This window comes from Streptomyces sp. WM6372, assembly GCF_001279655.1.
Lineage (GTDB): Bacteria > Actinomycetota > Actinomycetes > Streptomycetales > Streptomycetaceae > Streptomyces.
Genome location: NZ_LGDB01000116.1, coordinates 55321 through 101785, shown reverse-complemented (window position 1 = coordinate 101785; position 46465 = coordinate 55321). Strand labels below are relative to the sequence as shown.

Annotated in this window: 39 protein-coding genes (1 of these 39 cut by a window edge); 26 read left to right on the top strand and 13 right to left on the bottom strand. The window is 72.0% G+C overall.

Annotation, left to right across the window (positions count from 1 at the left end; genetic code table 11):
* Positions 1-101: 101 nt before the first annotated feature.
* The 13 genes from ADK52_RS11105 (at position 102) to ADK52_RS11045 (ending at position 14764) form a co-directional block, all read left to right on the top strand.
* Complete coding sequence (locus ADK52_RS11105; RefSeq protein ID WP_053689589.1) at positions 102-1835, top strand: UDP-N-acetylmuramoyl-L-alanyl-D-glutamate--2,6-diaminopimelate ligase; 1734 nt, start codon at positions 102-104, stop codon at positions 1833-1835.
* Complete coding sequence (locus tag ADK52_RS11100) at positions 1832-3256, top strand: UDP-N-acetylmuramoyl-tripeptide--D-alanyl-D-alanine ligase (protein WP_053689588.1); 1425 nt, start codon at positions 1832-1834, stop codon at positions 3254-3256. The genes ADK52_RS11105 and ADK52_RS11100 overlap by 4 nt, the downstream gene beginning before the upstream one ends.
* Positions 3253-4323 carry a phospho-N-acetylmuramoyl-pentapeptide-transferase gene (gene mraY / locus ADK52_RS11095; RefSeq protein WP_053689587.1) on the top strand — a complete coding sequence of 357 codons (1071 nt, stop codon included), beginning with the start codon at positions 3253-3255 and terminating at the stop codon, positions 4321-4323. Before ADK52_RS11100 ends, mraY begins: the two co-directional genes overlap by 4 nt.
* Entirely contained in the window at positions 4305-5879 is a 1575-nt protein-coding gene (gene murD / locus ADK52_RS11090; RefSeq protein ID WP_420714846.1) for a UDP-N-acetylmuramoyl-L-alanine--D-glutamate ligase, read from the top strand. The genes mraY and murD overlap by 19 nt, the downstream gene beginning before the upstream one ends.
* An 80-nt stretch (positions 5880-5959) precedes the next feature.
* Positions 5960-7366, top strand: a complete 1407-nt coding sequence (gene ftsW, locus ADK52_RS11085; RefSeq protein WP_053689586.1) for a putative lipid II flippase FtsW — start codon at positions 5960-5962, stop codon at positions 7364-7366.
* Between the two features lie 6 nt (positions 7367-7372).
* The gene (murG, locus tag ADK52_RS11080; protein WP_030863673.1) at positions 7373-8467 is read left to right on the top strand and encodes an undecaprenyldiphospho-muramoylpentapeptide beta-N-acetylglucosaminyltransferase; all 1095 of its coding nucleotides are present in this window, start codon (positions 7373-7375) and stop codon (positions 8465-8467) included.
* 16 nt (positions 8468-8483) lie between these two features.
* A complete protein-coding gene (locus tag ADK52_RS11075; protein WP_053689585.1) occupies positions 8484-9344 on the top strand; it encodes a cell division protein FtsQ/DivIB in 861 nt (286 codons plus the stop codon).
* Between the two features lie 280 nt (positions 9345-9624).
* Positions 9625-10830 (top strand): cell division protein FtsZ, encoded by a 1206-nt coding sequence (gene ftsZ, locus ADK52_RS11070; protein WP_053689584.1) that lies wholly within the window; start codon positions 9625-9627, stop codon positions 10828-10830.
* The gene (gene pgeF / locus ADK52_RS11065; protein ID WP_053689583.1) at positions 10827-11606 is read left to right on the top strand and encodes a peptidoglycan editing factor PgeF; all 780 of its coding nucleotides are present in this window, start codon (positions 10827-10829) and stop codon (positions 11604-11606) included. The genes ftsZ and pgeF overlap by 4 nt, the downstream gene beginning before the upstream one ends.
* Positions 11606-12325 (top strand): YggS family pyridoxal phosphate-dependent enzyme, encoded by a 720-nt coding sequence (locus tag ADK52_RS11060; RefSeq protein ID WP_053689582.1) that lies wholly within the window; start codon positions 11606-11608, stop codon positions 12323-12325. The genes pgeF and ADK52_RS11060 overlap by 1 nt, the downstream gene beginning before the upstream one ends.
* A 149-nt stretch (positions 12326-12474) precedes the next feature.
* Entirely contained in the window at positions 12475-13083 is a 609-nt protein-coding gene (locus ADK52_RS11055; RefSeq protein WP_048480482.1) for a cell division protein SepF, read from the top strand.
* A 60-nt stretch (positions 13084-13143) separates the two neighbouring features.
* Positions 13144-13440 (top strand): YggT family protein, encoded by a 297-nt coding sequence (locus ADK52_RS11050; protein WP_053689581.1) that lies wholly within the window; start codon positions 13144-13146, stop codon positions 13438-13440.
* A gap of 82 nt (positions 13441-13522) precedes the next feature.
* Positions 13523-14764 (top strand): DivIVA domain-containing protein, encoded by a 1242-nt coding sequence (locus ADK52_RS11045; RefSeq protein ID WP_053689580.1) that lies wholly within the window; start codon positions 13523-13525, stop codon positions 14762-14764.
* 287 nt (positions 14765-15051) lie between these two features.
* On the opposite strand, the gene ileS is transcribed toward ADK52_RS11045, so the two are convergent.
* Positions 15052-18198 (bottom strand): isoleucine--tRNA ligase, encoded by a 3147-nt coding sequence (gene ileS, locus ADK52_RS11040; RefSeq protein ID WP_053689579.1) that lies wholly within the window; start codon positions 18196-18198, stop codon positions 15052-15054.
* 604 nt (positions 18199-18802) lie between these two features.
* On the opposite strand from ileS, the gene ADK52_RS41320 reads away from it, so the two are divergent.
* The 5 genes from ADK52_RS41320 to ADK52_RS11015 all read left to right on the top strand — a co-directional run bounded on the left by ADK52_RS41320 (position 18803) and on the right by ADK52_RS11015 (position 23714).
* Entirely contained in the window at positions 18803-19747 is a 945-nt protein-coding gene (locus tag ADK52_RS41320; protein WP_053689578.1) for a TraR/DksA family transcriptional regulator, read from the top strand.
* A 131-nt stretch (positions 19748-19878) separates the two neighbouring features.
* On the top strand, positions 19879-20439 hold the full coding sequence (gene lspA, locus ADK52_RS11030) for a signal peptidase II (RefSeq protein WP_053689577.1): 561 nt from the start codon (positions 19879-19881) through the stop codon (positions 20437-20439).
* A gap of 41 nt (positions 20440-20480) precedes the next feature.
* Positions 20481-21422: an RluA family pseudouridine synthase gene (locus ADK52_RS11025; RefSeq protein ID WP_030155981.1), complete on the top strand. Its 942-nt coding sequence runs from the start codon at positions 20481-20483 to the stop codon at positions 21420-21422.
* A complete protein-coding gene (locus ADK52_RS11020) occupies positions 21419-21886 on the top strand; it encodes a GNAT family N-acetyltransferase (protein ID WP_053689576.1) in 468 nt (155 codons plus the stop codon). The genes ADK52_RS11025 and ADK52_RS11020 overlap by 4 nt, the downstream gene beginning before the upstream one ends.
* 235 nt (positions 21887-22121) lie before the next feature.
* Positions 22122-23714 (top strand): Na+/H+ antiporter, encoded by a 1593-nt coding sequence (locus ADK52_RS11015; RefSeq protein ID WP_053689575.1) that lies wholly within the window; start codon positions 22122-22124, stop codon positions 23712-23714.
* A gap of 19 nt (positions 23715-23733) precedes the next feature.
* Here ADK52_RS11015 and ADK52_RS11010 read toward each other — a convergent pair whose 3' ends face one another.
* Positions 23734-24750 carry an SDR family NAD(P)-dependent oxidoreductase gene (locus ADK52_RS11010; RefSeq protein ID WP_053689574.1) on the bottom strand — a complete coding sequence of 339 codons (1017 nt, stop codon included), beginning with the start codon at positions 24748-24750 and terminating at the stop codon, positions 23734-23736.
* Positions 24747-25931 (bottom strand): UDP-N-acetylglucosamine--N-acetylmuramyl-(pentapeptide) pyrophosphoryl-undecaprenol N-acetylglucosamine transferase, encoded by a 1185-nt coding sequence (locus ADK52_RS11005; RefSeq protein WP_053689573.1) that lies wholly within the window; start codon positions 25929-25931, stop codon positions 24747-24749. The genes ADK52_RS11010 and ADK52_RS11005 overlap by 4 nt, the downstream gene beginning before the upstream one ends.
* Positions 25932-26004: 73 nt before the next feature.
* Between ADK52_RS11005 and ADK52_RS11000 the strand changes: the two genes are divergently transcribed.
* Together ADK52_RS11000 and ADK52_RS10995 are read left to right on the top strand one after the other, a co-directional pair.
* Positions 26005-26718: a response regulator transcription factor gene (locus ADK52_RS11000; protein WP_053689572.1), complete on the top strand. Its 714-nt coding sequence runs from the start codon at positions 26005-26007 to the stop codon at positions 26716-26718.
* On the top strand, positions 26715-28109 hold the full coding sequence (locus ADK52_RS10995; protein WP_078988243.1) for a sensor histidine kinase: 1395 nt from the start codon (positions 26715-26717) through the stop codon (positions 28107-28109). The genes ADK52_RS11000 and ADK52_RS10995 overlap by 4 nt, the downstream gene beginning before the upstream one ends.
* A 15-nt stretch (positions 28110-28124) precedes the next feature.
* Here the strand turns inward: ADK52_RS10995 and ADK52_RS10990 are convergent, their stop codons facing one another.
* Positions 28125-29177: a mechanosensitive ion channel family protein gene (locus tag ADK52_RS10990; protein WP_053689571.1), complete on the bottom strand. Its 1053-nt coding sequence runs from the start codon at positions 29175-29177 to the stop codon at positions 28125-28127.
* 56 nt (positions 29178-29233) lie between these two features.
* Here ADK52_RS10990 and ADK52_RS10985 point away from each other — a divergent pair, with 56 nt between their 5' ends.
* Positions 29234-29812, top strand: a complete 579-nt coding sequence (locus ADK52_RS10985; protein WP_078988242.1) for a dienelactone hydrolase family protein — start codon at positions 29234-29236, stop codon at positions 29810-29812.
* An 87-nt stretch (positions 29813-29899) separates the two neighbouring features.
* On the opposite strand, the gene ADK52_RS10980 is transcribed toward ADK52_RS10985, so the two are convergent.
* From ADK52_RS10980 to ADK52_RS10960, 5 genes are all read right to left on the bottom strand, one after another.
* Entirely contained in the window at positions 29900-30844 is a 945-nt protein-coding gene (locus ADK52_RS10980; protein WP_053689599.1) for a zinc metalloprotease, read from the bottom strand.
* 233 nt (positions 30845-31077) lie between these two features.
* Positions 31078-32742 carry an alkaline phosphatase D family protein gene (locus ADK52_RS10975; protein WP_053689569.1) on the bottom strand — a complete coding sequence of 555 codons (1665 nt, stop codon included), beginning with the start codon at positions 32740-32742 and terminating at the stop codon, positions 31078-31080.
* 118 nt (positions 32743-32860) lie between these two features.
* Positions 32861-33655, bottom strand: coding sequence for a DsbA family protein (locus ADK52_RS10970; RefSeq protein ID WP_053689568.1), 795 nt, complete (start codon positions 33653-33655; stop codon positions 32861-32863).
* A 55-nt stretch (positions 33656-33710) separates the two neighbouring features.
* The gene (locus ADK52_RS10965; protein ID WP_053689567.1) at positions 33711-34400 is read right to left on the bottom strand and encodes a hypothetical protein; all 690 of its coding nucleotides are present in this window, start codon (positions 34398-34400) and stop codon (positions 33711-33713) included.
* 111 nt (positions 34401-34511) lie between these two features.
* A complete protein-coding gene (locus ADK52_RS10960; RefSeq protein ID WP_053689566.1) occupies positions 34512-35837 on the bottom strand; it encodes a DUF2252 domain-containing protein in 1326 nt (441 codons plus the stop codon).
* Between the two features lie 167 nt (positions 35838-36004).
* Between ADK52_RS10960 and dnaE the strand changes: the two genes are divergently transcribed.
* Positions 36005-39547: a DNA polymerase III subunit alpha gene (gene dnaE / locus ADK52_RS10955; protein WP_053689565.1), complete on the top strand. Its 3543-nt coding sequence runs from the start codon at positions 36005-36007 to the stop codon at positions 39545-39547.
* A gap of 106 nt (positions 39548-39653) precedes the next feature.
* Here dnaE and ADK52_RS42930 read toward each other — a convergent pair whose 3' ends face one another.
* Positions 39654-39821, bottom strand: coding sequence for a hypothetical protein (locus ADK52_RS42930; RefSeq protein ID WP_182508677.1), 168 nt, complete (start codon positions 39819-39821; stop codon positions 39654-39656).
* 232 nt (positions 39822-40053) lie between these two features.
* Between ADK52_RS42930 and ADK52_RS10950 the strand changes: the two genes are divergently transcribed.
* The 4 genes from ADK52_RS10950 (at position 40054) to ADK52_RS10935 (ending at position 44077) form a co-directional block, all read left to right on the top strand.
* Complete coding sequence (locus ADK52_RS10950) at positions 40054-41355, top strand: NYN domain-containing protein (RefSeq protein WP_420714844.1); 1302 nt, start codon at positions 40054-40056, stop codon at positions 41353-41355.
* Positions 41356-41497: 142 nt separating this feature from the next.
* A complete protein-coding gene (locus tag ADK52_RS10945; RefSeq protein ID WP_053689563.1) occupies positions 41498-42499 on the top strand; it encodes an ABC transporter ATP-binding protein in 1002 nt (333 codons plus the stop codon).
* On the top strand, positions 42496-43308 hold the full coding sequence (locus ADK52_RS10940) for an ABC transporter permease (protein ID WP_078988241.1): 813 nt from the start codon (positions 42496-42498) through the stop codon (positions 43306-43308). Before ADK52_RS10945 ends, ADK52_RS10940 begins: the two co-directional genes overlap by 4 nt.
* A 100-nt stretch (positions 43309-43408) precedes the next feature.
* Positions 43409-44077 (top strand): DUF2567 domain-containing protein, encoded by a 669-nt coding sequence (locus tag ADK52_RS10935; RefSeq protein WP_220461332.1) that lies wholly within the window; start codon positions 43409-43411, stop codon positions 44075-44077.
* A 165-nt stretch (positions 44078-44242) separates the two neighbouring features.
* Here the strand turns inward: ADK52_RS10935 and ybaK are convergent, their stop codons facing one another.
* The 3 genes from ybaK to ADK52_RS10920 all read right to left on the bottom strand — a co-directional run.
* Positions 44243-44734, bottom strand: a complete 492-nt coding sequence (ybaK, locus tag ADK52_RS10930) for a Cys-tRNA(Pro) deacylase (protein ID WP_053689562.1) — start codon at positions 44732-44734, stop codon at positions 44243-44245.
* Positions 44735-44747: 13 nt separating this feature from the next.
* Complete coding sequence (locus ADK52_RS10925) at positions 44748-45488, bottom strand: LON peptidase substrate-binding domain-containing protein (protein WP_053689561.1); 741 nt, start codon at positions 45486-45488, stop codon at positions 44748-44750.
* Between the two features lie 62 nt (positions 45489-45550).
* Positions 45551-46465, bottom strand: partial view of an oxidoreductase gene (locus ADK52_RS10920; protein WP_053689560.1) — the 3' portion only. Its footprint extends 687 nt past the window's final position; only the last 915 of its 1602 coding nucleotides appear in the window; its start codon lies beyond the right edge, outside the window — the gene reads right to left on this strand; the stop codon is at positions 45551-45553.

Here is a 46465-nt window from a genome sequence, read left to right as displayed (position 1 = left end):
CCCCCCAGCCCCCCGCAGCGCCCTCCGCACAGCCCAGCCGGCAGCCCGGCCAGTGACCCGGCGGGCCGGCCGGCCCGCCAGAAATCCGTGAGGCACCATCAGTGACAACGATCACCCCGAAACCCGGGAACCCGTCGGGCGCCGGCCACGCGGCCGGGCCCTCACTTCGCGAGCGGCCCGCCGCGCCCGGTACGCTCACCGCCGTGTCCCACGCTGATCAGCCCAGAACCGCCCAGAAAGACGCCCCGGCGACGCCGCCGGGAGCGCCCCGGCCCCAGGCCGCCCGCCCGACACCCCTGGGCGAGCTGGCCACCCTGCTGGGCATCGAAGCCCCCGCCGCGGCCGCCGCGGCGGAGCCCCCGCAGATCACCGGGATCACGCACGACTCCCGTGCCGTGCGCCCCGGCGACCTGTACGCGGCCCTGCCCGGCGCCAAGCTGCACGGCGCCGACTTCGCCGCCCAGGCGGCCGCCCTCGGCGCCGCGGCCGTCCTGACCGACCCGACGGGCGCCGAACGCGCGGCCGCGACCGGCCTGCCGGTCCTGGCCGTCGCCGATCCGCGCGGCCGGATGGGCGAGCTCGCCGCCACGATCTACGGCCGCCCCGGCGAGGGCCTGCTCCAGATCGGCATCACCGGCACCTCCGGCAAGACCACCACGGCGTACCTCGTCGAGGGCGGTCTGCGCGGCGCCGGACGCTCCACCGGGCTGGTCGGCACCGTCGAGATGCGCATCGGCGACGAGCGCATCAAGTCGGAGCGCACCACCCCCGAGGCCACCGACCTCCAGGCTCTGTTCGCGGTCATGCGCGAACGAGGGGTCGAGGCCGTCGCCATGGAGGTCTCCAGCCACGCCCTGGTGCTCGGCCGGGTCGACGGATGCGTCTTCGACGTCGCCGTCTTCAACAACCTGAGCCCGGAACACATGGAGTTCCACTCGGACATGGAGGACTACTTCCAGGCCAAGGCGCAGCTCTTCACCGAGCGCCGCGCCCGCCTCGGAGTGGTCAACATCGACGACGAGTACGGCCGCCGCCTCGCCAAGGAGGCCGCCATCCCGGTGGTGACCTTCTCCGCCGGGGGCGACGCGGCCGCGGACTGGCGCGCCGAGGACGTCGTGTACGGGCACATGGACTCCACGCTGACCGTGGTCGGGCCGCAGGGGCAGCGCGTACGGGCCACGGCCCCGCTGCCCGGCCCGTTCAACGTCGCCAACACCGTCGCCGCGATCGTCACGCTCGCCGCCGCCGGCCTCGACCCGCAGACCGCCGCCGACGGCGTCGCCGCGGTCCCCGGGGTCCCCGGCCGGCTGGAGCGGGTGGACGCGGGCCAGCCGTACCTCGCCGTCGTCGACTACGCGCACAAGACGGACGCCGTCGAATCGGTGCTCCGCGCACTGCGCGAAGTCACCACCGGCAAGCTGCACATCGTGCTCGGCTGCGGCGGCGACCGCGACACCACCAAGCGCGCCCCGATGGGCGCCGCGGCCGCCCGGTTCGCCGACACCGCAGTGCTGACCTCCGACAACCCGCGCTCCGAGGACCCCCTCGCGATCCTCGCCGCGATGTTCGAGGGCGCCGTCTCCGTACCCGCCGAAGAGCGCGGCACCGTCCTCGTCGACGCCGACCGGGCCGCGGCCATCGCCGCCGCCGTCGCGCGCGCCGAGGCCGGGGACACCGTGCTGGTGGCGGGCAAGGGCCACGAGCAGGGCCAGGACACGGCAGGCGTCGTACGGCCCTTCGACGACCGCGCGGTGCTCCGGGCCGCGATCGAACTCCGGCAGAACCAGCAGCACCCGCAAGGCAACGACGTCCGACAGGCCGAGGTGAACCAGTGATCGCCCTCTCCCTCGCCGAGATCGCCGACATCACCGGCGGGCGGCCCCACGACATACCGGATCCGTCCGTGCGGATCACCGGGCCCGTGGTCATCGACTCCCGCCAGGTGGAGGCCGGCAGCCTGTTCGCCGCGTTCGCCGGCGAACACGTCGACGGCCACGACTACGCCGAGCGCGCGGTCGCCTCCGGAGCCGCGGCCGTCCTCGCCGCCCGGCCCGTCGGCGTACCCGCGATCGTCGTCGCCGACGTCGAGAAGGCCCTCGGCGCCCTCGCCCGGGCCGTCGTCGAGCGACTCGGCACCGACGTGGTGGCCCTGACCGGCTCCGCCGGCAAGACCTCCACCAAGGACCTCATCGCCCAGGTGCTCCAGGCCCACGCGCCCACCGTGTGGACCCCCGGCTCCCTCAACAACGAGATCGGCCTGCCGCTCACCGCGCTGCGCGCCACGGAGGAAACCCGGCACCTGGTGCTGGAGATGGGCGCCCGCGGCATCGGGCACATCGACTACCTCACCGGCCTGACCCCGCCGCGCATCGGACTCGTCCTCAACGTCGGGACCGCCCACATCGGCGAGTTCGGCGGCCGCGAGCAGATCGCCCGGGCCAAGGGCGAGCTCGTCGAGGCCCTGCCGGCCGAAGCCGACGGCGGAGTCGCGGTCCTCAACGCCGACGATCCGCTGGTGCGCGCGATGTCCGCCCGGACGAAGGCCCGTACCGTGCTGTTCGGCGAGGCCGACGACGCCGACGTACGGGCCTCGGAAGTCCGTATGACACCGGCAGGACAGCCCTCCTTCACACTCCACACACCCACCGGGTGCGGCGAAGTGACCTTGCGCCTGTACGGTGAGCACCACGTGTCGAACGCGCTCGCCGCGGCCGCCGTCGCCCATGTACTGGGCATGTCCACCTCGGAGATCGCCACCGCGCTCTCCGGAGCGGGCACCTTGTCCCGGTGGCGGATGGAGGTCACCGAGCGGGCGGACGGCGTGACGATCGTCAACGACGCCTACAACGCGAATCCCGAGTCCATGCGGGCCGCTCTGCGCGCGCTTGCCGCGATGGGCGGCGCGGCCAGGGCCGACGGGGGACGTACGTGGGCGGTGCTCGGTCCCATGGCCGAGCTCGGGGACGCATCGTTGGCCGAGCACGACGCGGTGGGACGGCTTGCCGTCCGGCTCAACGTGAGCAAGCTCGTCGCAGTCGGGGGCAGGGAAGCGTCCTGGCTGCAACTGGGCGCATATAACGAGGGTTCGTGGGGTGAGGAGTCGGTGGTCGTGTCCGACGCGCAGGCGGCGATCGACCTGTTGCGCAGTGAACTGCGCCCGGGTGACGTCGTGCTGGTGAAGGCTTCCAGGTCGGTAGGCCTGGAGCGGGTCGCTCTGGCTCTGCTGGCCGGCGAGGGCGAGGTCGCCGACCGATGAGGCAGATCCTCTTCGCCGGTGTCATCGGCATGTTCCTGACCGTGATCGGCACCCCGCTGCTGATCAAGCTGCTGGCCCGGAAGGGTTACGGCCAGTTCATCCGCGACGACGGCCCGCGCGGCCACGCCGGGAAGAAGGGCACGCCCACCATGGGCGGCATCTCCTTCATCCTGGCGACGATCATCGCGTACGCCCTGACGAAGGTGATCACGGGCAGCCCGGCCACGTTCTCCGGCGTGCTGGTGCTCTTCCTGATGTCCGGCATGGGCCTCGTCGGCTACCTCGACGACTACATCAAGATCGTCAAGCGCCGCTCGCTCGGTCTGCGGGCCAAGGCCAAGATGGCCGGCCAGCTGATCGTCGGCATCGCCTTCGCCGTGCTCGCGCTGCAGTTCAAGGACGCCCGCGGCAACGCCCCGGCCTCCACCAAGCTGTCGTTCGTCACGGACTTCGGCTGGTCGATCGGCCCGGTGCTGTTCGTGGTCTGGGCGCTGTTCATGATCCTGGCGATGTCCAACGGCGTGAACCTGACGGACGGTCTGGACGGCCTGGCCACCGGCGCCGCGGTGATGGTCTTCGGCGCGTACACGTTCATCGGCGTCTGGCAGTTCCAGGAGTCGTGCGCCAACGCGCAGACCCTGACGAACCCCAACGCCTGCTTCGAGGTACGAGATCCGCTGGACCTCGCGATCGTCGCCTCCGCGCTCATGGGCGCCTGCTTCGGCTTCCTGTGGTGGAACACCTCGCCCGCCAAGATCTTCATGGGTGACACCGGCTCGCTGGCCCTCGGCGGCGCCCTCGCCGGTCTCGCGATCTGCTCCCGCACGGAGTTCCTGATCGCCCTCCTCGGCGGCCTCTTCGTCCTCATCACCATGTCGGTGGTCATCCAGGTCGGCTCCTTCAAGCTCACCGGGAAGCGCGTCTTCCGGATGGCCCCGCTCCAGCACCACTTCGAACTGAAGGGGTGGTCCGAGGTCCTGGTGGTGGTCCGGTTCTGGATCATCCAGGGCATGTGCGTGATCGTGGGTCTCGGACTCTTCTACGCGGGATGGGCAGCCGACAAGTGAGCACCACCGACCTGGCCGGCCTGCTCGGCCCCGATCCCCTGGGCCGGTACGGTCTGCCGGGCCGGATCACCGTGGCCGGCCTCGGCATCAGCGGCATCAGCGCCGCCCGGGCGCTGGCCGGACTCGGCGCGACGGTGACCGTCGTCGACAACGGCGACGGCGACGCGCACCGCGCGAAGGCCGCCGAACTCGCCGAGCTGGGCATCGAGGTCCGCCTGGGGCACCTGCCCGACGGGGCCCGGGCCGGGGAAGCCCTGCCCGAGGGCACCGAACTGGTCGTCACCTCGCCCGGCTGGCAGCCCGAGAGCCCGCTCTTCCGGGCCGCCGCCGAGGCGGGCGTCGACGTCGTCGGCGACGTCGAGATCGCCTGGCGGCTGCGCGGGGCCGGCGTGGAACTGCGCGCCGCCCGCCGGGCCGCCGCGGCGGAGGACACCGGCGGGGACGCCGACGCCGGGCGGGCCCCGGCCGGGCCCGCCGAGTGGCTGGCGATCACCGGCACCAACGGCAAGACCACCACCACGCAGATGCTCGCGTCGATCCTGAAGGCGGCGGGCCTGAAGACCGCGGCCGTCGGCAACATCGGCACCCCGATCATCGACGTGGTCCTCGGCGAGGAGGCGTACGACGTCCTCGCCGTCGAGCTCTCCAGCTACCAGCTCCACTGGGCGCCCTCGCTGCGCGCCCACTCGGCGGCCGTGCTCAACCTGGCCCCCGACCACCTCGACTGGCACGGCTCGATGGAGGCGTACGCCGCCGACAAGGGCCGGATCTACGAGGGCAACACGGTCGCCTGCGTCTACAACGTCGCCGACCCGGCCACCGAGAAGCTCGTCGAGAACGCCGACGTCGAGGAGGGCTGCCGGGCGATCGGCTTCACCCTCGGCGCCCCCGGCCCCTCCATGCTCGGCGTCGTCGACGGCATCCTCGTCGACCGCGCCTTCGTCGAGAACCGGCAGAAGAACGCCCAGGAACTCGCCGAGGTGGGGGACGTCAACCCGCCGGCCCCGCACAACATCGCCAACGCGCTCGCCGCGGCGGCCCTGGCCCGCGCCTTCGGCGTCGCGCCGCGCGCGGTCCGCGACGGGCTGCGCGACTTCCGCCCCGACGCGCACCGCGTCGCGCACGTGGACGAGGTCGCGGGGGTCACGTACATCGACGACTCCAAGGCCACCAACACGCACGCCGCCGAGGCCTCCCTGGCGGCCTTCGAGCCCATCGTGTGGATCGCCGGAGGCCTCGCCAAGGGCGCGACCTTCGACGAGCTCGTGCAGAAGTCCCAGAAGCGGCTGCGCGCCGTGGTGCTGATCGGCGCCGACCGGGCGCTGATCGCCGAGGCGCTGGCGCGACACGCCCCCGAGGTCCCGGTCGTCGACCTCGACCGGACCGACACTGGGGCGATGCTCGCAGCGGTCCGGGAAGCGGCCCGGCTCGCAGAGCCCGGCGACACGGTTCTGCTGGCCCCGGCCTGTGCCTCGATGGACATGTTCGCGAACTACAACAAGCGCGGGGACGCATTCGCGGACGCGGTGCGCGAGCTGGCCGCCGAGGACGCGTAGGTCCGGCCGGCCCGCTCTCAGGTCGGCGAGTACTCCCCGACCGGCTGCTCGCCTCGTACGAGTGGAGGGGAAGGTCACACATGCCGGCCAAGCAAGTGCTGCCGGGGCGGCGGCCGTCCGCCGTGAAGCCCGCCAAGTCCGTGAACGGCGCCAAGTCCGCCCGGACGGTCAAGGCCCAGGGCCGCAGGCGCCCGGCGGGGAGCGTGCGGCCGCCCGGCGGGCGCGGGCCCCTGGAGCGGCTGCGGCGTACGCAGCGGCAGTTGCGCAAGGCCTGGGACCGGCCCCTCACCGCGTATTACCTGATCTTCGGCAGCTCGCTGCTCATCACCGTGCTCGGCCTGGTCATGGTCTACTCGGCCTCGATGATCAAAGCGCTCCAGCTGGGGCTGGGCGACGCGTACTTCTTCAAGAAGCAGTTCCTGGCCGCCCTGATCGGCACGGTGCTGCTGCTGGTCGCCTCCCGGATGCCGGTCAAACTGCACCGGGCTCTGTCGTACCCCGTGCTCGCGGGAACCCTGTTCCTGATGGTCCTGGTCCAGGTCCCCGGGATAGGGGTGGCGATCAACGGCAACCAGAATTGGATCTCCCTTGGTGGTCCGTTCATGCTCCAGCCCAGTGAGTTCGGCAAGCTGGCACTGATCCTCTGGGGCGCCGACCTGCTGGCCCGCAAGGGCGAGAAGGAGCTGCTGAGCCAGTGGAAGCACCTGTTGGTGCCGCTGGTCCCGGTGGCGTTCCTGCTGCTCGGGCTGATCATGCTGGGCGGGGACATGGGCACCGCGATGATCCTCGGGGCGATCCTGTTCGGCCTGCTGTGGCTGGCCGGAGCCCCGACGCGGATGTTCGTGGCGGTGCTCGCCTTCGCGGGTGTGATCGTCGCACTGCTGATCAAGACCAGCCCGCACCGGATGGACCGGCTCGCCTGCCTCGGCGCGACGGATCCGGGCCGGAACGACTTGTGCTGGCAGGCCGTGCACGGGATCTACGCCCTCGCATCCGGCGGATGGTTCGGTTCCGGTTTGGGTGCCAGTGTGGAAAAATGGGGGCAACTGCCCGAAGCCCACACCGACTTCATCTTTGCCATCACAGGGGAGGAACTGGGTCTGGCGGGGACGCTGTCGGTACTCGCCCTGTTCGCGGCTCTAGGCTATGCGGGTATCCGCGTGGCCGGACGCACGGAGGACTCCTTCGTACGGTATGCCGCGGGAGGCGTGACCACCTGGATCACGGCGCAGGCCGTGATCAACATCGGTGCGGTGCTCGGTCTGCTGCCGATCGCCGGAGTCCCGCTCCCGCTGTTCTCGTACGGAGGGTCCGCGCTGCTGCCGACGATGTTCGCGGTCGGACTGCTCATCGCCTTCGCGCGGGAGGAGCCGGCGGCGCGCGCGGCGCTCGCGATGCGCCAGCCGAAGACCGGCTGGAAGCGGACCGGGCAGAGATGGAAGTCGATGAGACGGAGCGTCAAGAGGCGTCCGTCCGGAGAGCGGTGAATTTCGGTGCATGTCGTACTCGCCGGTGGGGGGACCGCCGGCCACATCGAGCCGGCGCTCGCCCTCGCGGACGCCCTGCGCAGGCAGGACCCTTCCGTGGGCATCACCGCCCTCGGCACGGAGCGCGGGCTCGAAACCCGCCTCGTGCCCGAGCGCGGCTATGAGCTGGGGCTGATCCCGGCCGTCCCGCTGCCCCGCAAACCCACTCCCGAGCTCATCACCGTCCCCGGACGGCTGCGCGGGACGATCAAGGCCGCCGAGGAGATCCTGGAGCGCACCAAGGCCGACTGCGTCGTCGGCTTCGGCGGCTACGTGGCCCTGCCCGGCTACCTCGCCGCCAAGCGGCTCGGGGTGCCGATCATCGTCCACGAGGCCAACGCCCGTCCGGGACTGGCCAATAAGATCGGCTCCCGCTACGCGCACGCCGTCGCGGTCTCCACCCCCGACAGCAAGCTGCGCGGCGCCCGCTACGTGGGCATCCCGCTGCGCCGCAGCATCTCCACCCTGGACCGGGCCGCGGTCCGCCCGGAGGCGCGCGCCGCCTTCGGCCTGGACCCCAACCTGCCGACCCTGCTGGTCTCCGGCGGCTCGCAGGGCGCCCGCCGCCTCAACGAGACCATCCAGCAGGTCGCTCCGACCCTCCAGCGCTCCGGGATCCAGATCCTGCACGCGGTCGGCCCGAAGAACGAACTGCCGCGTGTCGACAACATGCCCGGGATGCCGCCGTATGTGCCGGTACCGTACGTGGACCGGATGGATCTCGCGTACGCCGCCGCCGACATGATGCTGTGCCGCGCGGGCGCGATGACCGTCGCCGAACTCTCCGCCGTCGGGCTGCCGGCCGCGTACGTCCCGCTGCCGATCGGCAACGGCGAACAGCGGCTCAACGCCCAGCCGGTGGTCAAGGCCGGCGGCGGCCTGCTCGTCGACGACGCGGAGCTGACGCCCGAGTGGGTGCTCAGCCAGGTCCTCCCGGTGCTCGCCGACCCGCACCGCCTGTACGAGATGTCCCGCGCCGCCGCCGAGTTCGGCCGCCGCGACGCCGACGACCTGCTCGTCGCGATGGTGTACGAGGCGATCGCCGCACACAGGAACCGCTAGCGCAGGAGGCACAGGAGTGGCCGGAGCGACGACCGCACAGCGCGGCAACCCCGGGTCCGCCCGGAAGGGCAAGGGCTCCGGCTCTCCCAAGCCGCCCAAGCCGCCCAGGTCGTCGGGGCCGTCAGGGGGGTCCGGCCCGCGGGGCCCCGGTGTCCAGCGCCTCGTCCGGCGCCTGCGGCACCGGGGCCCCGTGCTGCTCGCCCTCCTCGCCGCCGTCCTCCTCACCGGGGGCGGCGGCTGGGTGCTCTACGGCTCCTCCTGGCTCCGCGTCGAGAAGGTGACCACCAGCGGAACGCAGGTGCTGACCCCCGAGCAGGTGCTGGCCGCCGCGGCCGTACCGGTCGGGGCGCCCCTCGTGGGCGTGGACACGGACGAGATCGCGGGCCGGGTCCGCAGCCGGCTGCCCCGCGTCGATTCGGTCGATGTGGTGCGGGCGTGGCCGCACGGGATCGGGCTGAAAGTGACGGAGCGCAAACCCGTCCTGCTCATCAAAAAGGACGCCAAGTTCGTGGAAGTGGACGCTTCGGGTGTGCGATTCGACACGGCCGCGAAAGCTCCCGCGGGCGTTCCGGTCCTCGAATTGTCCGCGGCGCAGTCGCCGAGCGGCCGCCGTTTCGACGAGGAACGGCTGCTGCACGAGGCCGTGGGCGTCGCCGGAGACCTCCCCGAAGCGGTCGCCAAGGAGACCGTGCAGGTCAGGGTGGGCTCGTACGACTCGGTCGTACTGGAGTTGACCCGCGGCCGGACCGTGGTCTGGGGCAGCGGCGAGCAGGGCGAGGCGAAGGGACGCGCGCTGACCGCTCTGCTGAAAGCCGCGCCCAAGGCTGACCACTTTGACGTGAGCGTCCCCACGGCCCCTGCTGTGTCCGGGAGTTGACGTCGGGTCGAACAGCGACGCACCCTGGTTGGCCACCGATACGGGTGATCACATAGGGTGAAAAGAAAAACGGGAGGTTCGGCGTGTTCGTTGAACACGCGCTACTTGTCGACTTAGTGTCCTGTTCGGAAGAGTCCAGGGAACAGGCACATACTTAACCCTAAACTTCAGGGTTAGGGTTCGGGTCGGCGCGTTCGGACCGTCCCACATTTCGGCATCAGTCGTCGCAACGCAGGCCCGCGAGGCGGCGACACGTAACTCGAGGCGAGAGGCCTTCGACGTGGCAGCACCGCAGAACTACCTCGCAGTCATCAAGGTCATCGGTGTCGGCGGCGGTGGTGTCAATGCCATCAACCGAATGATCGAGGTCGGTCTCAAGGGCGTCGAGTTCATCGCCATCAACACGGACGCCCAGGCGCTGTTGATGAGCGACGCCGACGTCAAGCTCGACGTCGGCCGTGAACTCACCCGGGGCCTCGGCGCCGGCGCCAACCCGGCAGTCGGTCGCAAGGCGGCAGAGGACCACCGCGAGGAGATCGAGGAGGTCCTCAAGGGGGCCGACATGGTCTTCGTCACCGCCGGCGAGGGCGGCGGCACCGGCACCGGCGGCGCACCCGTCGTCGCCAACATCGCGCGCTCGCTCGGCGCCCTGACGATCGGTGTGGTCACCCGGCCGTTCACCTTCGAGGGCCGGCGCCGCGCGAACCAGGCGGAGGACGGCATCGCCGAGCTCCGCGAAGAGGTCGACACCCTCATCGTCATCCCCAACGACCGGCTGCTGTCCATCTCGGACCGCCAGGTCTCGGTCCTGGACGCCTTCAAGTCGGCCGACCAGGTCCTGCTCTCGGGTGTCCAGGGCATCACCGACCTCATCACCACCCCGGGTCTGATCAACCTCGACTTCGCGGACGTCAAGTCCGTCATGTCCGAGGCCGGCTCGGCCCTCATGGGCATCGGCTCGGCCCGCGGCGACGACCGCGCGGTGGCCGCCGCCGAGATGGCGATCTCCTCGCCGCTGCTGGAGGCGTCCATCGACGGCGCCCGCGGCGTGCTGCTCTCCATCTCCGGCGGCTCGGACCTCGGTCTCTTCGAGATCAACGAGGCCGCGCAGCTGGTCAGCGAGGCCGCCCACCCCGAGGCGAACATCATCTTCGGCGCCGTCATCGACGACGCGCTCGGCGACGAGGTACGGGTCACCGTCATCGCCGCCGGCTTCGACGGCGGACAGCCCCCGGCCCGCCGGGACAACGTCATCGGCGCCGCGTCCACCAAGCGCGAGGAGCCGGCTCCCGCACCGGTCCGCGCGGCCGAGCCGGCGCGCCCGGCCTTCGGCGGACTGGGCACGGTCACCCCGCGCGAAGAGCCCCCGGCCCCGGTCGAGGCGGCTCCGATCGAGACCGCGGCCCCCGCGCCGCAGGTCCCGACGGCCCGGCCGTACCAGGACAGCCCGGCCGAGGAACTGGATGTCCCGGACTTCTTGAAGTGACGCTGGACCAGTACGACGAGAGCGGCGCCCACTTCGCCTTCACCGACCGGTGGGGCGGGGTGAGCGCCGTTCCGTACGAGGAGCTCAATCTCGGCGGCGCGGTCGGAGACGACCCCACCGCCGTTCTCGCCAACCGGGCGGCCGCCGCCGGGGCCCTGGGCATCGAGCCGGACCAGGTGGTCTGGATGAACCAGGTGCACGGCCGTGACGTGGCGGTGGTCCCCGGACCCTGGGGCGCCGCCGCCGACGTCCCGGCGGTGGACGCGGTGGTGACCGCGCGCCGGGGGCTCGCCCTCGCGGTGCTCACCGCGGACTGCACCCCGGTCCTGCTGGCCGATCCCGTCGCGGGGGTCGCGGGCGCGGCCCACGCGGGGCGGCCCGGACTGGTCGCCGGAGTGGTGCCGGCCGCCGTGGAGGCGATGGTCTCCCTCGGGGCCGAGCCCGGGCGGATCATCGCCCGTACCGGCCCGGCGATCTGCGGGCGCTGTTACGAGGTGCCGGCCGAGATGCGGGCCGCGGTCGCCGAGGTGGTACCGGCCGCCCACGGCGAGACGAGCTGGGGGACGCCCTCCGTCGACGTGGTCGCCGGGGTGCACGCCCAGCTCGCGGAGGCGGGGGTGGTGAACCTGCACCGCTCGGCGTTCTGCACACTGGAGTCGCGGGACCACTTCTCGTACCGCCGCGACCGGGTGACCGGGCGGCTTGCCGGATATGTCTGGCTGGACACCGTGTCTTCCCGGGGGGAAACCCCCGGACCCCCGGTAGGAAAAGACTGATGACGGACCGTAAGTCGGAGCTCGCGGAGAACCTCGCGCGGGTGGAGGAACGTATCTCGTCCGCCTGCGCGGCCGCGGGGCGGGGACGGGACGAGGTGACGCTCATCGTGGTCACCAAGACCTACCCCGCGAGTGACGTACGACTGCTGGCGGACCTGGGTGTCCGTCATGTGGCGGAGAATCGTGACCAGGACGCCGCCCCCAAGGCCGCGGCCTGCGCGGATCTGCCGCTCACCTGGCACTTCGTGGGCCAGTTGCAGACGAACAAAGTCCGTTCCGTGGCGGGATACGCGCATGTCGTGCAGTCCGTCGACCGGCCGAAGCTCGTCACGGCGCTCTCGGCGGCCGCGGAGGGGGCGGGGCGCGAACTCGGCTGCCTCGTACAGATCGCCCTCGACGCGGAGTCGGGCGAGCGCGGCACCCGGGGCGGGGCCGCCCCGGAGCAGCTGGCCGAACTCGCGGACCTCGTGGCCGGGGCGCCGGGACTGCGGCTCGACGGTCTGATGACCGTCGCTCCGCTGGCCGGGGCCTACGCGGGACGAGAACAGGCCGCTTTCGAGCGGCTGGTGGAATTGTCATCCCGCCTGCGCGCGGACCATCCGACTGCCACGATGGTGTCGGCCGGGATGAGCGCAGACCTGGAACAGGCCGTTGCGGCCGGTGCGACACATGTACGCGTCGGCACTGCGGTACTCGGCGCGAGACCCCGGCTCGGGTAACGTCGCGAAGAAAGTCGGACCACAGCAGAAAATATGGTCATTCCCGCTGACGGGCGGACAGACCACGTGGATCGCGGGCAGTTGGTGACTTTGGTGACACAGCGACACCTGCGACAGGGCGATCCACCACAGAGCGGAGGATTCAGAGAATGGCCGGCGCGATGCGCAAGATGGCGGTCTACCTCGGCCTCGTGGAGGACGACCGGTACGACAACCCGGGGTACGACCCCGACGACGAGTTCGAGCCCGAGCCGGAACCGGAGCGGGACCGCCGGCGCCAGCAGGCCGTGCACCAACCGCCCGTAACGGACGAACCGGTACGAGTTGCCCAGCCTCCGGCGCAACGGGAACCCATCCCATTGCCGGTGGAAAACGGACGTCCTGCGCGAATTGCCCCCGTGGCATCCATCACACCTGAACGCTCGAACCTGGAGAAGAACGCCCCCGTGATCATGCCCAAGGTCGTCTCCGAGCGGGAGCCGTACCGCATCACGACGCTGCACCCCCGGACCTACAACGAGGCCCGTACCATCGGGGAACACTTCCGTGAGGGCACTCCGGTGATCATGAACCTCACGGAGATGGACGACACGGATGCGAAGCGACTTGTCGACTTTGCAGCCGGCCTCGTCTTCGGCCTGCACGGCAGCATTGAACGCGTGACACAGAAGGTGTTCCTGCTGTCGCCTGCTAACGTCGATGTCACGGCGGAGGACAAGGCCCGCATCGCGGAGGGCGGGTTCTTCAACCAAAGCTAGACCGATCCGTCAGACACGGGGCCGGGGACAGAGCGAGAGCTGGGGAGAGGGAAGCGCGGGATGGGCGTCGCACTGCAGGTGGTCTACATCGTGCTGATGTGCTTCCTTATCGTGCTGATCTTCCGACTGGTGATGGACTACGTCTTCCAGTTCGCACGTTCATGGACACCCGGCAAGGCGATGGTGGTCGTCCTTGAGGCCACCTACACTGTCACCGATCCACCGCTCAAGCTTCTCCGGCGTTTCATTCCGCCGTTGCGTCTCGGGGGCGTGGCACTCGACCTGTCCTTCTTCGTTCTGATGATCATCGTTTACATCCTCATCAGTTTCGTGAGCACCGCTGCGAGAAGCGTGTGAACGATGAGCTTCCCCGCGAGCGCGGGGACAGTCCCGATACGGTCTTGCCGACTGCCGACGACTACGTAGAGGTGAAGAAGACATGCCGCTGACTCCCGAGGACGTGCGGAACAAGCAGTTCACGACCGTCCGCCTCCGAGAAGGCTATGACGAGGACGAGGTCGATGCCTTCCTCGACGAGGTCGAGTCCGAACTGACGCGCCTGCTGCGCGAGAACGAGGACCTGCGCGCCAAGCTGGCCGCCGCCACGCGTGCCGCCGCGCAGAACCAGCAGCAGCAGGGCATGCGCAAGCCCGAGCCCCAGGACCAGCGCGGCCCCGGAGGCCCCGGCGCCCCCGTGCCCGCCGCCATATCCGGCCCGCCGGCGCAGCAGGGCCCGCCGCAGATGGGCCCGCCGCAGCTGCCGGGCGGCCAGCCGCAGCTTCCGGCCGGCCCCGGTGGACCCGGACCGCAGGGTCCGGGTGGCCCCGGTCCGATGGGCGGCCCCATGCACACCATGGGTGGCCAGCAGCAGATGGGCCAGCAGGGCATGGGCCAGCAGGGCATGGGCCAGCAGTCCATGGGCGGCCAGAACCCGCTCGGCCAGCAGATGCAGCCCATGGGCCAGCAGATGCAGCCGATGGGTCAGCAGATGCAGCCCATGGGTCAGCCGATGCAGCAGCAGATGCAGCAGATGCAGCAGCCGCAGCTCCCGCAGCAGGGCCCCGGTGGCGACAGCGCCGCCCGCGTCCTGTCGCTGGCGCAGCAGACCGCCGACCAGGCGATCGCGGAGGCCCGCTCCGAGGCCAACAAGATCGTCGGCGAGGCGCGCAGCCGTGCCGAGGGCCTGGAGCGGGACGCCCGTGCCAAGGCCGACGCGCTGGAGCGGGACGCCCAGGAGAAGCACCGCGTCGCGATGGGCTCCCTGGAGTCCGCCCGCGCCACGCTGGAGCGCAAGGTCGAAGACCTGCGGGGCTTCGAGCGTGAGTACCGTACGCGTCTGAAGTCCTACCTGGAGTCGCAGCTGCGCCAGCTGGAGACCCAGGCGGACGACTCCCTGGCCCCGCCGCGCAACCCGGCCGGCCCGGCGCTGCCGCCGTCGCCGACCCCGTCGATGGCTCCGGCCGGAGCGATGGGGCACTCGATGGGCGCTCCGTCGCCCATGGGCGGTCCCTCGCCGATGGGTGGCCCGTCCCCGATGGGCGGCCCCTCGTACGGTGGTCAGCAGCAGATGTCTCCCGCGATGACGCAGCCGATGGCTCCGGTGCGGCCGGCCGCGCCGCAGCCGATGCAGCAGGCGCCGTCGCCGATGCGCGGCTTCCTGATCGACGAGGACGACAACTAGGCGCCGCGCCGTTCGTCGGCAGTCGCTTCACGGGCCGGGCCCGGTTCCCCTTCGGGGGCACCGGGCCCGGCCCGTTGGCGTTCCGGCTGTCGGTGCTGTCGGTGCTGTCGGTGCTGTCGGTGCTGTCGGTGCTGTCGGTGCTGTCGGTGCCGCCGCCGCGGGGGCCGGCCCCGCACCTCCCGAGGAGCGGGGCCGTGCAGCGCCCGGGAAACGGTGGAAGGGCGGGGCGGGGAGGAGAAACGACTGTGGCCCGGACCCGAGCGGGGTCCGGGCCACAGAGGCGATGACTACGCCTTGCGGAGGCGGAAGGTCAGGCCCAGGGACTCGTCCGTGAACGGGTCGCCGTACGTGGTGTCGGCTTCGCCGGACGCGTAGTCCGTCGACAGGACCTCGTCCGCGATCAGCGCCGCGTGGTCCGTCAGGGCCGTCACGACCTCCGGCTCCGACGAGGACCAGCGCAGGGCGATCCGGTCCGCCACGTCGAGGCCGGAGTTCTTCCGGGCCTCCTGGATCAGGCGGATCGCGTCACGCGCCAGGCCCGCGAGCCGCAGCTCCGGGGTGATCTCCAGGTCCAGGGCCACCGTCGCGCCGGAGTCGGACGCGACCGACCAGCCCTCGCGCGGGGTCTCCGTGATGATGACCTCCTCGGGGGTGAGGACCACGGTCTCGCCGTTCACCTCGACCGAGGCCTCGCCCGAGCGCAGGGCCAGGGACAGCGCCGCCGCGTCGGCCGCGGACACCGCCTTCGCCACGTCCTGGACGCCCTTGCCGAAGCGCTTGCCCAGCGCCCGGAAGTTCGCCTTCGCCGTGGTGTCGACGAGCGAGCCGCCGACCTCCGACAGGGAGGCCAGCGAGGAGACGTTCAGCTCCTCCGTGATCTGGGCCTGGAGCTCGGGGGACAGGGCGTCGAAGCCCACCGCGCCGACCAGGGCCCGGGACAGCGGCTGGCGGGTCTTCACGCCCGACTCGGCGCGCGTGGCCCGGCCCAGTTCCACCAGGCGGCGGACCAGCAGCATCTGCTGGGAGAGGGTCGGGTCGATCGCCGAGGCGTCCGCCGTCGGCCACGTGGACAGGTGGACCGACTCCGGCGCGTCCGGGGTCACCGGGACGATCATGTCCTGCCAGACCCGCTCCGTGATGAAGGGGGTGAGCGGGGCCATGAGGCGGGTCACCGTCTCGACCACGTCGTGCAGGGTGCGCAGCGCCGAGGCGTCGCCCTGCCAGAAGCGGCGGCGCGAGCGGCGCACGTACCAGTTGGACAGGTCGTCCACGAACGAGGAGAGCAGCTTCCCGGCGCGCTGGGTGTCGTACGACTCCATCGCCTCCGTGACCTCGGAGGTGAGGGTGTGGAGTTCCGAGAGGAGCCAGCGGTCCAGGACCGTGCGGTCCGCCGGCGCCGGGTCGGCCGCCGACGGGGCCCAGTTCGACGTACGGGCGTACAGCGCCTGGAAGGCGACCGTGTTCCAGTACGTGAGGAGGGTCTTGCGGACCACCTCCTGGATCGTGCCGTGGCCCACGCGCCGCGCCGCCCACGGGGAGCCGCCGGCCGCCATGAACCACCGCACCGCGTCCGCGCCGTGCTGGTCCATGAGCTGGATCGGTTCGAGGGTGTTGCCCAGGTGCTTGGACATCTTGCGGCCGTCCTCGGCGAGGATGTGGCCCAGGCAGACCACGTTCTCGTAGGAGGACCGGTCGAAGACGAGGGTGCCGACCGCCATGAGGGTGTAGAACCACCCGCGCGTCTGGTCGATGGCCTCCGAGATGAACTGCGCCGGGTAGCGCTTCTCGAAGATCTCCTTGTTCTTGTGCGGGTAGCCCCACTGCGCGAACGGCATCGAGCCCGAGTCGTACCAGGCGTCGATGACCTCCGGCACGCGGACGGCCTCCAGCGAGCAGCCGTCGGCGGTGCAGGTGAAGGTGACGTCGTCGATGTACGGGCGGTGCGGGTCCAGGGCGGAGAGGTCCTGCCCGGACAGCTCGCCCAGCTCGGCGCGCGAGCCGACGCAGGTGAGGTGGTTCTCCTCACAGCGCCAGATCGGCAGCGGGGTGCCCCAGTAGCGGTTGCGGGAGAGCGCCCAGTCGATGTTGTTGTTCAGCCAGTCGCCGAAGCGGCCCTGCTTGACGGAGTCCGGGAACCAGTTGGTCTTCTCGTTCTCCCGCAGCATCGCGTCCTTGACGGCGGTGGTGCGGATGTACCAGGACGGCTGCGCGTAGTAGAGCAGGGCCGTGTGGCAGCGCCAGCAGTGCGGGTAGCTGTGCTCGTACGCGATGTGCTTGAAGAGCAGGCCGCGCGCGTCGAGGTCGGCGGTCAGCTTCTCGTCCGCCTTCTTGAAGAAGACGCCGCCGACGAGCGGGACCTCCTCCTCGAAGGTGCCGTCGGGGCGGACCGGGTTCACGACGGGCAGGCCGTACGCGCGGCAGACCGCGAGGTCGTCGGCGCCGAAGGCGGGGGACTGGTGGACCAGACCGGTGCCGTCCTCGGTCGTGACGTACTCGGCGTTCACGACGTAGTGGGCCGGAGCCGGGAACTCCACGAGGGAGAACGGACGCTCGTACGTCCAGCGCTCCATCTCCTTGCCCGTGAAGGTCTGGCCGGTGGCCTCCCAGCCCTCGCCCAGGGACTTCTCCAGCAGCGGCTGGGCGACGACCAGCTTCTCCTCGCCGTTCGTGGCGACCACGTACGTGACCTCGGGGTGGGCCGCGACGGCCGTGTTGGACACCAGGGTCCACGGGGTCGTCGTCCACACCAGCAGCGCGGCCTCGCCGGCCAGCGGGCCGGAGGTGAGCGGGAAGCGGACGTAGACGGAAGGGTCGACGACCGTCTCGTAGCCCTGGGCCAGCTCGTGGTCCGAGAGGCCGGTGCCGCAGCGCGGGCACCAGGGGGCGACGCGGTGGTCCTGGGTGAGCAGGCCCTTGTTGAAGATCTCCTTCAGCGACCACCACACGGACTCGACGTACTCGGGGTCCATGGTCCGGTACGCGTCGTCCAGGTCGACCCAGTAGCCCATGCGGGTGGTGAGGTCGGCGAACGCGTCGGTGTGTCGGGTCACGGACTCGCGGCACTTGGCGTTGAACTCGGCGATGCCGTAGGCCTCGATGTCCTGCTTGCCGTTGAAGCCGAGCTCCTTCTCGACGGCGAGCTCGACGGGCAGGCCGTGGCAGTCCCAGCCGGCCTTGCGGGCCACGTGGTAGCCGCGCATGGTGCGGAACCGGGGGAAGACGTCCTTGAAGACGCGGGCCTCGATGTGGTGCGCGCCGGGCATGCCGTTGGCGGTGGGCGGGCCCTCGTAGAAGACCCACTCGGGGCGGCCCTCGGACTGCTCCAGGGTCTTGGCGAAGGTCTTGCTCTCGCGCCAGAAGTCGAGAACGGCGTGTTCGAGGGCGGGCAGGTCGACCTGGGCGGGTACCGGGCGGTACTGCGGCGGTGTGGTCATGAGGCTGAACTCTTCCTCCGGCGGGGTGTCACTTCCGTCCGGAGGGACGAGAGCCGCCCCCTTCTCAAGGACGCGCTGCTCCCGCGGTACCACCCTCCTTGGCCGCCGGACGGATCCGGTGGCCCCCTCATTGGGGTGCGAAGCCGGTTCTACTGGCCGCACGGGGATCCGTACGGGCTTTCTTCCGGCGGCTCAGGGGTGATCCTTCGCATCGCGCTCGCCCCCGGGCTCTCACCGTCCCCGGGTCGCTCATGGCTGCGTCCGACGCTACTCGTCCCCGTCGATGCCTTTCGCTGGGCCCAGTGTACGGGGCGGGGGCGCGCTCGGCAGACCGGTTTACGGGGGGTCGGGGCGGGGGTTCCGGCCGGGCTCGGGGCCGGGCCAGGGGGCGGGGCCGTACGGGTTGCGGCGTGACCCGAACGGGCCGATGAGCCGGTCCGGGCTCCGGTGTGACGGGAGTGGCGGATTACCGGGCTCCCTGCTGGGAACAACGGATGCAGGTTGGCATCGATGGACGCGTGCCCCGTTGCCGCGAGGCTGGAGTCGATTTATCGTTCCGGCACGATTCGCGAGCAAGATCACAGTATGTGAAGGGGCCGCGGCCATGGTGGCGAAGAAGACCGCCGGGAGAACTGCCGAGAAGGCTGTCGGAAAGGCCGCCGGGAAGGCCGCGGCGGCCGAGGATGCGGCTCCGGCCTGGAAGAAGACGACCGCCGCCGGGAAGAAGACGGCTCTGAACTCCACGGCCAAGACGGCGATCAGGACGGCGGCCAAGACGGCGGCCAAGACGGCAGCCAAGAAGGCGACCAAGAAGGCGACCGTCAAGAAGGCGGATGCCGAGGAGGTGCCCGCCGAGAAGGCGGTGGTCAAGAAGACCGCCGCCCGGAGGACACCGGCCAAGAAGGCCGCAGCCGTGAACACGACGGCCGCGGCGAAGGCGGCCACCGAGAAGGCGACCGGCGTCGGGAAGACGACCGCGAGGAAGGTCACGGCCAAGGCGGCCGGGGCCGAGGGGGCGGCGCAGGCCGCGCAACAGACGGGAGCCCGGAAAGTGGTTGCCAAGAAGAGCACCGGCACGGCCAGGAAGACGGCTGCGGCCGCCACCAGCGGGCTGCCGAAGGCCAGGGCCACGGCCGCAGCGGCCCTGGCGCCGGGCGAGCTGGCCGTACGGCCCGGCGAGGACCCCTGGACCCCGGCGGAGGTGGCCGAGGCCCGTGCCGAGCTCCAGAGCGAGGTGCTGCGGCTGCGCGACGAGCTCCAGGCCTCCGACGAGGCCATCTCGGGCCTGATGCGGGACTCCGGCGACGGAGCGGGCGACGACCAGGCCGACACGGGCACCAAGAACATCACCCGGGAGTCCGAGCTGGCCCTCGCCGCCAATGCCCGCGAGATGCTCGAACAGACCGAGCGGGCCCTGGAGCGGCTGGACGCGGGCACGTACGGGCTCTGCGAGAACTGCGGCCAGCCCATCGGCAAGGCCAGGATGCAGGCGTTCCCGCGGGCGACGCTGTGCGTGGACTGCAAGCAGAAGCAGGAGCGCAGGCACTGAGGGGGCACGGGCCGGGCTGCCGCCACGGGCGGACCCTGACGTACTCTCGTGTCTCGTCGGGGTCCAGGGGCCCGGCAGGGCCGTAGGGCCGTGTCGTCCGCAACCTGGTTCGAGCTAGTCGAGGGACTCACGTGGCAGAGGCGGAGAGCATCATCGGTACGCCGGAGGTCGGGGACGACGCCCAGCCGGAGTCCGCCGCGCCCCAGGGGCGCCGGCGGATCGTCGCGCTGCTCGTCGTCGCGCTGCTCGCCTACCTGCTCGACTTCGGCAGCAAGATGCTGGTCGTCGCGAAGCTGGAGCACCAGCCGCCGATCCGGATCATCGGCGACCTGCTGAAGTTCGAGGCGATCCGCAATCCGGGCGCCGCGTTCGGCTTCGGCGAGGCCTTCACCATCATCTTCACGTGCATCGCGGCCACCGTGATCATCGTGATCGTGCGGCTGGCCCGCAAGCTCTACAGCCTGCCGTGGGCGATCGCGCTGGGCCTGCTGCTCGGCGGTGCGCTGGGCAACCTCACCGACCGGATCTTCCGTTCGCCGGGGGTGTTCCGGGGCGCCGTGGTCGACTTCATCGCGCCCGCCCACTTCGCCGTCTTCAACCTCGCGGACTCGGCGATCGTGTGCGGCGGCATCCTGATCGTGCTGCTGTCGTTCAGGGGTCTGGACCCGGACGGTACGGTCCACAAGGACTGATCGCGGGACGGGTGCGCCGTCGAGTCCTGCATACTCGACAGGTGAGTACGATTCCCGAGATCCGCACCCTGCCCGTTCCCGATGGCCTCGAAGGCGAGCGCGTGGACGCCGCCATCGCCCGTATGTTCGGTTTTTCCCGGACGAAGGCGGCCGAGCTCGCCGCCGCGGGGAAGGTGTCGGTCGACGGCAGCGTCGTCGGGAAGTCCGAGCGCGTGCACGGTGGCGCCTGGCTCGAAGTCGAGATGCCCGCGCCGCCGCGGCCGGTCGAGCTCGTCGCCGAGCCGGTCCCGGGCATGGAGATCGTCCATGACGACGACGACATCGTCGTCATCATGAAGCCGGTGGGCGTCGCCGCCCACCCGAGCCCCGGCTGGACCGGCACCACCGTCATCGGCGGCCTCGCCGCCGCCGGCTACCGGATCTCCACCTCCGGCGCGTCCGAGCGCCAGGGCATCGTGCACCGCCTCGACGTCGGCACGTCCGGCCTGATGGCCGTCGCCAAGTCGGAGCGTGCGTACACCTCGCTGAAGAACCAGTTCCGCGAGCGGGTCGTGGACAAGCGCTACCACGCGCTCGTACAGGGCCACCCGGACCCGATGAGCGGCACGATCGACGCGCCGATCGGCCGGCACCCCAGCGCGGACTACAAGTGGGCCGTGATCCAGGAGGGCAAGCCCTCCGTCACCCACTACGACCTGATCGAGGCCTTCCGCGCGGCCTCGCTGCTCGACATCAAGCTGGAGACCGGTCGCACGCACCAGATCCGCGTGCACATGTCCGCGCACCGGCACCCGTGCGTCGGCGACCTCACGTACGGCGCCGACCCGACGGTGGCGAAGCGGCTGGGTCTGACCCGGCAGTGGCTGCACGCCGTGCGGCTCGGCTTCGAGCACCCGGCGGACGGTCAGTGGGTGGAGTTCGAGAGCACGTACCCGGCGGACCTGCAGCACGCGCTGGACGTGATCCGGGCGGAGAGCGAGTGACGGCTTTCGCCGTCCGGGTGGCCGAGGGGGAGGCCGACCTGGCGGCGTGCTTCGCCGTGCGGACCGAGGTGTTCGTGGTCGAGCAGTCCGTGCCGGAGTCGATCGAGTACGACGCGTACGACGCGGTCGCGGTGCACGTGCTGGCCGTGACGCCGGACGGGGAGCCGCTGGGCACCGGCCGGCTGCTGCACGGGCCGGCGGCCCTGGGCAAGACCGGCGGCGACCCGGCGGTCGGCTCGCTGGGGCGGCTGGCCGTGCGCAAGGCCGCGCGCGGGCTGGGCGTCGGCGTGGCGCTGGTGCGGGCGATCGAGGCGGAGGCCGCTCGGCTGGGCCTGTCCGCCGTGGACCTGGGCGCGCAGACGCATGCGCTCGGCTTCTACGAGCGGCTCGGGTACGTGGCCTACGGCCCGGAGTTCGAAGACGCGGGGATCCCGCACCGAGCCATGCGACGCACCCTGCCGTAGCCCTGGCCGGGCGGGGACCGGTGCCATGCCGTGCGGCCGTGGCCCTGCCTGCGCCCCTCGGCGCACCCGACTCCTGCCCGGCGCACCGGCGGAGGGCTTCTGCCGCATCGTGCCCCGCCCGCGATCGGCGTGCGGTGCGGCGTCCCGGTACGGGCTCGCCCGGGTGGGGTGCCGACACGCGGATGCGGCCTTCCGACCGCACGGCCCAGCGGCAGCGGCCTGGCAGGGTGGGGGAGTGGATCAGCTTGCTCTGCTGTTCGTACTGCTGCTCGGGGCCGTGGTCAGCGTGCCGCTCGGGGACCGGCTCGGGCTGCCCGCGCCCGTCCTGATGACCATCGGCGGGGTCGCGCTCGCACTGGTTCCGGCCGTGCCGAACGTCGACATCCCGCCCGAGTTCATCCTGCCGCTCGTCCTGCCCCCGCTGCTCTACGCCTCGGCGCAGCGCACTTCCTGGCGGCAGTTCGCGGCCAACGTCCGGCCCATCCTCCTGCTCGCCGTGGCCCTCGTCTTCGTCACGACCGCCGCGGTCGCCGCCGTCGCGAACGCCGTCGTCCCCGGGCTGCCGCTCGCCGCCGCGGTCGCGCTCGGCGCGCTCGTGGCCCCGCCCGACCCCGTCGCCGCGACCGCCGTCGCCGGAGCGCTCGGGCTGCCGCGCCGCATGGTGTCGATCCTGGAGGGCGAGGGCCTGTTCAACGACGTCACCGCGATCGTGCTCTACCACGTGGCCATCTCGGCCGCCGTCAGCGGCAGCTTCTCCTGGCCGGACGCGCTGGGGGAGTTCGTGCTCTCCGCCGTGGTCGCCGTAGCCGTCGGGCTCGGTCTGGGCTGGGTCACCAACGCGCTCATGGGGCTGCTCGGCGATGCCACGCTCCAGATCGGGCTGACGCTGCTCGTGCCGTTCGTGTCGTACGTGGTGGCCGAGGAGCTCCAGGGGTCGGGGGTGCTGGCCGTGCTGACGACGGCCCTGTTCCTCGCGGAGTACGCCTCCGACGCGGACGACGTGCTGGGACGGCTCGCCGGGCACACGTTCTGGGAGGTCGTGGACATGCTGGTCACGGGCGCGGCGTTCGGGCTGATCGGGCTGGAGCTGCACAACGTGTTCGGCGTCGCGGCCGGCCGCGAGTGGGAGATGGCGGGGTGGGCGGCCGCCGTGACCGCGGTGGTGGTCGGCGTACGGCTGCTGTGGCTGCTGCCGGCCGGGTGGCTGGCCAAGCGGCTGCACACGCGGCGCGACTACGACGAGGAGATCCCGCTGAGCTGGCGGGAGAGCGTGGTGATGTGGTGGGCCGGGATGCGCGGGGTGGCCTCGGTGGCGCTGGCGCTGGCCATCCCGCTGAAGGTGGAGGGCGGGGCGCCGTTTCCGGGGCGGGACCAGATCATCTTCATCGCGTTCGCCGTGATCATGGTGACGCTGATCTGCCAGGGGCTGACGCTGCCGTGGCTGGTGCGGCTGCTGGGCGTGGAGGCCGACGAGGACGCCGAGCGGGAGACGGAGCGAAAGCTGGCGATCCGCGCGGCGAAGGCCGCGAAGCGGCGGCTGAAGGAGATCGAGGAGGTCGAGGACCTGCCGGAGGACCTGGTGGAGGTGCTGTACCGGCGGGCCTACGACGTGGGGGCCAGGATCAGCCCCGACATGGTGGACGAGGAGCGGCGGGAGGCCTACGCGAAGCGGGTGGAGCGGATCCGGGACGTCCAGCGGATCCAGCGGGAGATGATGTCGGCGGCTCGGCACGAGGTGCTGGCCGCGCGCAGCGAGCCGGGCGCGGACCCGGAGATCGTGGACCGGGTCCTGCGCCATCTGGACGTCCGCAGCCTCCGCAGTAGTTAGCTGAGTCCGGCCCGGCCGCTCAGACCTGGTAGCGGGACGGGGCGAAGAGGCCCAGGTTCGAGGCGATCCACTCCGATGTGCGGGACAGGCCCTCGGCCAGCGGGACCTCGGGATTCCAGCCCGCCCAGTCCCGGGCGCGGGAGTTGTCCGACAGCAGGCGGTGGACCTCGCTGCCCTCCGGGCGGAGGCGGGAGGCGTCCACCACCACCTCGGCGTCCCGGCCCGACGCCTTGATCAGGGCCCGCGCCAGGTCTCCGATCGAGATCTCCTCGCCCGTGCCGAGGTTGACCACCTCGCCCAGCGCCCGGTCGCATTCCGCCACCGCGAGGAAGCCCTCCGCCGTGTCCGTCACGTACGTGAAGTCCCGGGTCGGGGAGAGCGAGCCCAGTCGGACCTCCCGCGCGCCCGCGTGCAGCTGCGCCAGGATCGTCGGGATCACGGCCCGCGCCGACTGGCGGGGTCCGTACGTGTTGAACGGCCGGACCACCGTCACCGGCAGCTCGAACGCGTGGTGGAACGACAGCGCCATCATGTCCGCGCCGATCTTCGACGCCGAGTACGGGGACTGCGGCTGGAGCGGATGCGATTCCGCGATCGGGGCCGTCAGCGCCGTGCCGTAGACCTCGCTCGTGGACGTGTGCACCAGGCGCCGCACCCCGTGCCGGCGGCAGGCCTCCGCCATGTTCTCCGTACCGGTCACGTTCGTCTGCACGTACGCGCCCGGCGAGGCGTAGCTGTACGGGATCCCGATCAGCGCCGCCAGGTGGAACACGGTGTCGCAGCCCTCCACCGCGTCGCTGACCCGGCCCGCGTCGCGGATGTCGCCCGCCCACATCTCCACCGGGCCCTCGGGGTCGGCGAGGTACCGCGCCAGGTGGCCCTTCTCCGCGTACGGCTTGTAGTGGACGAAGGCGCGGACCCGGGCGCCCCGCGCCACCAGCAGGTCGACCAGGGTGGACCCGATGAACCCCTCGGCTCCGGTGACCAGGACCGTGCGGCCGGCCCAGGGGTTCACGGCGTTGGTCTGCGTGTTCATATGCGCTCCAGGATGGGGGAGGGGACGCCGGCCACGCGGAGGACCTCCGCGGCCAGCAGTTCGGCGGCCCGGGCGTGCGGGCCGGGGTCGGCGGCGCCGGCCATCGCGGCCAGCCGGGCCGGGTCGGCCAGCAGCGGGCCGAGCAGCACCGCCAGCTGGTCGGCGGTGGTCGCGGCGTCCGGCATCAGCAGGCCCGCGCCCGCGTCGACGAGGACCCGGGCGTTGTGGGTCTGGTGGTCGCCGGGGGCGTGCGGGTACGGGACGAGCACGGCCGGGACCCCGGTCGCCGCCAGCTCCGCCACCGTCGCGGACCCGGCCCGGCACACCACCAGGTCGGCGGCCGCGTACACGAGGTCCATCCGGTCCAGGTACGGCACGGCCCGGGCGACGCGCTGCCCGCCGCAGGCGGCGAGATCGGCGGCGGTGTCCGGCAGCGCCTGCGGGCCCGTCTTGATCAGCAGCTGTACGTCGTCCCGCCCCTGCCAGAGCCCGGCCAGCCCGACGGCGGCCGCGGTGAGGCGGGCGGCGCCCAGGCTGCCGCCGTTGAAGACGACGAGGCGGCGCCCGTCGGGGACGTACAGGGCCCGCCGGGCCTCGGCGCGCAGGGCCGCGCGCTCCGGCCGGGACAGCCCGGCCAGCCGCGCGAGGGCCGCCGAGATCGGCATCCCGGTGGTCAGCGCGTGCGCCCCTCCCGCCAGATGGGCCCGGCTGCGGTCGAAGGCCACCGCGATGTGCGGGGTGAGCCGGGCCGCGAACTGGTTGGCACGGCCCGGCACCGCGTTGGACTCGTGGATGAGCGCCGGCAGCCCGGCCGTCCGGGCCCCCAGCACGGCCGGCGCGCTCGGGTAGCCGCCCATGCCCACCACGGCGTGCGCGCCCTGGGCCCGGAGCACCGAGCGCGCCTGCCCGGCGGAGCGCAGCAGCGCGGCGGGCAGCAGGTAGCGCTTCGCACCGAGCGAGGGGTCGAACGGGATCATGTCGACGGTGTGCAGGCGGTACCCGGCGGCCGGGATCAGCTCGGTCTCCAGGCCCCGCTCGGTCCCGATGAACGAGACCACGGCATCCGGGACGGCCGCGCGCAGCGCCTCGGCGAGGGCGAGCCCGGGGTAGATGTGGCCGCCGGTGCCGCCCGCGCCGATCACGACGGACAGGGGTGGGAGGGAAGTGCCTCGTGTGGTCATGGGCGCAGCCTTCCGGTGCGCCCTAAGAACGTTCTAAGAGGTTCTCTCAGAACCGTTTGGCAGGCTTTGCCCCATGAGCAGCACGAGCAGCACGGGCACGACGAGTACGCAGCGGATCCTGGTCGTGGACGACGAGCCCGAGGTACGGGCCGCCGTCCAGGACGGGCTGGCCGTCGAGGGGTACGAGGTACGGGGAGCCGGCGACGGGCTGGCCGCGCTGTCGGAGGTGGCGGGCTGGCAGCCCGACGCGGTGGTGCTCGACGTGATGATGCCCGTGCTCGACGGGCTCGGGGTCTGCCGGCAGCTGCGCGCGATGGGCGACCGTACGCCCGTACTCGTCCTGACCGCGCTGGACTCGGTGAGCGAGCGGGTCGACGGCCTGGAGGCGGGCGCCGACGACTACCTGGTCAAGCCGTTCGCGCTGGACGAGCTGGTGGCCCGGGTCAGGGCCCTGCTGCGGCGGGCCGCGCCCGATCCGTCCGGTACGGCCGTACTCGGGTTCGCGGACCTCGTACTGGACCCCGGGACGCGCACCGGACGGCGCGGCGGGCGGCCGCTGGAGTTCAGCCGGACCGAGGCGGCGCTGCTGGAGCTGCTGCTGCGCCACCCCGGGCAGGTGCTGCCGCGCGAGCTGATCCTGGAGCTGGTGTGGGGGCGGGACTTCGGACCGGACTCCAATTCCCTCGCCGTGTACGTCGGCTACCTGCGGCGGAAGCTGGAGGCGGCCGGCGAGCCGCGGCTGGTGCACACCGTCCACGGGGTCGGCTACCGGCTGGGCCCGGCGTGAGCGCCGCCGGGCGGGGCCGGCGCCGGCTCGGGGCGCCCTGGCGCAGGCGCCGGCCGCTGCGGACCCGGCTGGCGCTGGCGGCCACCGCGGCGGTGGCACTGGTCGCGGTCGGGGTGTGCACGGCGGCGTTCTTCGTCGTACGCAGCGCCCTCTACGAGCAGCTGAACCTGAGCCTGACCCAGTCCGCGCGGCTCGCTGCGCAGCGCAACCCGGACTCCGGGCCGGACACCCTGGCCGGGGAGTGCCGGTTCCTGGCGGCGCCCGCCTGCGCGGAGGTGGTGCCGGCCGACCCGGCGAAGGACCCGGCGGCGCCGTACCTGCTGCCGGTGGACGCCGCGACGCGCGCGGTGGCGGCCGGGCGGCGCGCGCCGTTCTACACGGACATCGTGCACGCGGGGCACCCGACGCGGATGCTCACCACCGACTACGCGAAGGGGCGGGCGCTCCAGGTGGCGCTGCGGGCCGACACCGTAGAGGACGGGATCGAGGAGGCGGCGTGGTGGCTGGCACTGATCGGCGCGGCCGGGGTGCTGGTCGCCGCCGGGCTCGGCTCCTGGGTGTCGCGGACGGGCCTGGCACCGGTGACCCGGCTCACGGCCACCGCCGAGCGGATCGCGGCGACGCGGGATCCGCGCCACCGGATCGAACTGCCGCCGCCGGGGAGGGAGGACGAGATCACGCGGCTGGCCGGGAGCTTCAACACCATGCTGGGCGAGCTGGAGCAGTCGGTGACGGCGCAGCGGCGGCTGGTCGCCGACGCCTCGCACGAGCTGCGGACCCCGCTGACGGCCCTGCGGACCAACGCGGAGCTGCTGGCGCGGGGGGAGCGGCTGACGGCGGAGCAGCGCGAGCGGGCCTCGCTCGCGCTGGGGCGGCAGCTGCGGGAGGTGACGGGGCTGGTGAACGACCTGATCGAGCTGGCCCGGGACGAGGAGCCGCAGCCGCTGGTGGAGCAGGTACGGCTGGCCCCGCTGGTGGAGCACTGCGCACAGGCGGCGCGGGCGCACTGGCCGTCGGTGCCGGTCCGCGTCCGCTCGGACGAGGTGGTGGTGGCGGGGGTGCCGGCGCGGCTGACCCGGCTGGTGTCGAACCTGCTGGACAACGCGGCGAAGTTCAGCCCCGCGGGGGTTCCGGTGGAGGTGGAGCTGGTGGCCCTGGGCGGCGGCGGCGCCGGCCGGGCCGAGCTGACGGTACGGGACCACGGGCCCGGCATCGCGGCCGAGGACCTGCCGTACGTCTTCGACCGCTTCTACCGGGCCGGGGCGGCGCGCGCCCTGCCGGGCTCGGGGCTGGGTCTCGCGATGGCCCGCCAGATCGCCCGGGCACACGACGCGGAGCTCGTGGCCGAGCCGGCCCCGGGCGGCGGGGCCCTGTTCCGGCTGACGTTCTGATCGGGGCTCCGGCCGTCAGGACGCGTCCGGGCGCGGGTCCGCCGGGGAGGTGGCGATGCGGGGCAGGGCGTACGGGTGGTGGGCCAGGAGCCAGGTGATCAGGCGTTCGCGGACCTGGCAGCGGACCGTCCAGATGTCCGTCGCGTCCTTCGCCGTGACCACCGCCCGGACCTGGATGGTGTGCGGGGTCGTGTCCGTGACCGCGAGGCTGCCGGTGCGGCCGTCCCATTCCGGGATCTCCTTCAGGACCTCCCGGAGCTGCTCCCGCATCAGGTCCAGCGGTGCGCTGTGGTCCAGGTGCCAGAAGACGGTTCCGGTCATCTGCGCGCCGCCGCGCGACCAGTTTTCGTACGGCTTCCCTGTGAAATACGACACAGGCATCGTGATCCGGCGTTCGTCCCAGGTGCGGACGACCAGGAAGGTCAGGGTGATCTCCTCGACAGTCCCCCACTCCTTGTCCACGACCACCGTGTCCCCGATCCGCACCGTGTCGCCGAAGGCGATCTGCAGTCCGGCGAACAGGTTGCCCAGCGAGGACTGGGCCGCGATGCCCGCGACGATGCCGAGCACGCCCGCCGACGCCAGCATCGAGGCGCCCACCGCCCGCATCGGCGGGAAGGTGAGCAGCATCGCCGCGACCGCGACCACCACGACCACCGCCGTGACCACCCGGTGGATCAGCGTCACCTGGGTGCGGACCCGGCGCACCCGCGCGTCGTCCGGGTTCTGGGCCGCGTAACGGGCGTACGTGGAGTCCACGACCGCCGTCGCGATCCGCACCAGCAGCCACGCCGCCGAGCCGATCAGTACGAGCGTCAGGGCGCGGCCCACGGCGAAGACGTACTCCGGCGCGATGCCCATCCGCCGGTGGGATCCGTACAGCAGCGTCGTGCACAGCACGAGTTGGAACGGCAGGCGGCAGTGGCGCAGCAGCCCCCACAGCGGGGTCTCGCTGTGCCGGGCGTCGGCGCGGCGCAGCAGCAGGTCCAGCAGCCATCCGGCCAGCAGGGTGACGACCAGGGCGCCGCCGACGACGGCGATCGGGCGCAGAACGGTGTCCGTGTCCATGCACCTCAACGTAACCGGAACGAGCCGTCGGCCCCTCGCATTCAACGAATGGCACGATGGGGTGCATGAACATCGTGCTCTTCCATTCGACGTACGGGCTGCGGCCCGCGGTGCACGCGGCGGCCGACCGGCTGCGCGCGGCCGGTCACCAGGTCCAGGTGCCGGATCTCTTCGAGGGGCGCACCTTCGAGACCGTCGAGGAGGGCATGGCGCATCGGGACGAGATCGGCCGCGACGAGCTGCTCAAGCGTGCGGTGCTGGCCTCCGCCCCCTCCTCCGACCAGGGTCTGGTCTACGCGGGCTTCTCCTTCGGCGGTTCCGTCGCCCAGCACCTGGCCCTGGCCGACGAGAAGGCGCGCGGGCTGCTGCTCCTGCACGGGACGGCGGACCTGGAGGAGGACACCGCCGTCGACGAACTGCCGGTGCAGCTGCACATCGCGGATCCGGACCCGTTCGAGCCGCACGACTGGCTGACGGCCTGGTACCTGCGCATGCAGCGGGCGGGTGCGGACGTGGAGGTGCACCGCTACCCGGGCGCCGGGCACCTGTTCACGGACCCGGACCTCGACGACTACGACGCGGAGGCCGCGGAGCAGACGTGGAAGGCCGCGCTCGCCTTCCTCGACTCCCTGTAGGCGCGGGCGCGGGCGCGGACGCGGGAGGAAACGGTGAGGGGCGGGGCACGAACCGCGTGCCCCGCCCCTCGGTGCTTCACGCGGTGACTAGCCGCGGTACGCGCTCCACATGCTCTTCATGCGGGACACCTGACCAGCGGTGAACTGGTACATGCAGGAGTCGTACGTGTAGTCCATGAAGTTGTGGATCGGGTCGACGCCCGTCTTGTTGGTGCAGCTGTCACGGCCGGTCGGGCACTCGAACGCGGCGCTCTTCTCGGCCGGGGTGTCGGAGACGGAGTCGCCGCTGCCCGAGCAGCCGCCCTGGAAGGTGTGGTAGAGGCCCATCCAGTGGCCGACCTCGTGGGTGCCGGTGTCGCCCTCGTTGTAGTTGGCGGCGGAGCCGCCCGGCAGCGAGGTGTTGAGGATGACCACGCCGTCCATCTTGGGCTGCGAGGCGTAGGAGCTCGGGAAGGTCGCCCAGCCGAGCAGGCCGCCGCCGAGGTTGGCGGTGTAGAGGTTGAGCGCGTTCGCGCCGCCCTTGCGCAGGGCGTTCTTCATGTCCTTCTCGGCCTGGGTGCCGTCCGAGACGTTGTACCAGGCGGCGTTGTCGGTGTAGTCGGTGGAGACCAGCGAGAACTGGTAGCCCGAGTCGACGTTCCCGGTGCCCTTGCCGCTGTACGCGGCGTTGAGGACCGCGATCTGGTTGTTGATGTCCGTGGCGGTCAGCTTGCCGGCGCTGCCGGAGGTGATGACGTGGACGTAGACCGGGATGGTCGTCGCGGCGGTGACCTCGGCGGCGCGCATCTGGCGCTGCGGGCCGAGCTCGGCGCTCTTCTTGGCCAGGTCGGCGTCCATGGCCTTGACCTGGGCGTCCGTCACCTCGTTGGGGTCGGCCGCGTGCTGGTCCTTCGGGCGGGCGACACGGGCGTTGGCGGAGGCGGTTCCGGCGTCGGCACAGGCCTCGGCGCCGGTCTTGGGCGCCGCGGCCACGGTGGTGGGGACCGTGAGCGGGGCGAACGCCAGGGTTCCGGCCAGAACGGCCGTACCCATGAGGCGGCGGCGGAGCATGGGGGATATGCGGGCGGAGGCGCGCACGTTGACTCCTCGCGAAGCGTGGTGGGGGGTGAGGGATTTCCTCACGCTGGCGCGAAGCTTATGTGTCCATGTCATGCACTGAGCAAGCCCTTTGCGTAAAAGATTTGTTGCTTCTGATGCCGAAGGGGCGCCTGGTCTGCACCAGACACCCCTCCGAACAGCAGAATTGACATACAGTCAGAAGATCGTCAGCCCACCGGCTGGTACGCCCGCTCCACCTTCTGCGTGCCGTTCGGCGTGCGGTACGAACGGGCCCACGCCGTGGTGGCGGCCGGATTCCGCTTGTCGGACACCACGTAGTAGTCCATCTGCGAACGCTCGGCCGTCACGTCCAGCACCCCGTAGCCGTGAGCGTCCATGTCCAGCCACTTCACGTGCCAGTTGGCGGCCTTGACCGCGGCTTCCGCTACGAGGGACGCGGTGTCCGCCGGCACGTGCAGGAGGTCGTCGATGTTGTCGGAGGTCACCGACGTCACGACGAACTCGGTGGCCGCCGTACCCGAGCCCGGATACGTCGCCATGTTCATCGGGACCTCGTTCGCCCACGCCATGTGGATGTCACCCGTGAGGAAGACCGTGTTCTTGATCTTCTGGTCCTTGAGGTGGGCCAGCAGCTCCTTGCGGTCGTCCGTGTAGCCGTCCCACTGGTCCACGTTGACCGCGAGGCCGCCCTCGGGCAGGCCCAGCAGCTTCGTCAGCGGCGCCAGCAGGTGCGCGGGCAGCGAGCCGAAGGCCACCGGCGAGATCATCACAGAGGTTCCGACCAGCTTCCAGGTCGCGTTCGAGTTCGCGAGGCCCGACTTGAGCCAGTCCAGCTGGGCCCGCCCGGTGATGGTGCGTTCCGGGTCGTCGACCGAGCCGCTGCCTATCTTGGCCTGCTGGGAGCGGAAGGTGCGCAGGTCCAGCAGGTGCAGGTCGGCGAGGCTGCCGAAGCGCAGCCGCCGGTAGACGGTGCCGGCCGTGGAGGTGCGGACCGGCATCCACTCGAAGTACGCCTGCTTGGCGGCGGCCGCGCGGGCCGCCCAGTCGCCCTCGGCGCCCGGGGTGTGGTTCTCCGCGCCGCCCGACCAGGCGTCGTTGGCGAACTCGTGGTCGTCCCATATCGCGACGATCGCGTGCGCGGCGTGCAGCGCCTGGAGGTCGGCGTCGGTCTTGTACGTGCCGTGCCGGGTCCGGTAGTCGGCGAGGGTGAGGATCTCGTGCTTCGGTTCGTGCGCGCGCACGACGTACTTCGCCTCGGGGTAGGCCCCGTTCGCGTACTCGTAGATGTAGTCGCCGAGGTGCAGGATCGCGTGCAGGTCACTGCGGGCGGCCAGGTGGCGGTACGCCGAGAAGTAGCCGGCCTCCCAGTTGGCGCAGGAGACCACGCCGAAGCGGACGCCGGGGGTGCTCGCGTCGTGGCCCGGTGCGGTCAGGGTGCGCCCGACCGGGGAGACGGCGCCGCCGGCGGTGAACCGGTAGAAGTACGGGGTCTGCGGCCGCAGTCCGCGGACGTCGGCCTTGACCGTGTGGTCGGAGGCGGCGGTCGCCGTGACGGAACCGCTGGCCACGATCCGGGAGAAGGCCTTGTCCTCGGCCACCTCCCAGCCCACCTGGGTGGCCGGGCCGGCGCCGGAGCCGGGCACGGCCCCGGGGGTCGGGGTGACGCGGGTCCACAGCAGGATCCCGTCGGGCAGCGGGTCGCCGGAGGCGACGCCGTGCAGGAAGGCGGGCCCGTTCGTGGCCGCCGACGCGGGGGAGACGCCCAGGGCGGCCGTCGCGAAGGGCGCGAGGGCGGCGGTGGCCGCAGCGGCCTTGACGACCGTACGGCGGCGCGGAGTTGCCGCAGTGGGGGAGGGGAGATGACTGGTCACGGACCGGCATATTACTGACGGGTATAACCGCTGGTACACCCCTGTGAAGGCAACGGGCAGGCGAACTCTCGGAGTTCGCCTGCCCGTTCCTCGATCCGGTACGCCCCGGTCCGGTCGATCAGCCCGCGATGGCCTTGTCGACCTCGGCCGTGAACTCCTCCGGCGTCATCTTGATCTCGATCTTCTTGCCGTCCATCTTCAGCGACGGGGTGCCCTGCACGCCGCTCTTGTCGAAGACCTTCGACATCTCGATCGCCCAGCGGTTGTACGTGCCGTCCTCGACGGCCTTCTTGAACTCGGCGTTGCCCTTGAGCGACGGCACCTGGTCCGCGATCTTCAGCAGGTAGTCGTCCTTGCCGAACTTGTCGTCGCGCTCCTCGGGGTGGTTCTCCTTGGTGTACAGAGCGCTCTTGTACTCCAGGAACGCCTCGGGGCTCACGTTCAGGGCCGCGCCCAGCGCGCTCAGCGCGTTCTTCGAACCGCTGCCGCCGAAGCCCTTGTCGAGGAAGGTGGCGCCGACGTACTGGATCTTGTACTTGCCGGCGTCGACGTCCTTCTTGATCTGCGGGCCCACGGCCTGCTCGAACTGGGAGCAGATCGGGCAGCGCGCGTCCTCGTAGAGTTCGAGGGTCTTCTTGGCGTCGGCCTTGCCTATGACGACCGTGGTGCCGTTGTCGCCCGTGGTGTTCTTCGGGGCGACCAGCGTCGCGTCGGCGGCCTTGTCCCACTCGCCCGGCTGATTGGCCTGCACGACCGCGTAGCCGACGCCGCCGGCCAGTGCGAGGACGGCGACGACGGCGCCGGCCACCAGCACCTGGCGGCGCGCCTTGTCCCTCTTGGCCTGCTTCTCGCGCTCGGCGCGCAGCCGCTCGCGGGCCGCCGCCTTGTTCGCCTGGCTGTTGCGTGAACTCATGGTGATCTCCGTGGGGTGTGGCTCGGGAAAAGGGGGACTGCCGTACGTGGGGTGGTCAGGCGCAGACGAGTGCGCCGCGTACGGGAGGTCCCCGGCGTCCCACGGAATGGGCGGGGAAGCGGGTACGGGCCCCCGCGCCCGGAAGGGCCGGGCGCGCCGCCCGCCGCACCGGGCCGATGGCGGCCGCCGCCGAGGCGCCGGCCAGCAGCAGCGGCCGGAAGGCGAAGGCGGCCACCGCGCGCAGCAGCTGGCCCAGCGCCCGTTCCCCGTACCGCAGCCAGGCCGCGGCGAGCAGCCCGACCGAGACGTGGGTGCCGAGCAGCAGCCACGGGGTCCAGGGTCCGGGCGCGGCCAGCAGGGCCACCGCGTCGGGGACGGCTCCGGGCACCTCGGCCAGCGGACCGCCCAGCGGCGGGCCGCCGCACAGCGCGTCGAGGCCCAGCGCCCGCAGCGGCCCGGCGACGGGCCCGCCGGCCGGGCCGTAACAGACGTGCTGCCCGGCGGTGAAGACCGTGTCGGCGGCCAGCTCCAGCGGAACCAGCAGGGCGGCGATGGGGCCGAAGCCCCGCTCGCGGCCGGCCAGCGCGTACGTGAGCAGGAACACCCCGGCGAAGGCCCCGGCCACGAGGGCGGGGGGCAGCGGGACGCGGGACATCAGGACGTGCGACCCGGCCGAGAGCAGCACGACGAGCGCGCTGAACAGCGCGGCCCGCAGCCCCCTCAGCCCTGCCCTTGATATCTCCATCGCCGCGAGTCTGCCACGAGAAGCTGTGAAGACGGGTCCCAGGTCCCGGAACGGCCGGTTCCTGGGGGCCCGCCCCCGCAGCGCTCAGTGTGCTCGGTCCGCTCGGTCCGCTCAGTGCATGATGCGGCCGTTGCGGAACAGGTCCACGAAGATCTGGTGGTCCGCGCGCGCCCGGGCCCCGTACGCGTGCGCGAAGTCGACCAGGAGCTCCGAGAAGCCCTCCTCGTCGGCGGCGATCGCCGCGTCGATGGCCCGCTCGGTGGAGAACGGCACCAGGGAGTGCCCGCTCTCGGCCTCGTCGGCCGACGCGTGCATGGTCGCCGTCGCCCGGCCCAGGTCCGCGACGACCGCCGCGATCTCCTCCGGGTCGTCCAGGTCCGACCAGTCCAGGTCCACCGCGTACGGCGAGACCTCGGCCACCAGCTGGCCGGAGCCGTCCAGCTCGGTCCAGCCCAGCCACGGGTCGGCGTGGGCCTGGAGGGCGCGCTGGGAGATCACCGTGCGGTGGCCCTCGTGCCGGAAGTAGTCCCGGACGGCCCGGTCGGTGATGTGCCGGGAGACCGCGGGGGTCTGCGCCTGCTTGAGGTAGATCACGACGTCGTTCTCCAGGGCGTCGCTGTGCCCCTCCAGCAGGATGTTGTACGAGGGCAGGCCGGCCGAGCCGATCCCGACGCCGCGGCGGCCCACCACGTCCTTGACCCGGTAGGAATCGGGCCGGACCAGGGACTCGTCGGGGAGGGTCTCCAGGTACCCGTCGAAGGCGGCGAGCACCTTGTAGCGGGTGGCCGCGTCCAGCTCGATCGAGCCGCCGCCGGAGGCGAAGCGCCGCTCGTAGTCCCGGATCTCGGTCATCGAGTCCAGCAGGGAGAAGCGGGTGCGGGAGCGGGCCGAGCGCAGGGCGCCCAGGAGCGGCCCCTCGGCGGTGTCCAGCGTGAAGGAGGGCACCTCTTCGTTCTTGGCGCCGGTGGCCAGGCGGTGGATCCGCTCCCGGTAGGCGCCCGCGTAGGTCCGCACCAGCTCGCTGATCTGCTCGTCGCTGAGCGCCTTGGTGTAGCCGATCAGGGCGACGGAGGCCGCGAACCGCTTGAGGTCCCAGGTGAAGGGGCCGACGTACGCCTCGTCGAAGTCGTTGACGTTGAAGATCAGGCGGCCGGTGGCGTCCATGTACGTGCCGAAGTTCTCGGCGTGCAGATCGCCGTGGATCCAGACCCGGCCGGTCCGCTCGTCCAGGTAGGGGCCGCCGTGCCGGTCCCGCTCCAGGTCGGCGTAGAAGAGGCAGGCCGTGCCGCGGTAGAAGGCGAAGGCCGAGGCCGCCATCTTGCGGAATTTGACCTGGAAGGCCGCGGGGTCGGCGGCGAGCAGCTCACCGAACGCGGTGTCGAACACATCGAGTATCTGCTCGGCGCGCTGCTCGTTCGTCGTCTCGGGGACCGCCATGGCGGGTGCCTCCTGGTGGCGCGGGTGGTTCACGTTTTTGATCGTGAGGGTCGGACAGGCGTCCTTGGGTCTGCAACGGATGAAGGTACCCGTCGGTGCCCGGGTCGTGTCACACCACCGGCGTAGACTTCAAGGCTGCGCCCTCGTTCTTCCGGAGATCCACCACCGTGACCCACCAGCCGTTCACGCACCTGCACGTTCACACCCAGTACTCGCTGCTGGACGGTGCCGCGCGGCTGAAGGACATGTTCGACGCGTGCAATGAGATGGGCATGACACACATCGCCATGTCCGACCACGGCAACCTGCACGGCGCGTACGACTTCTTCCATACCGCCCGGAAGGCCGGAATCACCCCGATCATCGGGATCGAGGCGTATGTCGCCCCCGAGTCCCGGCGCAACAAGCGCCGCATCCAGTGGGGCCAGCCCCACCAGAAGCGCGACGACGTGTCCGGTTCCGGCGGTTACACCCACAAGACGATCTGGGCGGCGAACGCCACCGGCCTGCACAACCTCTTCCGGCTGTCCTCCGACGCGTACGCCGAGGGCTGGCTGACCAAGTGGCCGCGCATGGACAAGGAGACGATCAGCACGTGGTCGGAGGGCCTGATCGCCTCCACCGGCTGCCCCTCCGGCGAGCTCCAGACCCGACTGCGCCTCGGCCAGTTCGACGAGGCCCTGAAGTCGGCCTCCGAGTACCAGGACATCTTCGGCAAGGACCGGTACTTCCTGGAGCTGATGGACCACGGCATCGAGATCGAGCGCCGGGTGCGCGACGGGCTGCTGGAGATCGGCAAGAAGCTCGGCATCCCGCCGCTGGTGACGAACGACTCGCACTACACGTACGCGAGCGAGGCCGGCGCCCACGACGCCCTGCTCTGCATCCAGACCGGCAAGAACCTCTCGGACCCCGACCGCTTCCGCTTCGACGGCTCCGGCTACTACCTGAAGTCGACCGACGAGATGTACGCGATCGACTCCTCGGACGCCTGGCAGGAGGGCTGCGCCAACACGAAGCTGGTCGCGGACCAGATCGACACCGAGGGCATGTTCACGTTCCGGAACCTGATGCCGAAGTTCGACATCCCGGACGGCCACACCGAGGTCAGCTGGTTCCGCGAGGAGACCATGCGCGGCATGCACCGCCGCTACCCCGGGGGCATCCCGGACGACCGGATGAAGCAGGCCGAGTACGAGATGGACACGATCATCTCGATGGGCTTCCCGGGCTACTTCCTCGTGGTCGCCGACTTCATCATGTGGGCCAAGAACCAGGGCATCGCGGTGGGCCCCGGCCGTGGCTCCGCGGCCGGCTCGATCGTCGCGTACGCCATGGGCATCACCGACCTCGACCCGCTCACCCACGGCCTGATCTTCGAGCGGTTCCTGAACCCCGAGCGCGTCTCCATGCCCGACGTCGACATCGACTTCGACGAGCGCCGGCGCGTCGAGGTGATCAGGTACGTGACCGAGAAGTACGGCCAGGACAAGGTGGCCATGATCGGCACCTACGGCACCATCAAGGCCAAGAACGCGATCAAGGACTCCGCGCGCGTGCTGGGCTACCCGTACGCCATGGGCGACCGGCTCACCAAGGCCATGCCCGCCGACGTCCTGGGCAAGGGCATCCCGCTCTCCGGCATCCTCGACCCGCAGCACCCCCGCTACGGCGAGGCCGGCGAGATCCGCGGGATGTACGAGAACGAGCCGGACGTCAAGAAGGTCATCGACACCGCCCGCGGCGTGGAGGGCCTGGTCCGCCAGATGGGCGTGCACGCCGCCGGCGTGATCATGTCCAGCGAGACGATCACCGACCACGTGCCCGTCTGGGTGCGCCACACGGACCAGGTGACCATCACCCAGTGGGACTACCCGAGCTGCGAGTCGCTCGGCCTGCTGAAGATGGACTTCCTGGGCCTGCGCAACCTCACGGTCATGGACGACGCCGTGAAGATGGTGAAGGCCAACAAGGGGATCGACATCGACCTCCTGGCCCTCCCGCTCGACGACGCAAAGACCTTCGAACTGCTCGGCCGCGGCGACACCCTCGGCGTCTTCCAGTTCGACGGCGGGCCCATGCGCTCCCTGCTGCGCCTGATGAAGCCCGACAACTTCGAGGACATCTCCGCCGTCTCGGCCCTGTACCGGCCGGGCCCGATGGGCATGAACTCGCACACGAACTACGCCCTGCGCAAGAACAAGCAGCAGGAGATCACCCCGATCCACCCCGACCTGGAGAAGCCCCTCGAAGAGGTGCTCGCGGTCACCTACGGCCTGATCGTCTACCAGGAGCAGGTGCAGAAGGCCGCCCAGATCATCGCCGGGTACTCGCTCGGCGAGGCCGACATCCTGCGCCGCGTGATGGGCAAGAAGAAGCCCGAGGAGCTCGCCAAGAACTTCACGATCTTCCAGGAGGGCGCCCGGAAGAACGGCTACACCGACCAGGCGATCCAGGCCCTGTGGGACGTCCTGGTCCCCTTCGCCGGCTACGCCTTCAACAAGGCGCACTCCGCCGCGTACGGGCTCGTCTCGTACTGGACCGCCTACCTCAAGGCGAACCACCCGGCCGAGTACATGGCCGGACTCCTCACCTCGGTCAAGGACGACAAGGACAAGTCCGCGATCTACCTGAACGAGTGCCGGCGCATGGGCATCAAGGTGCTCCCGCCGAACGTCAACGAGTCCGAGCCGAACTTCGCGGCCCAGGGCGACGACGTGATCCTCTTCGGGCTGACCGCGGTGCGCAACGTCGGCCAGAACGTCGTCGAGTCGATCATCAGGACCAGGAAGGCGAAGGGGAAGTACTCCACCTTCCCCGACTTCCTGGACAAGGTAGAGGCCGTCGTCTGCAACAAGCGCACGGTCGAGTCGCTGATCAAGGCCGGCGCCTTCGACGAGATGGGCCACACCCGAAAGGGCCTGGTCGCCCACCACGAGTCGATGATCGACAACGTGGTCGCGGTCAAGCGCAAGGAGGCCGAGGGCCAGTTCGACCTCTTCGGCACCATGGGTGACGAGGGCGCGAGCGACGAGCCGGGCTTCGGGCTCGACGTCGAGTTCTCCGACGTGGAGTGGGAGAAGTCCTACCTGCTCGCCCAGGAGCGCGAGATGCTCGGCCTGTACGTCTCCGACCACCCGCTCTTCGGCCTGGAGCACGTCCTCTCCGACAAGACGGACGCCGGCATCTCCCAGCTGACCGGCGGCGAGCACTCCGACGGCGCCGTCGTCACCATCGGCGGCATCATCTCGGGCCTCCAGCGCAAGATGACCAAGCAGGGCAACGCCTGGGCCATCGCCACCGTCGAGGACCTCGCCGGATCCATCGAGTGCATGTTCTTCCCCGCGACGTACCAGCTCGTCTCCACCCAGCTGGTCGAGGACACCGTCGTCTTCGTCAAGGGCCGCCTCGACAAGCGCGAGGACGTCCCCCGGCTCGTCGCCATGGAGATGATGGTTCCCGACCTCTCCTCGTCCGGGACGAACGCACCCGTCGTCCTCACCATCCCGACGGTCAAGGTCACTCCTCCGATGGTCACCCGGTTGGGCGAGATCCTGCGGCACCACAAGGGCAACACCGAGGTCCGGATCAAGCTCCAGGGGCCGCGCTCCACCACCGTGCTGCGCCTCGACAAGCACCGGGTGCAGCCCGACCCGGCGCTCTTCGGCGACCTCAAGGTGCTCCTCGGGCCGTCCTGCCTGGCCGGATGAGGCCGGTCGCGGGGGTCCGCGGACCGGCCCCCGCCCGCGGCCGAACGTGAAGAAGGGCGCGCCCAGAGCTCTGGGCGCGCCCTCGTACGTGGTGCTCGCGGAGGCGTCAGTTGTGGCCGAACTTCTTCTGCTTGCCCTTGCGAGCCATGTCCATCGGACTCGGGGAGCCGCCCGAGGGCTCGGACACCGATTCCGTCGAGCTCTTCGACGGATCCTGTGCCGACGAGCGGGGCTGCTGCTTCTGTTCGTGCTGGCGGTTCTTGTTCTTGGCCATGGTGGAGCCTCCGTGAGGGTCTAGGGGCCAGGACCGCCTTCACCCTCACACGGCGCCACAAACCTCGCATTTTGGATCTTTACTGCGCGTAGTCGGCCGGCCCTCCCTTCGGCGCGGGTGAAAGATCCGCCACGCCGATGATCGAGTTCCGGCCGTCAACACCCTTGCGGTCGGGCAGACTCGGGGAACCCGCGACACACACAGAGGAACCCCAGGGAAGAGGGTGGTACGCGTGGACCGCTGCGTCGTCCTGGTGGACGCCGGCTATCTGCTGGGCGCCGCCGCCAGTCTTCTCGCCGGGGAGCCCTCCCGCTCCCGCATCACCGTCGACCATGCCGCCCTCATCCAGGGCCTGCGCGAGCGTGCCGAGGCCGACACCGAGCAGCCCCTGCTGCGCATCTACTGGTTCGACGGCGCACCCGACCGGGTGCCCCAGCCCGAGCACCGGCGGCTGCGCGTCATGTCCCGCGTCACCGTCCGCCTCGGCGCACTGACCCGCAGCGACGGCCGCTGGGCGCAGAAGGGCGTGGACGCCGCCATGCACGCCGAGCTCACCGAGCTGGCCCGCAACCGCGCCTGCTCCGACGTCGTACTCGTCACGGGCGACGGGGACCTGCTGCCCGGCCTGATGTCCGCCAAGGAACACGGGGTCGCCGTCCACCTGTGGGCCGTCCAGGCCGCCGACGGCGACTACAACCAGTCCGAGGACCTCGTCGCCGAGGCCGACGAGCGCCGCGTCCTGGACCGGGCCTGGATCACCCGGGCCGTCCGCGCCAAGGACCTCGCCGGACTGTGCGCCCCGCCGCCCGCACCGCGCCCCGAGATCGCCGCCATCCTCTCCGCCCCGCTGCCCGAGGCGGCCCTCGCCGAAGCCGCCCGCAGCGCCGGCGCCAACGGAGCCGCGGCCCCCGCCCCCGCCGAGCCCGAGGGCGGCGGCGCCCCCGTGCCCGCCCCCACCGCCGGCGGAAAGACCGTACCCACGCCCAAGGACCTCGCCGGCTCGCTGCGCGCCCCCGGCCAGCAGCCCGGCCCCACGGGCGGCCACGGCCACGGGAGCCCCCAGCCCCCGGCCGGCAGCGCCCTGCGCTGGTCCTCCGACAAGGGCTGGATCGACCGGGCCGGACCGCTGGGCGAGCCCGCCGAGACCGCCTCGCTGCCCACCCTCGCCCAGCTCACCAGCGCGGAGCAGCGCTGGGCGGACCGCGAGGAGGACATCACCACCGTCGGCGGCGACCCCTTCGAGGTCGGCCAGGTGTTCGCCCGGCGCTGGATGGAACGCCTCCCGGAAACCGTCCACCTGCAGAAACTCGCCACGATGTACCCGCGGATCCCGCACCGCATCGACGGGGAGCTGCTGCGCTACGCCGCCCGGTTCGGGCTGCTCGCGCACAAGGACGACCAGATCGACGAGCACGACCGCTACGCCATCCGCGCCGGGTTCTGGCGGGAGATCGACGTCCGCGCGGCCGCCGAACACGTCGCCGGCACCCCCGCCGCCGTGCCCGCGGGACCGACGGGACCGACGGCCGAGTAGGGCGCGGGCGGGACGCGGGCGGGGCGCGCGCATCCATGCCGACCGGGGCGTCGGGGGCACCTCCCGGCGGTGGCCGGACGAAAGCCGCGTAGGCTGCTCCCTCGTGAGTACGGGCACAGCATCAGCACAACCGAACACGGCAGTGGCCGCGGACGCGGCTTCGGACGTGGTCTGCGCGGTGCGTGACCTGGTCAAGACGTACCCCGCGGTACGGGGCCGGCGCGGGGCTCCCGCCCTCCCCGAGACCCGGGCCACCGACGGGGTCTGCCTGGACGTCCGGCGCGGCGAGATCTTCGGCCTGCTCGGCCCCAACGGCGCCGGCAAGTCCACCCTGGTCCGCCAGCTCACCGGCCTGATGCGGCCCGACTCCGGGTCCGTGACCCTGCTCGGCCACGACCTCGTACGCCACCCCGAGCGGGCCTCCCGGCTGCTCGCCTACCTGGGGCAGGAATCCACCGCCCTCGACGAGCTCACGGTGGCGCTGGCCGCCGAGACCACGGGACGGCTGCGCGGGCTCGGCGTACGGGCGGCGCGGGCCGAGCGGGACGCCGTACTGGAGGAACTCGGGCTGACCGCGATCGCCGGGCGGCCCCTGAAGAAGCTCTCCGGCGGACAGCGGCGCCTCGCCTGCTTCGCCGCCGCGCTCGTCGGGGAGCGGCCGGTGCTGGTCCTCGACGAGCCCACCACCGGTATGGACCCCGTGGCCCGGCGGGCCGTGTGGGCGGCCGTGGACCGGCGGCGCGCCCGGCACGGGGCCACCGTCCTGCTCGTCACGCACAACGTCATCGAGGCCGAGACCGTCCTGGACCGGGTCGCCGTCATCGACCAGGGCCGGGTGATCGCCTGCGACTCCCCGGCGGGCCTGAAGGCCCGGGTCTCCGGCGAGGTCCGGCTGGAGCTGGTGTGGCGCACCGCGCCGCCTCTGGAGGTGCCGGAGGTCGCGGCGCTCGCGCCGGAGGCGGCCGGGGCCGGGCGCCGGTGGGTGCTGCGGCTGGCTCCCGACGAGGCGCGCGCGGCGGTCGCGGCGGTGAGCGGCGGGCCGGCCTTCGCCGCCCTCGACGACTTCACGCTGGCGACCCCGAGCCTGGAGGACGTCTACCTCGCGCTGGGCGGGCGTGCCTCGAAGGGTCTGGTGAAGTCGTGAGCACGACCGCCGTCGGCACCGCTGCCGGCACCACTGCCACCGGCACCACCGCCGTGGGGGTGCTCGCACCGCAGGCGCGGCTGTTCCCCGCGCTGGCCGCCGTGTACCGGGCGCAGCTGTCCCGGGCCCGGGTGTCCCGTATCCCGTTGCTGTTCGTGGCCACCTTCCAGTCCGTCGGGATCATGATCCTGATGCGGGGCGTGGTGGACGGGGGCTCGGAGGCCCGGGCCGTCGTCGCGGGCTCGTCCGTACTGGTCGTCGCCTTCGTCGCGCTGAACCTGCTCGCCCAGTACTTCGGGCAGCTGCGGGCCAGCGGGGGCCTGGACCACTACGCCACGCTGCCCGTGCCGCCCGCCTCGGTGGTGCTGGGCGCGGCCGCCGCGTACGCCTCCTTCACGCTGCCGGGCACGCTCGTCACGGCGGTGTTCGGATGCCTGCTGTTCGGGCTGCCGATGGGCGGGCTGTGGATCCTGGCCGCGGTGGTGCCGCTGGCCGGTGCCGCCCTGGCCGGTCTGGGGGCGGCGCTCGGGCTGCTGGCGCCGCGGCAGGAGCTGGCCACGCTGGCCGGACAGCTCGGCATGTCGGCGGCGCTGCTGCTGGGGGTGCTGCCGCCGGAGCGGATGCCGGGGGTGATCGTGTGGGCGCGGGACCTGCTGCCGTCCACGTACGGGGTGGAGGCGTTCGCGCGGACCTTCGCGCCGCATCCGGACTGGGCGGCGGTCGGGCTCGACCTCGGGGTGTGCGCGGTGGTGGGGGTGCTCTCCCTGGCCGTCGCGACGTGGGCGTACCGGCGGGCGGCCGTTCGCTGAAGCGATGGGCGGCCGCCGGAGCGGCGCCCGCCCGGGCCCCGGTGGGCCGAAGCGGCGGTCCGCTGACGCCGACGCCGTCGGCACCTGGCACGATGTGGGGGTGACCGAAGCCGTGACCACGCCCTCCCCGCACGAACCGCCGCTGCCGCCCGAGAAGCGGAGCGGCTCCGTCGGGGGCATCACCCCGGCGGACATCCGCGACGGGGCCGCCGTGGCCCTGGTGATCGGGGTGGCCGGCGTGCTGCTCGGAGTGCTGTGGGCGTGGCTGGCGCCGAAGGCGCAGTACGTCTCGAACGGCGAGGCCGTCTTCCTGAAGAACTCCGAGAGCGAGGCCCGGATCGGGTCCGACGGGACGTTCTTCCTGCTGTCGGTCGGATTCGGCGTGCTGAGCGCGGTGCTCGTGTTCCTGTGGCGGCGCCGGGGCGGTGTCCCGCTGGTCGTCGGGCTGGTGCTCGGATCCTGCTTCGCCGCGCTGGTGGGATGGCGGATGGGGCTGTGGCTGGGGCCGTCCTCGGACGTGGCCGCCGCAGCGGTGAAGGCGGGCAAGGGCGTGCCGTTCGATGCGCCGCTGCAGTTGCTGGCGCAGGGGGTGCTGCTGGTCTGGCCGATGGTCGCCGTGGCCGTCCACCTCGGCCTGACGGCCCTGTGGACCCCGCACGACGAGGACCCGGCCGACGCCGAGCGGGGCGTCTATCCCCCTGCCCACGTCCACGGGACCCCTGCCCCGGCCCCGTCGGACCCGTCCGCGCCGGAGCCCCCGCGAGCCTGATCGCGAGGGGGCGGGCCGCCGCGCGCGGGGCTTGCCCTTCCCCGCCCTTCTCCCTCCCCCGGACTTCGTCCGGGAGGGACCCCCGACCGGAGGACTCCGCCCGGACCCGGTCCTCGAACGCCCGACGGGCTGACATCAGCCCCGCCGGCGTTCGAGGCGCGGTGGCTACGAACGGCCGATGGGGGCCAGGGTGGCGCCCGTCAGGGCCGTCAGGGTGGCGGGCGGGAGTTCCACCTCCAGGCCCCGGCGGCCCGCCGAGACGCAGATCGTGGTGTGCGCCGCCGCCGACTCGTCCACCACCGTGCGGAGCCGCTTGCGCTGGCCCAGCGGGGAGATGCCGCCCCGCACGTAACCCGTCGTGCGCTCCGCCAGTGCCGGGTCGGCCATCGCCGCCCGCTTCCCGGCGACCGCGGTCGCCAGCGCCTTCAGGTCCAGGCTTCCCGACACCGGGACCACCGCCACCGTCAGCACGCCGTCCACCTCCGCGACCAGCGTCTTGAAGACCCGGTCCGGGGAGACCCCCATGGCCTGCGCCGCCTCCTCGCCGTACGAGGGGTGCGCAGGGTCGTGCTCGTACGCGTGGACCGTGAACTCCGCCTGCGCGGAGGTCAGGGCCGCGATCGCCGGTGTCCCCGCCGGGGCCTTCTTCTTCGCCATCAGTCCTTCGCCGTCAGTTCGGGCTCGTCGGCGCGCGCGTCAGGTCCACCGCCGGCAGCGACGGCAGGTGGCGGATGACCGCCGTCTCCGCGCGCAGCAGCTTCAGTTCCTCCGCGAGCCGCGTCGCGGTGTCCGGCGCCTGGAGCAGCCGCTGCTTCGCCGGGATGTCCAGTACGGCCGCGGCCGCCACCAGGTACGAGACCACCGACGGCTCGTCCGGCAGGTCCGCGCCCGAGGTCAAGGACCGCTCCCGGGCTCCGGCCAGCCGCTTCTGGTAGTTCCGGAAGGCCCGCAGGACCCCCTCCGCCAGCGCGCCCGCACCGTCGCCCGCGTCCTCCGGGAGCTCTTCCAGCTCCGCGACCAGGTACGGGCCCGAGGCGTCCACCGACAGCAGGCGCACCCGCGCCGTACCGGTGGCCAGGACCTCGAAGCTGCCGTCCTCCCGCTCCCGGATCGTCGCCGCGTCCGCGATGCAGCCCACCCGGTGGAAGGCCTGGACGGGGTCCGGGCCGAAGCCCGCCGTCGGGCCCCGCTCGGGCAGCGCCGTCTGGTCCGGCAGGCCCGGCGCGGTCGGCGCGACCTCCCGGCCGTCGCGGATCGCGACGACCGCGAAGCGGCGCGGCTCGTCCTCGCCCGTCTTCAGCAGCTCGCGCATCATGGCGCGATAACGCTCCTCGAAGACGTTCAGCGGGAGGACGAGTCCCGGGAACAGCACCGAGTTCAGCGGGAAGAGGGGCAGGCGAACGGAGGTCACGAGGCACAGGGTAGTGGCCGGGGGCCAGGGCCTGTCACCTCCGTTGTTCCCGCTCTTCCCGCTCACCCCCGCCGCAGCAGCCGCGAGGCTCCCGCCGCCACCGTCGTCGCCAGGGTCCAGCCCAGCAGGACCAGCGCCGCCGAGCCCCACTGCCAGCCGCCCTCCACGTCCCACTGGCCGTCCTGACCGAGATCGATCACGGGGAGCAGCAGGTCCAGCGCGTACAGCGCCGGGTCCCAGTGCGGGTGCTCGTCCGCCTTGATCGGGGGCGGCTGGTGCCGGAAGAAGAGCAGGGCGCCCGCCGCCCACAGCACCGCCATCCACAGCGCGGCCCGGCCGGGGCGGTACCCGTACGCCACCGTCCAGTCCTGGAGGTACCCCCAGGCCTTGAGCGCCGGCGGCAGAGTGGTCCGGCGCCGGCGCTGCTTGGCCAGCAGTACCTCGCGGGCGTCCGCGTCCTCGCCGCTGGCGCGCAGTACGGAGGCCAGCCGCTCGTACGGCTCCGGCGAGTACTCGGGGGTGGCCGCCGCCACCCAGTCCAGCCGGCGCGCCAGCGGGAAGTGGCCGCGCGGCGCGAGGTTCTCGTACGCGAACCCCTCCATCGACACCCCGCCGGGGCCGGGCCAGCTGGTGGAGGTGTCCACCAGCTTGACCACCTTCGCCCCCGACAGCACCACCCGCCCCCGCTCCGGCCGCTCCCCGACGAACCGCAGCTCCGGGGTCTGGATGCGGCGCAGCGAGACCTCCTGCTCCGCGGTGAGGACGAACCGGGCGCCGTAGAAGTCGACCGCGTCGCCGAAGCGTCCGTCGTCCAGGCGCAGCCCGCCCCGGCACTCGAAGCGCTGGGCCCGCTGCCCGCGCGTGGGCGTCTGGCCGAGCCCGTACGGGGGAGTGGAGGAGCCGGAGTCGCCGGGGACGTAGTCGAGGGCGATCGAGGTCAGGTACAGGGTCCGCTCGACGGTCAGCTGCGGGGCGTT

Bases quoted from the DNA above. Each gene is read 5' to 3' on its own strand.
- mraY (WP_053689587.1), top strand. From the start codon at position 3,253: ATGAGGCAGATCCTCTTCGCCGGTGTCATCGGCATGTTCCTGACCGTG.
- murD (WP_420714846.1), top strand. From the start codon at position 4,305: ATGGGCAGCCGACAAGTGAGCACCACCGACCTGGCCGGCCTGCTCGGC.
- ftsW (WP_053689586.1), top strand. From the start codon at position 5,960: ATGCCGGCCAAGCAAGTGCTGCCGGGGCGGCGGCCGTCCGCCGTGAAG.
- ADK52_RS11060 (WP_053689582.1), top strand. From the start codon at position 11,606: ATGACGGACCGTAAGTCGGAGCTCGCGGAGAACCTCGCGCGGGTGGAG.
- ADK52_RS11055 (WP_048480482.1), top strand. From the start codon at position 12,475: ATGGCCGGCGCGATGCGCAAGATGGCGGTCTACCTCGGCCTCGTGGAG.
- ADK52_RS11050 (WP_053689581.1), top strand. From the start codon at position 13,144: ATGGGCGTCGCACTGCAGGTGGTCTACATCGTGCTGATGTGCTTCCTT.
- ADK52_RS11045 (WP_053689580.1), top strand. From the start codon at position 13,523: ATGCCGCTGACTCCCGAGGACGTGCGGAACAAGCAGTTCACGACCGTC.
- ileS (WP_053689579.1), bottom strand. From the start codon at position 18,198: ATGACCACACCGCCGCAGTACCGCCCGGTACCCGCCCAGGTCGACCTG.
- ADK52_RS41320 (WP_053689578.1), top strand. From the start codon at position 18,803: ATGGTGGCGAAGAAGACCGCCGGGAGAACTGCCGAGAAGGCTGTCGGA.
- ADK52_RS11010 (WP_053689574.1), bottom strand. From the start codon at position 24,750: ATGAACACGCAGACCAACGCCGTGAACCCCTGGGCCGGCCGCACGGTC.
- ADK52_RS11005 (WP_053689573.1), bottom strand. From the start codon at position 25,931: ATGACCACACGAGGCACTTCCCTCCCACCCCTGTCCGTCGTGATCGGC.
- ADK52_RS11000 (WP_053689572.1), top strand. From the start codon at position 26,005: ATGAGCAGCACGAGCAGCACGGGCACGACGAGTACGCAGCGGATCCTG.
- ADK52_RS10990 (WP_053689571.1), bottom strand. From the start codon at position 29,177: ATGGACACGGACACCGTTCTGCGCCCGATCGCCGTCGTCGGCGGCGCC.
- ADK52_RS10985 (WP_078988242.1), top strand. From the start codon at position 29,234: ATGGGGTGCATGAACATCGTGCTCTTCCATTCGACGTACGGGCTGCGG.
- ADK52_RS10980 (WP_053689599.1), bottom strand. From the start codon at position 30,844: ATGGGTACGGCCGTTCTGGCCGGAACCCTGGCGTTCGCCCCGCTCACG.
- ADK52_RS10970 (WP_053689568.1), bottom strand. From the start codon at position 33,655: ATGAGTTCACGCAACAGCCAGGCGAACAAGGCGGCGGCCCGCGAGCGG.
- ADK52_RS10965 (WP_053689567.1), bottom strand. From the start codon at position 34,400: ATGGAGATATCAAGGGCAGGGCTGAGGGGGCTGCGGGCCGCGCTGTTC.
- ADK52_RS10960 (WP_053689566.1), bottom strand. From the start codon at position 35,837: ATGGCGGTCCCCGAGACGACGAACGAGCAGCGCGCCGAGCAGATACTC.
- ADK52_RS42930 (WP_182508677.1), bottom strand. From the start codon at position 39,821: ATGGCCAAGAACAAGAACCGCCAGCACGAACAGAAGCAGCAGCCCCGC.
- ybaK (WP_053689562.1), bottom strand. From the start codon at position 44,734: ATGGCGAAGAAGAAGGCCCCGGCGGGGACACCGGCGATCGCGGCCCTG.